This window comes from Aeromonas sp. ASNIH2, from assembly GCF_002934795.1.
In the GTDB taxonomy this organism is placed as follows: Bacteria; Pseudomonadota; Gammaproteobacteria; order Enterobacterales; family Aeromonadaceae; genus Aeromonas; species Aeromonas caviae.
Genome location: NZ_CP026406.1, coordinates 4318183 through 4375287 on the forward strand (window position 1 = coordinate 4318183; position 57105 = coordinate 4375287).

Sequence of the window (57105 nt, forward strand, 5' to 3'; positions counted from 1 at the left end):
TGTCTATGTGATGACTGGTTTCGTCGTGCTGTGGGGTGTGTAAGGTGACTATTCCAACTCGTGAATTTGATGCGGTCGTGATCGGTGCCGGTGGTGCCGGCATGCGCGCCGCGCTGCAGATTGCCCAGTCCGGCAAGAGCTGCGCCCTGTTATCCAAGGTTTTCCCGACCCGTTCCCACACGGTCTCCGCCCAGGGCGGGATCACGGTCGCCCTGGGCAATGCCCACGACGACAACTGGCAGTGGCACATGTATGACACCGTCAAGGGCTCCGATTATATCGGTGATCAGGAAGCCATCGAATACATGTGCAAGACCGGCCCCGAGGCCATCTATGAGCTGGAGAACATGGGCTTGCCTTTCTCCCGCTTTGACAACGGTACCGTCTACCAGCGTCCGTTCGGCGGTCAGTCCAAGAACTTCGGCGGCGAGCAGGCTGCCCGCACTGCGGCGGCAGCCGACCGTACCGGTCACGCCCTGCTGCACACCCTGTATCAACAAAACGTCAAGAACAAGACCACCGTCTTCTCCGAGTGGTATGCCCTGGATCTGGTGAAGAACCAGGATGGCCATATCGTCGGCTGTACCGCCATCGACATGGAGAGCGGCGAAGTCGTCTACTTCAAGGCCAAGGCCACCGTGCTCGCCACCGGCGGCGCTGGTCGCATCTATCAGTCCACCACCAACGCCCACATCAACACCGGTGACGGCGTCGGCATGGCGCTGCGCGCCGGGGTCGGCGTGCAGGACATGGAGTTCTGGCAGTTCCACCCCACCGGTATTGCCGGGGCAGGGGTACTGGTGACCGAGGGTTGCCGTGGTGAAGGCGGCTACCTGCTGAACAAGGACGGCGAGCGCTTCATGGAGCGTTATGCGCCAAACGCCAAGGATCTGGCCGGTCGCGACGTGGTGGCCCGTTCCATCATGATCGAGATCCGCGAAGGCCGTGGCTGTGACGGTCCCTGGGGCCCGCACATCAAGCTCAAGCTGGATCATCTGGGCAAAGAGGTGTTGGAATCCCGCCTGCCGGGCATCTGCGAGCTCTCTCGCACCTTCGCCCACGTGGATCCGGTCAAAGAGCCCATCCCCATCATCCCGACCTGCCACTACATGATGGGCGGCGTGCCGACCAGCGTGAACGGCCAGTGCCTGACCCAGGACAAGGATGGCAACGACGTGCCGGTTGTCGGTCTGTTCGCGGTGGGCGAGATCGCCTGCGTCTCCGTGCACGGTGCCAACCGTCTGGGCGGCAACTCGCTGCTGGATCTGGTTGTGTTCGGTCGTGCTGCCGGCATGCACCTGGTGGAGACCCTGGGCTCGATGGAGCACGGCGCGGAAGCCACCGACGCCGACATCGCCAAGGCGCTGGAGCGCTTCAACCGCTGGGAAAACAACCGTGACGGGGAAGACCCGGCCCAGATCCGCAAGGACCTGCAGCGCTGCATGCAGAACAACTTCTCCGTGTTCCGGGAAGGGGATGCCATGGCAGAAGGGCTGGCCGAGCTGAAACTCATCCGCGAGCGTCTCAAGAACGCCCGTCTGGACGACACCTCCAAGGAGTTCAATACCCAGCGCATCGAGTGCCTGGAGCTGGACAACCTGATGGAGACCGCCTATGCCACCGCGGTGGCGGCGAACTTCCGTACCGAGAGTCGTGGCGCCCACAGCCGCTTCGACTTCCCGGAGCGTGACGATGAGAGCTGGCTGTGCCACAGCCTCTATCATCCGGACACCGAGTCCATGACCCGTCGCGCTGTCAACATGTCACCCAAGACCCGTGAGGCGTTCCCGCCCAAGGTCCGGACTTACTGATTGCGGAGCCAAGCACAATGAACGTCACATTCTCTGTCTACAGATACAATCCGGACGTTGATAACGTCCCGTATATGAAGGATTATCGTCTTGATATTCCTGAAGGTTCCGACATGATGGTGCTCGACGCACTGATCCAGCTCAAGGAGCTGGATCCCACGCTCGCCTTCCGCCGCTCCTGCCGCGAAGGGGTCTGTGGATCTGACGGTCTCAACATGAATGGCAAGAACGGTCTGGCCTGCATCACGCCGCTCTCCGATCTCTTGAAGAAGGGCAGCAAGGTCGTCATTCGACCCTTGCCCGGTCTGCCGGTGATCCGGGATCTGGTGATCGACATGACCCAGTTCTACACCCAGTGGGAGAAGGTTAAACCCTTCCTCATCAACGACGAAAAACTGCCGCCCGTGCGTGAGCACCTGCAATCCCCCGAAGAGCGCGCCAAGCTGGATGGCCTGTACGAGTGCATACTCTGTGCCTGCTGCTCCACCTCTTGCCCCTCCTTCTGGTGGAACCCGGATAAGTTCATCGGTCCGGCCGGCCTGCTCGCCGCCTATCGCTGGCTGGCGGACAGCCGCGACACTGCGGCCAGTGAGCGACTGGGCAACCTGGATGACGCCTTCAGCGTGTTCCGCTGCCACGGCATCATGAACTGCGTGAACGTCTGTCCCAAGGGCTTGAACCCGACCAAGGCCATCGGTCAGATCAAGTCGATGTTGCTCAATCGGGCCGTGTAGTACCAGGGCCAGGGCGTCTTGCGCCGGGCCCGACCTCTGGATAGCCATCCCGCCCCGGGATGGCTATGACCCTACAAGCTGCAGTGCAGCGAACAAGATGTACAAGGGATAGAAATGCATAACGGCGTGATGAAGGCCTGGTTGGAGTCATCTCACCTGGCTGGTGCGAATGCAAGCTACATTGAGGATTTGTACGAATCCTTCCTGGAAAACCCCGACTCCGTTGCCGACGAATGGCGCAGCCTGTTCCAGTCGCTGCCCCAGGTCAACGGACATGCAGTAGAACAACCCCACTCCCAGGTTCGCGACTATTTCCGCCGCCTGGCCAAGGACTCCTCCCGTTACAGCGCTCCCGTCTCCGATCCCCAGGTGGATGCCAAACAGGTTCGCGTACTGCAACTGATCAACGCCTTCCGTTTCCGCGGTCACCAGAACGCCAACCTGGACCCCCTGGGTCTGTGGCAGCGCGAGCCGGTCGCCGAGCTGGACCCGGCCTTCCACAACCTGCAAGGTGCAGACATGGAGGCCACCTTCAATGTGGGCTCCTACGCCATCGGTCGCGAGACCATGGTGCTCTCCGATCTGTATGCCTCGCTGAAGAAAACCTATTGCGGCAGCATCGGCGCCGACTATATGCACCTTACTTCCACCGAGGAGAAGCGCTGGCTGCAAGACAGGCTGGAATCCATCGAAGGGAAGGGCAACTATACCCTCGAAGAGAAGACCCGCTTCCTCGAGAGCCTGACCGCCGCCGAAGGGCTGGAAAAATACCTGGGTGCCAAGTTCCCGGGGGCCAAGCGATTCTCCCTGGAAGGGGGCGATGCCATGGTGCCCATGCTCAAAGAGTTGATCCGTCGCGCCGGTGAGCAGGGTTGCAAGGAAGCCGTCATCGGCATGGCCCACCGCGGTCGCCTCAACGTGCTCATCAACGTGCTGGGCAAGCGCGCCCAGGACCTGTTCGACGAGTTTGCCGGCAAGCACGGCGAATCCTGGGGCACAGGGGACGTGAAGTACCACATGGGCTTCTCCTCCGACTTCGCCACCCCGGGCGGCAACGTCCACCTGGCGCTTGCCTTCAACCCGTCGCACCTCGAGATCGTCAACCCCGTGGTCATCGGCTCCGTGCGTGCCCGTATGGACCGTCGCGGTGACAAGGACGGCTCCAGCGTCCTGCCCATCACCATCCACGGTGACTCCGCCATCGCGGGGCAGGGGGTCGTTGCCGAGACCTTCAACATGTCTCAGACCCGTGCCTATGGCGTGGGCGGGACGGTGCGCATCGTCATCAACAACCAGGTGGGCTTCACCACCTCCTATATCCGTGACCTGCGCTCCACCGAATATTGCACCGACATCGCCAAGGCTGTGCAGGCACCTGTGCTGCACGTCAACGGGAATGACCCGGAAGCCGTGGTACTGGTGACCCAGATTGCCCTGGATTACCGCAACACCTTCAAGCGCGACGTGGTGATCGAGCTGGTCTGCTACCGTCGTCACGGCCACAACGAGGCTGACGAGCCGAGCGCGACCCAGCCCCTGATGTACCAGAAGATCAAGCAGCACCCGACCCCGCGCAAGATCTACGCCGATCAGCTGATCGCCGAAGGAGCCATCGCGCCGGAGCTGGCCACCACGCTAGTCAACGACTATCGCGATACCCTGGATCGGGGCGAGCGGGTGAGCAAGGAGTGGCGCCCCATGGAGCTGCACTCCGTGGACTGGACCCCGTATCTCGGTCACGACTGGGCCATGCCCTATGACAGCACTGTGCCCATGGATCACCTGAAGGCCCTGGGTGAGCGCATCAGCCAGTACCCGGCGACCCATGTGCTGCAACGTCAGGTCGAGAAGATCTACGAAGACCGTCGCCTGATGGCCGCCGGTGAGAAGCTGGTGGACTGGGGCTTTGCCGAGACTCTGGCCTACGCCACTCTGGTGGACAAGGGATCCCGCATCCGCTTCACCGGGGAAGACTCCGGCCGCGGTACCTTCTTCCATCGCCACGCCGTGCTGCACAGCCAGACCGATGCCAGCACCTACACCCCGCTGTGCAACCTGCACGACGAGCAGGGCCCGTTCGAGGTGTACGATTCCGTGCTGACCGAGAACGCGGTACTGGCGTTTGAATATGGCTACGCCAGCGCGGAGCCGGCCGGTCTCACCATTTGGGAAGCCCAGTTCGGTGACTTCGCCAACTGCGCCCAGGTGGTGGTGGACCAGTTCCTCTCCTCCGGCGAGCAGAAGTGGGGCCGGATGTGCGGCCTGACTATGCTGCTGCCCCACGGTTACGAGGGTCAGGGCCCGGAGCACTCCTCCGCCCGTCTGGAGCGTTACCTGCAGATGTGCGCTCAGCACAACATGCAGGTGTGCGTGCCCTCCACCCCGGCACAGGTGTTCCACATGCTGCGTCGCCAGGTGGTGCGCCCCATGCGCCGTCCGCTCATCGTGATGACGCCCAAATCCCTGCTGCGCCACCCGCTGGCGGTGAGCAAGCTCGAAGAGCTGGCAGAGGGCACCTTCCAGAACGCCATCGGCGAGATCGATGCGCTGGATCCCAAAGGCGTCAAGCGCGTGGTCTTCTGCTCCGGCAAGGTCTACTACGACCTGCTCGATGCCCGTCGCAAGGCCGAGCAGCAGGACGTGGCCCTGGTACGGATCGAGCAGCTCTACCCCTTCCCGGAAGAGGAAGTGCGCGCCATCCTGGCCGATTACAGCCATGTCACCGACTTCGTCTGGTGTCAGGAAGAGCCGCAGAACCAGGGCGCCTGGTACAGCACCCGTCATCACTACGACAGCGTGCTGCCAAGCCATGCCCGTCTGCGTTATGCCGGTCGTCCGGCGTCGGCCTCACCGGCCGTCGGTTACATGTCCGTCCACGCCAAGCAGCAAAAAGCCCTGGTGGAAGACGCCCTTACCCTGGAATAACGAGTTGTGGATGAGAGGGCCCGTGTCGGGACCCTCTCTGACCTGGAACAAGCCTGCTGGCCAAGAAGTAACAAGGAACTGATTACATGACTATCGAGATCAAGGTACCGGACCTGCCGGAATCAGTGGCGGATGCCACCATCGCGACCTGGCACAAGAAACCGGGTGATCTGGTTGCCCGTGACGAAGTGCTGGTTGACATCGAAACCGATAAAGTCGTGCTGGAAGTGCCCGCGCCGGAAGCCGGCGTACTGGGCGACATCCTGCAGAGCGAAGGGGCCACCGTGCTCTCCCGCCAGCTGATCGCCATGCTCAAGCCGGCGCCCGTTGCCGGTGAAGCGACCAGCGAAAAGCCGGTGGAAGCCGTGGCCGATGACGCTGCCGATGGCCTGAGCCCTTCCGTGCGCCGCATGGTGGCCGAGCACGACATCGACGTCGCCAAGTTGACCGGAACCGGCAAGGGTGGTCGTGTCACCAAGGAAGACGTGGAAGCCTTCATCAAGAATCTGGGCAAGGCTCCTGTGGCTGCGCCGACTGCTGCCGCTCCCGTGGCTGCCGCACCGGTCGCGCCGCTGGCCGGTCGCACCGAGAAGCGTGTGCCCATGACCCGTCTGCGCAAGCGCATCGCCGAGCGTCTGCTGGAGGCCAAGAACACCACCGCCATGCTGACCACCTTCAACGAGATCAACATGGCGCCCATCATGAAGCTGCGCAAGCAGTACGGCGAGATCTTCGAGAAGAAGCACGGCATCAAGCTCGGCTTCATGTCCTTCTATGTGAAGGCCGTGGTCGAATCCCTCAAGCGCTACCCGGAAGTGAACGCGGCGCTGGACGGTGACGACATCGTCTACCACAACTACTTCGACGTCAGCATCGCCGTCTCCACCCCCCGTGGTCTGGTGACCCCGGTGCTGCGTGACTGCGACAACATGAGCCTGGCCGATATCGAGAAGGCCATCAAAGACCTGGCCGGCAAGGGCCGTGACGGCAAGCTGACCGTGGATGAACTGACCGGCGGCAACTTCACCATCACCAACGGTGGCGTGTTCGGCTCCCTGATGTCCACCCCCATCATCAACCCGCCCCAGAGCGCCATTCTGGGCATGCACAAGATCCAGGACCGCCCCATGGCCGTCGACGGCAAGGTCGAGATCCTGCCGATGATGTACCTGGCGCTCTCCTACGATCACCGCATCATCGACGGCCGCGAGTCCGTGGGCTTCCTGGTCTCCATCAAGGAGCTGCTGGAAGACCCGACTCGTCTGCTGCTGGATGTCTGAGCAAGCGTGACTGAAAGATAACGAGGGGCCGCCCAGGCCCCCATTCACAGGGGATTGAGAAACACGAGCCCCGGACGGAAATACCTACAACACGGATAGAGCATCTATGAATCTGCATGAATATCAGGCAAAACAGCTGTTTGCCGAGTATGGCCTGCCGGTCTCCGAAGGTTATGCCTGTGCCACCCCACAGGAAGCGGCCGAAGCGGCCGACAAGATTGGCGGCAACACCTGGGTCGTCAAGTGCCAGGTCCACGCCGGTGGCCGCGGCAAGGCGGGCGGCGTCAAGCTGGCCAAGAGCAAGGACGAGATCCGCGCCTTCGCCCAGAACTGGCTCGGCAAGAATCTGGTGACCTATCAGACTGACGCCAACGGTCAGCCGGTTACCAAGATCCTGGTGGAGTCCTGCACCGACATCGCCAAGGAACTGTACCTGGGCGCCGTGGTCGACCGTGGCTCTCGCCGCGTGGTCTTCATGGCTTCCACCGAAGGTGGCGTGGAGATTGAGAAAGTCGCCCACGAAACCCCGGAACTCATTCACAAGGCTGCCATCGATCCCCTGGTAGGCCCGCAGCCTTATCAGGCCCGCGAGCTGGCCTTCAAGCTGGGTCTGGTCGGCGATCAGATCAAGCAGTTCACCAAGATCTTCATGGGCCTGGGCCAGATGTTCCTGGACTGCGACTTCGCCCTGCTGGAGATCAACCCCCTGGTCATCACCGACAAGGGCAACCTGCACTGCCTGGACGGCAAGATCAACATCGACGCCAACGCCCTGTACCGTCAGCCCAAGCTGCGCGAGATGCACGACCCGTCCCAGGATGACCCCCGCGAAGCGCACGCCGCCCAGTGGGAGCTGAACTATGTGGCGCTCGATGGCAACATCGGCTGCATGGTCAACGGCGCCGGTCTGGCCATGGGCACCATGGATATCGTCAACCTGCACGGCGGTTCACCTGCCAACTTCCTGGACGTCGGCGGCGGCGCCACCAAGGAGCGCGTGACCGAGGCCTTCAAGATCATCCTCTCCGACAGCAAGGTACAAGCCGTGCTGGTCAACATCTTTGGCGGCATCGTGCGCTGCGACATGATCGCGGAAGGCATCATCGGCGCCGTCAAAGAAGTGGGTGTGAAAGTGCCCGTGGTGGTGCGTCTGGAAGGCAACAATGCCGAACTGGGTGCCCGTAAACTGGCCGACAGCGGCCTCAATATCATCGCCGCAACGAGTCTGACTGACGCAGCTCAGCAAGTGGTAAAAGCAGCGGAGGCCAAATAATGAGCGTTCTGATCAACAAAGACACCAAGGTGATCTGCCAGGGCTTTACCGGCGGTCAGGGTACCTTCCACTCCGAACAGGCCATTGCCTACGGTACCCAGATGGTCGGCGGCGTCTCCCCGGGCAAGGGCGGCACCACTCACCTGGGTCTGCCGGTGTTCAACACCGTCCGTGATGCCGTGGAAGCCACCGGCGCCACCGCCTCCGTCATCTATGTACCGGCCCCGTTCTGCAAGGACGCCATCCTGGAAGCCATCGATGCCGGCATCAAGCTCATCGTCACCATCACCGAAGGCATCCCGACCCTGGACATGCTGGACGTCAAGGTGAAGCTGCAGGAAACCGGCGTGCGGATGATCGGCCCGAACTGCCCGGGTGTCATCACCCCGGGTGAGTGCAAGATTGGCATCATGCCCGGCCACATCCACAAGCCGGGCAAGGTGGGCATCGTCTCCCGCTCCGGCACCCTGACCTACGAAGCGGTCAAGCAGACCACGGACGAGGGCTTCGGCCAGTCTACCTGCGTCGGTATCGGTGGCGACCCCATCCCGGGCTCCAACTTCATCGACATTCTGGAGATGTTCCAGAATGACCCGCAGACCGAAGCCATCGTGATGATCGGCGAGATCGGCGGCAATGCCGAGGAAGACGCGGCTGCCTACATCAAGGCCCACGTCACCAAGCCGGTGGTCTCCTACATCGCGGGCGTCACCGCCCCGGCTGGCAAGCGCATGGGTCATGCGGGCGCCATCATCGCCGGTGGTAAAGGTACTGCCGCAGAGAAATTTGCCGCCCTGGAAGATGCTGGCGTGAAAACCGTGCGGTCGCTCGCCGATATCGGCAAGGCCCTGCGTGAAGTAACCGGCTGGTAAGTTAGCCTGTTATCTCAGATAGCAAAATGCCGCCCTTTGAGGCGGCATTTTTATTGCTAGTATTCTGAGATAAGAGTTTTCTCGATGACTGTTATATGCCAGCCTATTATTTCTGACCTGCAGTCAAGAATTGAATTCGCTCTTTGGTGAAGTCTGTTTGGCACTTGAAGATTTCAACCCTGTCTTTGACTGCTTCATCTGGGGAGTTGGCTCTACTTAGAGAACCGCAAGTATTGGCTTTGGCAATGACCCACTGCCTTTGTGAATCCATCATTGATGAACGGAATGACTTGGGAATTGCTCCCCAGATACGATTCAGCTCTTTATCCTCGGCCATATAGAGTTCCTTGGCTGCCGGTACCATTGAAGGATCGTTCTCCTTGAGGATCTCATCTTTTCTGGTTGCGATAGAGGCAGCGTTTACCAGAGTTAACATTGGAGAATAGAAGTTCGTCCCTCTGACGGAGATGTCTGTGCCATTATCTGCCAGACGTAGACTGTAAGTTCTGTCTTTCCATATTAAGTCGTTATTTCTGCTTGTCGCATCACTATGGTTCAGGAATTCGTTGTAAACCGCGGGAACCTTATCCGCAACGTCTTTGGATTTGACCCCATAGGTCCAGACACTTTTTCCCGCTTAGGGTTGTGATACCCGACTGCGCAGAAATTCCCGTGGTGAACGGTATCCCAAGGCGCTGTGCGGGTGGTGCTCGTTATAATGCTCAAACGCGATAGCCAAATTGCCTACCGCTGTTCGGCTATCCGGTTTTGGCATCATCTCGATATAGTCTCGCTTCATCGTCTTCACGAAGCTTTCCGCTATACCGTTACTCTGTGGGCTTCTCACTGCTGTCGTTCTGGGCTCCAACCCGATTTCTCGTGCAAACGCGCGGGTCTCATGGGCTCGATACGCCGAGCCATTATCAGTCAGCCACTCCACCGGTGATGCCGGCAACGAATCCCCAAAGCGACGTTCGACAGACCTCAGCATGACATCTTGCACAGTGTCACTATCGTAACCCCCAGTACTGGCCGCCCAGTCCAACGCTTCCCTATCGCAGCAATCCATGGCGAACGTGACACGTAGTTTTTCACCGTTATCGCAGCGAAACTCGAAGCCATCTGAGCACCACCGTCGATTGCTCTCCTTGACGGCAACACGCCCCTTATGTGCCTGCTGGGCCAATGGTGCAGCTGGTTTTCTTTCCAGCAGCAAGCCATGCTCGCGCATGACGCGATATACCCGCTTAGCGTTTACCACAGGTTGTTCTGTTGCCTCAGACTGACGCCGTAACAGCGCCCAGACCCGGCGATAGCCATAGGAGGGAAGCTCTGCCATCGCCTCCATGATACGGCCAAGTAAGGCTGCATCATCACGCTGGCGATGATGACGACCATCTTGCCAACCCGGTTTTCGATGAACACGAACGGATAGCTGCGCACGCGATACATTAAGAGCCTGGCTCACAGCACTTAATCGTCGTCCCCCGGCAACAAGGGCGCATGCGCAATCCATTTTTTTGCTCGACCAACCTCCACGGCTTCTTTGAGGATCTCGTTCTCCATGGTCTTCTTCCCGAGCAGACGCTGAAGCTCTCGGATCTGCTTGATGGCAGCAGCCAACTCGGAAGCAGGAACAACATCCTCACCGGCGGTGATCGCCGTGAGAGACCCTTCTTGGAATTGCTTACGCCATTTGAAAAGCTGGTTTGCGTTGACGTCGTGCAAGCGAGCAACATGAGAGACGGTCATCCCGGGCTCAAAGGTCTGCTGCACGATGGCGATCTTTTCTTGTGGAGTCCGGCGTCGACGGCGCTCGGCCCCTGGTAACACTTCGACCATCTTCTCGTTGTGACTAGTACTGAACATAGCTCCAAGACTACCTCTTAAGTTAAGAGGGGCGAAGTGTCTGGATCTTCAAGGGGCCAATCTAGTCTTTAAGCTCCATAGGTATTGTCATTGTGATAGTCGCGATACAGTTCAGTGAGGCATCTGTCTTGTCAACCGTTGTGACCTCTGATGCTTGAACATTAATAGCATCAAGGGTTGCCTGAAATTGGCTAAGTTGCTCGGTACTGGCGGTCTTTGCATACCTTGACTTCAGCATTGGAGATGCATCATCGCGAAGTGTCTGCACAAGAGCAGACACAGCATCCTCTCTTCCGCATTTAAATGGTGCTGACTCTTCTTTTACATCGAAAAACCCAGCAAAAGCGGGGCTTGATGCACTGACTCCGATTATTACTGCCATTACTTTAAAGTTCATATCTTTTACCAAGTCAATGATGCCATGCAACGGCCTCTCGGAGGCTAAATATCCATGACAGAGAGCAAAGCGCCTAGGATATCAACTCATTCGAGGCCCGTCACCTGTCAATATTACCGGGGGAAACTCGGGAGAGGATCACCTTGGAGGAGTGTGGGGCACGCAATCTGGAGCAGCTACCCTTTGACCTCGACCTATTTTTTTACCTGTTTTGATAAGCATCTCACGAGGCAAGTATTGACATACGATCTTGGTATAAATTGTGGAAGGTGACATTTTATAAAACACTCTAGGGAGAGGTGTTGGCCCAGAGGGAATTGTCATAGGATTGATTAGTGATATTTTCATTGCCTCTGCCAGACAATATGACTCCGAATAGATAGTGGATCTCCCTTATGGAAATTATGTACATGCTGAATCACTTGTTTGGAAGAAAAAAGGAAGCATCACCTCCTGACATGAAAGATATTTTCAGGGGAACTGGATGCCTCAAAGTGCCAGAAAGTGCGTACAGCGGGTACCCAATGCCACTACCACCAGAGCCTTCAATCGAGGCTTATCTTATTCGTTTCCTTGTTTCAGAGGATAGTCTGGCGATATTTTTCCAAGCTCTTGCCCAAACAGGCTATGTAGTGAGCCCTGATTTGAACACACAGGTATTAAGTCGTTCAGGGGATCCAGTTAGCAAGAAAGTCATGCTTTTCTTGCACCCTTCTTTTGCTGGAACGACAGTCTCGTTTGCCTGTAATGACCTTGATGTGCTTGAAACTCTCCAGCAGACGAGATTAGCGCCACCTCTTCCTGCAGACTCATTCCCATGGATTGACCCCGAAGGGTTGGGCTCACTACAGGGAGACATGGAATACTGGTGGACGTATTTGTGGTTACCATTTTGGTTGTCCTTAAGCCAAGAGAGGCAGTCTGCCTTGGAGCTTGAACCTGAATGGCGTGAATTTATCGCAATGCATCAGCCACACGACACTTCTGCATCTACCGGTTGAATCGCTACCGTGCCAGTGTTGGTATGGCCTGATATCTTCAGAGCTTCATCGTTTTTGGCCCTTCTAGTTTTTGGTCGCCTTGGCATCTTTTGTCGTTTCTGGAGGACGAATGCATGGGGAGGAAGGGGGCGCCCTCGCTACTGCAGAGGAAGCAAAGCCTGCAACCTCGGTTGTGGTGACCATGTTGATGTGAATAGCAGTTTTAATGGGCCGGTTAATTGGTTAGATATCATCAAGAACAGGATCATGTAGCGTCTCTTTGGCTCTGTCGCAAACCTTGAAAAATCGGGTCATAGGGCGTATAACCACGCGCTTGTCAGTGTATTGAGTGAGCCCATTTTTATGCAGCAGAGTGAACCCGTGCAGAACGCCCCCTTTTGGCAGGTGAAGAGTCTGCAACAGATGACCATGACGGAGTGGGAGTCCCTGTGCGACGGCTGCGGCAAGTGCTGCCTGAACAAGCTGATTGACGAGGATACCGAGGAGCTGGTGTTCACCAACGTGGCCTGCAACCTGCTCAATACCAAGACCTGCCAGTGCTCCGACTACGGCAACCGCTTTAAAAAAGAGCCGGACTGCCTGCAGATCACTCACGACAAGATTGCCGAGTTCAACTGGCTGCCCTCCACCTGTGCCTATCGCCTGCTGGCGGAGGGGCAGAGTCTGCCAGAGTGGCATCCCCTTATCACCGGCAGCCGCAGCGCCATGCACCAGGCCGGCCAGTCGGTGCGCGGCAAGGTGATCCATGAGGTACATGCCGGCGATTGGGCCGACCATATCATCACCTGGGCGAGCTAAGCCTTAATCCGCCGTTTATTGCTTACTACAGGGGCAGGGGAGTGATACTCCGCTGCCCTTGTTGCTTTCTGGCGTCTTCTGGCGATGTAGCGTTGTTTCCCTCAGCCTGGCCTCTCCCAAGGGGATAGGGAAGGGATCGGGGGATGTTTTACAGCGTCCGCGACGATAACGTTTCTCTGTTCTGAGTACCTGAGTACCTGAGTACCTGAGTACCTGAGTGCCGATGAGCGCATCTGTGCATCAAGTGCGGGAGGTGGCTAATAACATCATGTCGATCAGCCAATAACATCATGCCGATCACTTTTTTTCTGCCCGCGTTTATAGCGTCTTCCTTTTACTCCGCCTGATCGGCATCGGTCAAGTTGGCGCCCTGTTTTCTCATCGATTCTCCCGTTAAGGTCACGCGCACCGCTCTGTGGATCAGTCGGTCCAAGATCGCCTCGGCGAAGGTTGCCTCTCCGATCATCCCGTACCACTTCTCCACCGGCAATTGGCTCGCCACTATCGTTGAGACGTTGCCGTAGCGGGTATCGATGATCTCCAGCAGGTTGCTGCGTTCGCTCGCGTCCAGCATCTCCATGCCCCAGTCATCCAGGATCAGTACCCCTATGTTGCTTACCCGCTCCAGCAGTTTCGGATAGCTGCCATCCGCTTGGGCCAGTCGCATCTCTTCAAGTAGGGTTTTCAGCCGGTAATACCGCACGCCCACTCCTTGCCGGATAAAGTAACGGCCCAGGGCACACGCCAGGTAACTCTTGCCACAGCCTGCCGCGCCCGTTAGCAGCAGGTTTTGTTGATGACTCAGCCAGTGTCCTTCCAGCAGTTGGCGGATCTGCGCTTTGCTCACGCCTCGACCCGCCCGATAGTCGAGCTGCTCCACCTGTCCGGCTAGCCGGAACCGGGCTTGCTTCTCCAGGCGGTTGGTTTTCCTCTGCTCCCGCTGCACCAGCTCATGGCTCAGTAATAGTTGCAGCCGCTCTTCAAAACCCATATCCAGGTACAGCATGCTCTGGGCCTGCTGCTGGTTCAGAGCCTGTTTCATGCCGCTCAAGTGCAGGCGGCTTAGTTGTTCATCGAGGTGTAATTGCATCGGCTTCTCCTGATCCGTGGGGTTAGTGGAAGTAGTGCTCGCCATGGACATTGTCATGACGGATGTCTTGCAGCGGATCCTGTCGCTCGTTGGCAATGAGTTGTTGCTCCTCCAGGCCATGCTTGAGCATGCTGCGGATGTTGTGCAGCCGGTTGGCGCCGGTCAGGTGCCCCCGGAGGCAGGCCGCTTCCAGCCGCTCCTTGCCATAGGTTTTGCTCTGCCCCAGCAAGGCCAGGCAAGGGCGCACCGCTTGCGTCGAATGCTCTGCCTGCCGGATAAAGCCATCCACCCAATGCGTGGTGTAGGGGCCGATGGACGCCGCCCAGCCAAGCAGTCGCTCTGGCGACCACTCCAGCAGTGCCTGATGATGCGCGGGCATGTGTTCACGCAGGCTGCTGTGCTGGCCTTTGTGATGACTCCGCTGGTGTTCGGCCACGATCTTGCCCGCGTGGTACAGCGTGACGGTATGCTCGGCCAGATGCGCCTCCAGCCGCTTGCCCTGCAAGGCATAGGGCACTGAGTAATAGTGCTTTTCCAGATCGACGTGGTAGTCCTTACCAACCAGCACCGGCACTACTTTGGTGTAGTGATAGGGATAATCCGGCAACGGCTTGAGCGCCGGTGCATCGAGCTCGGCAAACAGTGAGGCACGGCAGCCAGGCAGCTTCTGGAAGGATTTCTGGTTGAGCCGGGTCAGCAGTTCACCCATTCGCTGATTGAGCTGGGCCAGGCTATGGAAGGTTTCATGACGCAGCACCGCCAGGATCCAGCGGGTGACGATCTGCACGCCCACCTCCGCCTTGGACTTATCCTTCGGCTTGCGGGGCCGCGCGGGCATGATCGCCGTACCGAAATGGGCCGCCAGCATCTGGTAGGTAGGGTTGAGATCCGGATCGGTATTGCGCGCCACGCTGACGGCACTCTTGAGGCAATCAGGTACCACCAATTGCGGCACACCGCCAAAGAACTCGAAAGCGCGCTTGTGGCTCATCACCCAGTCATCGAGCTGCTGGGAGCGGGTGGCCTCGGCAAAGGTGTAGTTGGAGGCCCCCAGCACGGCGACAAAGATCTGGGCCCGGTAAAGGATCTCGCCGGTATGCGGATCGACAATGGGCATGGTCTGGCCGCAGTAGTCGACAAAGAGTTTTTCGCCCGCAATATGGGTCTGCCGCATCGAGGGTTGCAGCAGCGCCGCCCACTCTTTATAGAGCCGACAGAAGTGGTTGTAGCTGTAGTGGGAGCCTGGATGGCGCTCGGCGTACTCCTGCCATAGCAGCTCGAGGGTCACGCCTTTTTGACCTGGTTTTTTGAGTTCCTGATGCAACAAGGCCCAGTTGGGAGTGGGTTTGTGCTGAGTTTTATGGACAGAGCAGGTCTTGAGAAATGCGCGCTCCAGGGAGACATCATCCCAGGACTCAGACAGGGGCCAGGTCATGATACCCAGTTGAGCCGCCCGGTTGAGGTAATAGGATACGGTGCTAGGAGAGATATGCAGGCTGAGGGCGATCTGCCGATGAGCCAGTTGAGCCTGATATTTAAGGCGAAGAATTTCTTTGAGTTTTCTCACAGTGATAGGCCTCGCAGACATGCACGTTCCTCTGTTGGAGCAGATGGGAAAGTGCGGGTTTAACGAAGCGGGGAGAAAAAGTCACCAATAACATGGATGCCGATCATGGTTTCCCATCGAGGGTAAAAAGTGATCGGCGTGGGATGTTATTGAGTGATCGGCATGGATGTTATTACGTGATCGGCATGAATGTTATTGAGCGATCGCCATGCGTGGGAATATGCAGGAGGGCAGTGGAGAGGCGTGATGGGGGCCAATGTCTGGCGGAGGGGGCGGCTCAGAGCCTGTGATTCAGGGGGCCTGTGAGGTAGGAAGCGGCTTGCACACCGGCTAACGGCCATAAAAAAACCGGCGCCTTGGCGCCGGTTTTTGTTCACCGAGACTCTATTACAGAGAAGCGGTGAAGGTACGGGTGATGACGTCTTGCTGTTGCTCCTTGGTCAAGGAGTTGAAGCGAACGGCATAACCGGATACGCGGATGGTCAACTGCGGATATTTCTCCGGGTTTTCCATGGCGTCCAGCAGCATTTCACGGTTCATCACGTTGACGTTCAGGTGCTGACCACCTTCCAGGTTGGCTTCGTGGTGGAAGTAACCATCCATCAGGCCGGCCAGGTTGGCTTTCTGGGCTTCCATGTCTTTACCCAGCGCGTTCGGCACGATGGAGAAGGTATAGGAGATACCATCTTTGGCGTAAGCGAACGGCAGCTTGGCAACGGAAGTCAGGGAAGCAACGGCACCCTTCTGGTCACGACCGTGCATCGGGTTGGCACCCGGGCCGAACGGCGCACCGGCACGACGGCCATCCGGGGTGTTACCGGTCTTCTTGCCGTACACCACGTTGGAGGTGATGGTCAGCACGGACTGGGTAGCCACGGCACCACGGTAGGTGTTCAGCTTCTGAATCTTCTTCATGAAGCGCTCGACCAGGTCGCAGGCGATGTCATCGACGCGAGCGTCGTTGTTGCCGAACTGCGGGTACTCGCCTTCGATTTCGAAGTCGATGGAGACGCCATCGGCATCACGTACCGGCTTGACCTTGGCGTACTTGATGGCAGACAGGGAGTCAGCGGCTACGGACAGACCGGCGATACCACAGGCCATGGTGCGATAGACGTCACGGTCGTGCAGCGCCATCAGGGAGGCTTCGTAGCTGTACTTGTCGTGCATGTAGTGGATGATGTTCAGGGCGGCGACATACTGCTTGGCCAGCCAGTCCATGAAGTGATCCAGTCTGTCCATCACGTCGTTGTAATCGAGGTACTCGGAGGTGACCATTTCGGTCTTCGGACCGACCTGGATCTTGAGCTTCTCGTCCATACCGCCGTTGATTGCATACAGCATGGTCTTGGCCAGGTTGGCACGGGCACCGAAGAACTGCATCTGTTTGCCGACGATCATCGGGGACACACAGCAAGCGATGGCGTAGTCATCGTTGTTGAAGTCCGGACGCATCAGGTCGTCGTTCTCGTACTGAACGGAAGAGGTCTCGATGGATACCTTGGCGCAGTACTTCTTGAAACCGACCGGCAGCTTCTCGGACCACAGGATGGTCAGGTTCGGCTCAGGGGACGGGCCCATGGTGTACAGGGTGTTCAGCATACGGAAGCTGTTCTTGGTGACCAGGGTACGGCCGTCAACGCCCATACCGGCCAGGGTCTCGGTAGCCCACATCGGGTCGCCGGAGAACAGTGAATCGTATTCCGGGGTACGCAGGAAGCGAACCATACGCAGCTTCATGACCATGTGGTCCATCAGCTCCTGGGCTTCTTGCTCGGTGATCAGGCCTTTTTGCAGGTCACGCTCGATGTAGATATCCAGGAAGCTGGAGGTACGACCGAAGGACATGGCGGCGCCGTTCTGGGACTTGACCGCCGCTAGGTAGGCGAAGTAGGTCCACTGTACGGCTTCTTTGGCGGTCTTGGCCGGTACGGAGATGTCGCAGCCATATTTGGCAGCCATCACTTTCATCTGGGCCAGGGCACGGTGCTGCTCGGAGATCTCTTCGCGCAGACGGATGGTGGCTTCCAGGTTGACACCGTTTTCCAGGTCAGCCTGCAGGGACTTGAACTGAGCCAGTTTGTCGGCCATCAGGAAGTCGATACCGTACAGGGCAACACGACGGTAGTCACCGATGATACGGCCACGGCCGTAGGCATCCGGCAGACCGGTGATGACGCCGGACTTGCGGCAGTTCAGGATGTCTTTGGTGTAGACGTCGAACACGCCCTGGTTGTGAGTCTTGCGGTACTCGGTGAAGATCTTCTCGACCATGGGGTCAAGCTGACGACCGTACACTTCGCAAGAGGTCTTGACCATCTTGATACCGCCGTTGGCGATGATGGCGCGCTTGAGCGGCTTGTCGGTCTGCAGACCAACGATTTGCTCCAGGCTCTGGTCGATATAGCCGGCATCGTGAGCGGTAATGGTGGAGGGCAGGTCGGTATCAAAATCGACCGGCGCGTGAGTGCGGTTCTCGATCTTGATGCCTTCCATGACCTTGTCCCACAGCTTGGTGGTGGCTTCGGTCGCGCCAGCCAGGAAGGACTCGTCACCTTCATACGGGGTGTAGTTCTTCTGGATGAAGTCACGGGTGTTGACAGAGGTCTGCCATTCACCGGCTGCGAAGCCTTCCCATGCTTTTTGGAACTGTTCGTTAAGTTCTGCCATTTTCATTACCTCTCAAGGTATTTATGTGTCTGCCGCCATCCTTAATGATGGCGACGGAAGATAAACCAGTAAGTCAGCCCAACCATGACGCCACCACCAATGATATTACCGATGGTGACAGGGATGAGGTTGTGCAGGACGAAGTTGGACACGGTCAGGTCGGCAAAGGTCGCCGGATCCTGGCCGATGGCCTGCCAGAATTCCGGGCTCGCGACGCTGTGGATGGCGATACCGACCGGGATCATAAACATGTTTGCAATACTGTGCTCAAAACCGGAGGCCACGAACATGGCGACGGGAAGCAGCATCACCATCACCTTGTCGGTGGCGCTGCGGGCGCCGAAGGCCATCCACACGGCGAGACACACCATGAGGTTGCAGAGGATGCCAAGGGCCACGGCCTCGAAGAAGGTGTGATGGATCTTGTGCTGGGCCACTTTCATGGCGTTCAGCCCCCACTGACCATCCGCTGCCGTGTATTCCGCCGACATGATGATGAGGCCGACGATGATGAGACCGCCGATGAGGTTGCCGAAGTAGACCAGTCCCCAGTTCTTGAGCAACTGGGCCCAGCTGATGCGATTCGCCGCCTTGGCTACCAGGGTGAGGGTAGTGGAGGTGAACAGTTCGGCGCCGAGCAGGACGCAGAGGATGAGACCGAGGGAGAAGCAGATGCCGCCCACCAGCTTGGACATGCCCCAGGCCATGCCGCTTGAGCCCGTGGTGACGGTGATATAGAAGACGAAGGCGATGGCGATGAAGGCGCCAGCGGTGATGGCCAGGGGAATGACCTTGTATGCGGGCTTGGTGGCCTTGGCATAGGTAATGTCTTCGGCCAGGGCGGCGATGGCTTCGGGCTTCAGACAATCAAAGGGAGATTCTGCTTTCAATTCTCAGTACCTGCATATTTTGCCTGTGGAAATCATAACAAAGGGGCTGATCCCCAAAATTGACTCCGATCAAGAATTACAGATTGTGAATGTAATTTTACTACAGGATTTTTCGCCATCCGGAAGCGTTTCTTTACACCAGGTTTCAGGTGAAACAGAAATGAGTCTGTTATTAATTTTATGATTTTTAAGAACTTATAAAGGACACCCTTAAAAAAGTACCGGCCAGGCACCTTTGCGGCCGCACTGCACCATGAGTGCCAAATTAACAACCCCCTAAGAGGTATTTTTTGTCTTTTATTTCATCTTTGTGGCACGGCCAGCCAAAGCGTAGACCATAAAACAGAAGGGGCCATAAGGCCCCTTCGTCACGCTAGCATATCAGTTCCAGGTATGGATTCGTTTGGCTTTTTGCAATTTCTCGTAAGCGGCCAGCAGTTTCTGGTGCAGCGGGAACTGGGAGAGGGAGAGATCGGCGGCTTCCAGACCGTGGAAGCGCGCCTCGCCGCGGGCGTTGGCCCACGCCTGTGCCAGGGTCTCTTCCCCGAACATGCGGGCGAACACCGGGCGGTACTGCTCGGGGTCGCGATCCTCGTCGAGGAAAAGCTCGACGCAGGCGCGCAGGGCGCGGTAGTAAGCGGCGCGATCCGCCGGGAACACCGACTGGTTGAACTCCATGGTCCAGTCGATGAGGTCGAGGGCGCTCTCCAGGTCGCCAGCGGCCAGCGCCAGCATGGCTTTGAGCTCACCGACGCGCAGGGTGTGCAGGGCAGTGCCCTTGGCGGCGGCGATGCCGAGCAGCTCGCGCACCCGGGTCCGCTCGTCGTGCCCCTCTTCATCCAGCTGGTCGAACAGGGCCATGTACTGCTCTGCGTCCCACTCGAGCGCCGGCAGCGCCAGGATGGTCTCCCGCAGGTGGGCCCCCATGGTGTTGTTGGCCAGCAGCAGATCTTCCACCGGATAGATGTCGGACATGCCGGGCACCAGGATACGGCAGGCGTAGACACCCAGGTGCTCGTAGTCGGCGATGTAGACCGGCTGCTCCAGCTCGTGGAAGATGCCGATCAGGTGGTCGAACTCCTCTTGCGAGGTGCCACGGAAGTCCCAGTCGGCAAACTCGAAGTCGGACTCTTCCTTGAACAGATCCCAGCTGATGAGGCCGGAGGAGTCGATGAAGTGGGTCTCCAGGTTGTGGTGATCCGCCACCTGCTCGTTGTCAAACGACGGCGGCACGAAGACGTCCAGATCCTTGAGACTGCGCCCTTGCAGCAGTTCGGTGACGGTGCGCTCGAAGGCGACCTCGAAGCGCGGGTGGGCGCCGAAGGAGGCAAAGCAGGTGCCGTTGCTCGGGTTGAGCAGCACCACGCAGATGACCGGATAACGGCCGCCGAGGGAGGCATCGAAGCTGTAGATGGGGAAGCCTTCGGCCTCCAGTGCATCGATGGACGCCTTGATGCCGGGGTAACGGGCGATGACCTCGCCCGGGATCTGGGGCAGGCTGATGGCCTCGGCGATGATCTTGTTCTTCACGTGGCGCTCGAACACCTCCGACAACCCCTGGGTGCGGGCCTCGGTGCGGGTGTTGCCGGCGCTCATGCCGTTGGAAACATACAGGTTGCCGACGATGTTCATCGGGATATAGACGGTCTGGTGGTCGGACTGGCGCTCGAAGGGCAGGGCGACGATGCCGCGCTCCTCGTTGCCGGATTGCAGGTCCACCAGCATGTCGGCGGTCACTTCACCGTCCGGGTTGTAGAACTTGCGGGTGAAGCTGTCGAGCAGACCGGCGGGCAGCTGATCCCCCTCGATGGGGAACCACTTCTCGTTCGGGTAGTGGACGAAGTCGCCATTGGCGACCTGCTCGCCCAGGTAGAAGTCGGCGAAGAAGTAGTTGGTGGAGAGACGCTCGAAATACTCGCCAAGGGCGGAGGCGAGGGCCGCCTTCTTGCTGGCACCCTTGCCGTTGGTGAAGCAGAGGGCGCACTCCTTGTCCCGGATGTGCACGGACCAGACGTTGGGCACGGGGTTGAGCCAGGAGGCCTCTTCGATATCAAACCCCAGGGCTTGCAGCTTGGTCTGGAAGCGTTCGATGGAGTCTTCCAGCGCTGCGTCCTTGCCGGGAATAAAAGTGTGGTCGGTCATCACAATGTCCTGATTTTATGGGCTCATGTTTGGACGCAGATAATAGCATGAGTGACGGGGAAAGCGGCCAGGGCAATGGTGTGGGCTTGCCCAGGCCTGCATTGGATGGGCGGGGTGTGGTAGTGGGACCGGGCGGTGCGCTGCGGGGCGGCGATTTTTCATGGGAAAGAGGGTTGGGTCATCAGTTTTACTTAACATAATTAAGATAAAGTAAATTTTATTATGACCCTGTGCCCTTCATCATGGCGCCAACCGTTGGCGGGGGAAGGAAAAGAGGGGAGCGCCCGTGCCCGTTCCCCCCCGTCTTGATGAACCTTGACCAGGAGTGCTGAATGTTCCCGATGATCCCCCGTATAGACCCCGAGATAGCCAGGTTGGCGCCGGGCTTTTGTGCCCTCAGCATCGTAGTGGAAGCCGCCCCCGTGATTGACACTCTGGTGGGGGAGCGGGCCCTGGCCCGGGCATGTGCGGCCCTTGGCACCGACGAGGCCCCCTGGGCCCTTGAACATCTGGCCGCCTGGGATCAGGTGTTCAAGGGGTTTGGCGCCAAGCCTGCCCGCACGCCCTGCTCGGCCCAGGCACTGCGCAAGCGGGTGCTGCGCGATGGCGTCTTGCCCGCCATCGATCCCGTGGTCGATCTCTACAACGCCATCAGCATCGAGTATGCCATTCCCGTGGGCGGGGAGGATCTGGCGGCCTATGTGGGAGCGCCGCGCCTGGTGATTGCCGATGGCAGCGAATGCTTTGACACCCTCAAAGAAGGGCTGCCAATCCAGGAGGCACCGGCTCCCGGAGAGGTGGTGTGGCGGGACGATCTCGGCGTCACCTGTCGCCGCTGGAACTGGCGCCAGGGGATCCGCACTCGCCTGAGCCTCTCTTCCCTCCGGATGTGGTTCATTCTGGAGTGTCTGCCGCCGATGCCGCGCACGGCCTTGTGGGAGGCCGGTGACAGGCTGATTGCCGGTCTCACGCAGATGATGCCTGGGGCCCGCATCGAGCAGACGCTGGTGGAGTGATTGAAGGCGCAAACGAACGGGATATAAAGGAGGCGCTCCATGCTCGACGGGCGGCCATGGGGCGGATCTTGCTCGCCATGCCACGTCTGTGCCGCCCGCCTTTCCCCACCGCCTGCGAACACATCAGCAAGCAGAGGAACACCGCAACACGCCGGGCTGACATCGCCCCCTGGAACTTGCCACGTCGGGGCCGGTGTACCCGGCCCTTTCAGCGCGCCTAACCGATGAACTTCAACCCCAGAATGCCGATGATGATGAGCAGCAGGCAGAGCACCCGGGCCAGGGTGGCCGGTTCGTTGAACAGCCAGATCCCCATCAGCACGGTGCCGACCGCGCCGATGCCGGTCCAGACCGCATAGGCGGTGCCAAGGGGCAGCTGTTTGACCGCGATGGCGAGCAGCAGCACGCTCACGGCCATGGCGATCAGGGTCAGCAGGGTGGGGAAGGGACGGCTGAAACCGTCGGTGTATTTGAGGCCGATGGCCCAGGCGACCTCGAACAGGCCGGCCAACAGCAATAGCAACCAGGACATGAGGCAGATTCCGCAGGAAGCAGGGTCGTCCCTGCGTATCAGGAGGCCTCGGGGCCGTCCCCGAGGGGCAGCGGGGCTGCCGGTCGGTCTCAATGATGCCCCAACTGGAGGCAGGATGCCAACCGGCTGCCCGCAGATCGGCCAGGCCGACGGATATTGCAGCGAATGGCACAGAATATTGCGCAATTCGACTTGCGCCCGCCGTCACAATCCGTAATGTGGACAGACGCATTTTTTGCAACTCATATATTGTGAATCCCTTGTAAACGGCTGGCGCCAAGGCAGGGGTCACGGGTACCACACACGATTTCTATAAGCAGCTATCCAGGGTAGGACATTATGAAAAAAGTAGGTTTGGTCGGTTGGCGTGGCATGGTGGGTTCGGTGTTGATGAGCCGGATGCAGGAAGAGAAGGATTTTGCCCGCATTCAACCCACCTTCTTCACCACCTCCCAGGCCGGTGAGGCCGCCCCCAATTTTGGCGTCGATGCCGGCACCCTGCAGGACGCCTTCGATCTCGAGGCGCTGGCCGCGCAGGACGTCATCATCACCGCCCAGGGCGGCGACTACACCAAGGATGTCTATCCGCGCCTGAAAGCCGCCGGCTGGCAGGGCTACTGGATTGATGCCGCCTCCTCCCTGCGCATGGAGAAGGACGCCGTTATCATCCTGGATCCGGTCAACGGCGACGTCATTGAAGATGCCCTGAACAACGGCATCAAGACTTTCGTTGGCGGCAACTGCACCGTCAGCCTGATGCTGCTGGCCCTGGGTGGCCTGTTCAAGGCCGATCTGGTGGAGTGGGTGAGCGTGGCCACCTATCAGGCGGCCTCCGGTGGTGGTGCCCGCCATATGCGCGAGCTGGTCACCCAGATGGGCATGCTGCGGGATGAAGTGGCGGTGGAGCTGGCGGATCCCGCCTCCGCCATCCTCGACATCGAGCGCAAGATCACCGAGAAGACCCGCTCCGGCACCCTGCCGGTGGACAATTTCGGTGTGCCGCTGGCCGGTGGCCTCATTCCCTGGATCGACACCAAGCTCGACAACGGCCAGAGCCGCGAAGAGTGGAAGGGTCAGGCTGAGACCAACAAGATCCTCGGCATCGACGGTGCAGCCATCCCGGTGGATGGTCTGTGCGTGAGGATCGGCGCCCTGCGCTGCCACAGCCAGGCCTTCACCATCAAGTTGAAAAAAGATGTGCCCCTCGCGGAGATCGAAGCTCTGCTGGCCGCCCACAACGACTGGGTTAAGGTGATCCCCAACGATCGCGACATCACCGCCCGCGAGCTGACCCCGGCTGCCGTCACCGGCACCCTCAGCATCCCGGTCGGTCGTCTGCGCAAGCTCAACATGGGCCCGGAATACCTGGCCGCCTTTACCGTGGGTGACCAGTTGCTGTGGGGCGCCGCCGAGCCGCTGCGTCGCATGCTCAACATCCTGCTGGCCCGCTGAGGTAGCTGCAGCAGGGAACAAGGAAGGCCTGGCCTTTCTTGTTCCCCTCTTCGTGCCTGTCCATAAAAAAGCGGCATCCCTTGGGATGCCGCTTTTTAATTTATCCAGTTTGACTCTTAGATGTTCTGTGCTTCGTTTGGCACGATGACAGAGGCATGATTTCCTTTCGGCCCCTGCTGCAGTTCAAAGTTGACTGCCTGACCTGCTTTCAAGGTCTTGTAACCTTCCATTTGAATCGTGGAGTAGTGAGCGAAGATGTCTTCACCACCGCCTTCCGGACAGATAAACCCAAATCCTTTTGCGTTGTTGAACCACTTGACTGTTCCGGTTGCCATACATCTACATCCTTTTATTGATTACCCTGAAGTCGTTGAGTAACCTGCGCCAGCCTTATATAACTAGGGCATGACCCCGTAGCAGACGGGCGCCGATTAGCAAGTAACCAATCTAGTCCAACTTTTAAGCGAGTCAAGAAGTTGTTAACAACCGATGTGATCTGGTTAACAAGTCTATTGACAATCTTGAGCGACACGGTAGTAATCTAGAGGTACCAAAGCGCAACTATGAGCAAGCAGAAAGAACTCTTTGCTAATGAAGAGATTGCAGAGGCAGAGAAAACGAAGCTGCAACCGCCACCCATGTACAAGGTCGTCCTGAACAACGACGACTACACACCGATGGAGTTCGTGGTGGAGGTGCTGCAAAGGTTCTTTGGTATGGATCTGGAGAAGGCCACTCAGGTGATGCTGAGCGTGCATTATAGTGGTAAGGGAGTCTGCGGCACATTTACCGCCGAGATTGCCGAGACCAAAGTGGTCCAGGTCAACACCTATTCACGTAACAACGAACATCCACTGCTATGTACCATGGAAAAGGCTTGAATCTGATGACTTGATGGCGATAACGACACCGCATTGTTGCTGTACTGAGGGGAGGTGCCTATGTTGAACAAAGATCTAGAAAAGACGCTGAACGAGGCTTTTAAACTGGCCCGTGACGAGCGCCACGAATTCATGACCGTCGAGCACCTGTTGTTGGCCCTGCTGGATAACAGCTCAGCCCATGAGGCGCTGAGTTCATGTGGTGCGGATGTGGAACAGATGCGCAAAGAGATCCGCGCCTTCATCAATCAAACGACCCCGCTCATCCCCCGTGACGACGAAGACAGGGAAACCCAGCCGACGCTGGGCTTCCAGCGCGTGCTGCAACGTGCCGTCTTCCATGTCCAGTCGTCCGGCAATACCGAGGTGAGCGGTGCCAATGTCCTGGTTGCCATCTTCAGCGAACAAGAGTCCCAGGCCGCCTACTTCCTGAAAAAAGCCGAAATAAGCCGCCTGGATGTGGTGAACTTCCTGTCCCACGGGGTGCGCAAGGACAACAAGCCCGAGAGTGGTGGCAACAATGCGGAATCTGATGACGAGGTATCCTCTGCCCAGATAGAAAGCTTTGCCACCAACCTCAACCAGCTGGTGCTGGAGGGGCGCATCGATCCGCTCATCGGCCGTGATCAGGAGCTCAATCGCACCATTCAGGTATTGTGCCGCCGCCGCAAGAACAACCCCTTGCTGGTCGGGGAAGCCGGCGTGGGCAAGACCGCCATCGCCGAAGGGCTTGCCTACCGTATCGTCAAGGGGGATGTGCCCGAGGTGATTGCGGGTAGCACCATCTACTCCCTGGACATGGGCTCCCTGCTGGCGGGCACCAAGTATCGTGGTGACTTCGAGAAGCGCCTCAAGGTGCTGCTCAAGCAGATCGAACGTCAGGAGGGGGCCATCCTCTTCATCGACGAGATCCACACCATCATTGGCGCTGGTGCGGCTTCCGGTGGGCAGCTGGATGCGGCCAACCTCATCAAGCCGCTGCTCTCCAATGGTTTGCTGCGCTGCGTGGGCTCCACCACCTACCAAGAATATGCCCAGATCTTCGAGAAGGACAGGGCCCTTGCTCGCCGCTTCCAGAAGATCGACATCGTCGAACCCACAGTAGACGACACCACTCGCATTCTGATGGGACTCAAGAGCCGTTATGAGTCTCACCATGGCGTGCGTTACACCGTCAAGGCGATCCGGGCGGCGGTGGAGCTTTCCGCCAAGTACATCAATGATCGCCATCTGCCTGACAAGGCCATCGACGTCATCGACGAAGCGGGGGCAGGGCAACGCCTCTTGCCCGTCAGCAAGCGCAAGAAGGTGATCAATGTGCCGGAAATCGAAGCCATTGTTGCCAAGATTGCCCGTATTCCCGAGAAATCTGTCTCCTCCTCCGACAAGGAAGTGCTGAAGAATCTGGAGCGTAATCTCAAGATGGTGGTGTTCGGGCAGGACAAGGCCATCGAGGTGCTGACCGATGCCATTCGGTTGTCACGTTCAGGGCTTGGCAACGAACGCCGACCTGTGGGCTGCTTCCTGTTTGCCGGCCCGACCGGGGTGGGCAAGACCGAAGTGACCCAGCAACTTGGCAAGGCGCTCGGGGTCGAGGTATTGCGATTTGACATGTCGGAATACATGGAACGCCATACTGTGTCCCGGTTGATAGGGGCTCCTCCCGGTTACGTGGGATTCGAGCAGGGAGGGCTGTTGACCGACTCCGTCCTCAAGCATCCGCACTCCGTCGTGCTGCTTGACGAGATCGAGAAGGCGCACCCGGATGTCTTCAACTTGCTGCTGCAGGTGATGGACAACGGTACCCTGACGGACAACAACGGGCGCAAGGCAGATTTTCGCAATGTGATCCTGGTGATGACCACCAACGCAGGGGTTCAGGAAACCCAGCGCAAGTCCATCGGCTTCCAGCAGCAGGACATGAGCCACGATGCCATGGCGGTGATCAACAAGACGTTCAGTCCGGAGTTCCGCAATCGGCTCGATCACACCATCTGGTTCAACCATCTCGACATGGGAGTGATCCATCAGGTGGTCGACAAGTTCATCGTCGAGCTGCAGGTTCAGCTGGATGCCAAGGGCGTTTCACTGGAGGTGTCTGAAGAAGCGCGCCACTGGTTGGCAGAGAAAGGGTATGACAGGGCAATGGGAGCAAGACCCATGGGCCGGGTCATTCAGGAGCACCTCAAGAAGCCCCTGGCCAACGAGATCCTGTTCGGTTCCCTGGTCGATGGCGGCATTGTGAAGGTCGAGCTGGTGAACAACAGCCTCAGCTTTGATTTTCAGGTCAACGTTGAAGCTGTCTCTCACTGACTGTGAGCAAGGCCGGAAATGACAAAAAACCCCAACCGAGAGGCTGGGGTTTTTTGCTGAATTCCTGGCTTAGCGAGAGCGGAAAACAATACGTCCCTTGGAGAGATCGTACGGAGTCAGAGCCACCGTTACTTTGTCCCCAGTCAGGATACGGATGTAGTTTTTGCGCATCTTGCCGGAAATATGAGCGATAACCACGTGACCATTTTCCAGTTCCACACGGAACATGGTATTGGGCAAGGTTTCGAGAATGGTACCCTGCATCTCAATACTGTCTTCTTTAGCCATTGAATCCTCTTGATAAGCCACAACAAAAAACCGCTGGATCATGCCGGATTTAAGGCTATGTGTAAAGTTTACTCGGGCTTGGTGTCGATTTTTTTCCATTCGCCCTGTACCAGCAGCTCATGGGGCAGGTATTGGCGCTTGTAATTCATCTTGCGGCACTCCTCCACCAGATACCCCAGATAGAGCCACTGACGACCGGTACGTCTGGCCAGTTCCAACTGGCTCAGGATGGCGAAGGTGCCGAGCGACCGGTCGGCATAGTCGGGGTCGAAGAAGGTGTACATGGCGCTCAGAGAGTGGGGAAGCAGGTCCGTGGTGGCCACGCCGATGAGGCGTCCCTCCTTGCGTATCTCCAGATAAAGGGGGGGCATCCAGTCGCAGTGCAGGAACCCCTTGTATTGGGTCCGGCTCGGAGGATACATGCTGCCATCCCGATGACGCTCACGGATATAGCGTTCATAGAGCTGGTAATACTCGGGCTTGTCGTCATAGCTCAGCACGAGTTCGAGATCCCGGTTCAACTGGCGGATGCGTTTCTGCCCACGGCTCGGGATGAAGCGTTCACTGTGTATGCGCAAGGATTGGCAGGCGCTGCAGGCGGGGCAGTGAGGACGATAGATGTCGTTGCCACTGCGCCGGAATCCTGCCGTCAGCAGCCGTTCGTACCCGGTGGCGTTGAGCAATTCATGGTCCATCAAGACCAGCAACTGCTCCTGCTCGTGACCGAGGTAGCTGCACGGGTGCCTGGGGGTCAGCCCGACCTTGAGGATCACTTCTTCACTCATAGGCTGATTCTCCTCGGTTGCCAGCATCCCTCTTGCAACGGTTGCCGGGTGAGGGTGGCCAGGGTGGTCAGAAAGCGCTGCCTTGGCCACTCCTGGACGCCCAGCGTGGCCAGAAAGTCGTTTTGCATCTGGCAGTCGATGAGGGCACCGCCATGCCCTGCAAAGTGGCGACAGAGGGCCACCATGGCCAGTTTGGCGCCATTGTCGATGCGGCTGAACATGGATTCACCACAAAAGAGTCGGCCCAGGGAGAGGCCATAGAGGCCTGCCTGCAACTGATCATCCTGCCAGATCTCGATGGAGTGGGCATGACCGAGGCGATGAAGGCGCCGATAGGCGTCGATCATGGGGGCACTTATCCAGGTGCCGCTGGCGGTGCGACGGGGGGCGGCGCAGGCTGCAATGACGTCATCAAAGGCGCGATTGATGTAAATCTCGAAGGGGGTGCGGCGCAAACACTTCTGCAGGCTGCGGCCGATGTGGAGTTCCTCGGGCACGATGACTCCCCTGGGGTCCGGTGACCACCACAGCAGTGGCTGATGGGGTTCATTCCACGGAAAGATCCCGCTGTGGTAAGCTGCCAGCAATCGAGCGGGAGAGAGATCTCCCCCAATCGCGAGCAGCCCGTTGGGCTCTTCCAGCGCATGGCTGGGGGAGGGAAACCAGCACAGCTCATCATCCAGTTCGGTAAGATAGCGAGACATAAGGCAGAGGTTCATAGATGAAGGCCATTATCCTGATAGTATCCAGCTTGCTTGGCTTTGTCACGGCGCCGGCCTGGAGTGCGGTGTATGAACGCAACACGGCGCGTCCGGTGGAGCAGGTGGTCTTCGGCCAGGTGGATGCGGTGCGCAACATCACCCAGCGCCAGATGGTGGAATCGGAGCATTCCGGCTGGAAAACTCTGGGAGGGGCCGTGCTTGGCGGGCTGCTCGGCAACCAGTTTGGCGGTGGGCACGGGCGGGAAATTGCCACTGCGGTCGGAGCGCTGGCGGGAGCGGCGGCGGTGCAGCAGTTTCAGTCAGGGGGCAGCGTGGTGGAGAACAAGTTGGTGGAGCTGCTGATCCGCAACGAGCAGAACGGGCTCATCAACGTGATCCAGGATTACGATCCGGCCATGGTCTTTGCGCAGGGCGACAAGGTGCGCATCCTCTATTTCAGCGATGGGGTGCGGGTCGACAAGACCTATTGAACGGTGAAGAAGGGATTGACCCGGCGGCCGCCACACAAGGGGCGCCGGGCGGTACTACACGGAGTGCCTCTGCTGATGCTTGCTCAGACGTCCTGACAGACTATCTTGTCTCGCCCGGTATTCTTTGCCTGATACAACTGGCGATCTGCCTCGCTCAGCGCCTCGTCCATGGAGAGCCGCCCGACATTGATGACGCCGAAACTGGCGCGTACAAAGAGCGATATCTCCCGGGACAGCGGTTGCTGGCGCATTTGCAGACGAAGCCCTTCCAGCCGCTTGAGCAGCACGGGAACGGGGCAGTGGGGCACCATCAGGGCAAATTCTTCACCACCGAATCGGGCTATCATGGCATCCGGGAAGAACTGGGTGAGCAGCCTGGCCAGGTGACAGAGCAGCTGATCGCCGATGGCGTGCCCCCAGTGATCATTGACCTGCTTGAAGTGATCCACATCGAGCACGCACAGGGAGAGCTGCGCCTGATGGCGCTGATGCTCCTCGAACCACTTTTGACCCTCGTTGAACCAGTAGCGTCTGTTGTAAAGCCCGGTCAGGTAGTCTCGGTTGGCCGATTCCTGGATGTTGTTGAACTGCTCAAGGGCCTCCAGGTTGTGGCTGACCCGGCACTGCAGCTCCTCGGGTTCAAAGGGCTGATTGAGAAAATCATTCGCCCCTTGCTTGAGGTAGCGTGCCGAGAGGCCGTGCTTGTCCGATACCGAGATGCCGATGATGGCGAGCTGCTGCTTGCTGTAGCGCTCGCGCAGCATTCGCACCAGGCTGATGCCATCGATCTCCGGCATGTAGTAGTCCACCAGCATCAGGCGAATGGCGGGGTGCTGCTCGAGCTGCGCCAGCGCATCGCGGGCAGAATTGGCCTCGTGCACCTGCAACAACTGCTTGCGCAACTGGGCCGCGGTACGGTGACGGGAGGTGCGTGAATCGTCGACCACCAAGACTTCGATGGCTTGGTTGAGGTAGAGGCGGTGCACCATACCGACGGCATATTGCAGGGAGTGACGTGAATCCTTCATCACGTAGTCCAGCACCCCGGCCTCCAGCCAGGCTTCCCGCTTCTCTTCGCTGATGTCGGCCGTCAGGATCACCACCGGCAGCCCACGCTCCCTCAGTACGTTGACAGCCTCTCCGCCGGGGGCGTCCGGCAGGGTGAGATCCACCAGGGCGACCACATAATCTTCCCCATGGCAATCGCGAGCCCCTTCAAGGGTATCGAACGCGTCGATTTCCAGCCCGGTCTGCTGCGCAATGGCCTGGGTCAGCATGCGGCGTACCGTCAGGCTGTCTTCCACTATCATTATTTTTCGTTTCATCCTGCTCCTTGCAATAAAAAAGGGCATGCCAACTGGCATGCCCTTTATATCCTTCCGATTATTGTGCGTCCAGATATCGCTCAGCATCGAGGGCGGCCATGCAGCCGGTCCCTGCGGAGGTGATCGCCTGGCGGTAGACGTGGTCGGCCACGTCGCCGGCGGCGAACACGCCCGGGATGCTGGTCTGGGTTGCGAACCCTTCCAGTCCGCCACGCACTTTCAGATAGCCGTTTTCCATCGCCAGCTGCCCTTCGAAGATCTGGGTGTTGGGCTGGTGACCGATGGCGATGAAGACCCCCATCAGCGGCAGCTCGGAGGTGGTGTCATCCCGGGTGCTGCGCAGGCGCACGCCGGTGACGCCCATGTCGTCACCCAGTACTTCGTCCAGGGTCTGATGGGTGTGCAGGACGATATTGCCGCTCTCGACCTTGTCGTTGAGGCGCTTGATCAGGATCTTCTCGGCTCGGAACTCGTCGCGGCGATGGATGAGGTGCACCTTTTTGGCGATGTTGGCCAGATAGAGTGCCTCTTCCACGGCGGTGTTGCCGCCGCCGACCACTGCAACTTCCTGATTGCGGTAGAAGAAGCCGTCACAGGTGGCGCAGGCGGAGACGCCGCGGCCCTTGAAAGCCTCTTCGGAGGGCAGACCCAGATATTTGGCGGAGGCACCGGTGGCGAGGATCAGCGCATCGCAGGTGTATTCACCGTTGTCCCCCTTGAGGCGGAAGGGACGCTCGGTCAGCGTCACTTCATTGATGTGATCAAAGAGGATGCGGGTATCGAACTTCTCTGCATGCTCTTTCATGCGCTCCATCAGGGCCGGGCCGGTCAGCCCTTCCGCGTCCCCTGGCCAGTTTTCCACTTCGGTGGTGGTGGTCAGCTGACCACCTTGCTGCATGCCGGTGATGAGCAGGGGATTGAGGTTGGCGCGAGCGGCATAGACGGCCGCAGTGTAACCTGCCGGGCCGGATCCCAGGATCAGCAGTTTGCTGTGAGTGACTTGGCTCATGATGTGATTTCCGAGACGTGATGAGTTTGCGCGATTGTAGGTAATTCGTGATCCGTGGTCAAAGGCCAGCGCATCGATTGGGGCAATCGCCAACAAGAGGGGTGAGCCGGGGATGGCAGGCATAAAAAAACCGCCCATCGCGGGCGGATTTTCACTCATCTACCTCCCTTTGCAGGGACGCGATCAGTTCAGCAGGGTCAGGGGATCCGTGTAAGCCAGGTTGTGGGCCACGGCAACCTCCTTGCAGGTGATTTTGCCCGCCATCACGTTCAGGCCGCGCAATAGGTGGGGATCGGCGAGCAGTGCGTTGCGATAGCCCTGTTCGGCCAGCTTGATGATGAAGGGGAGGGTGGCGTTGTTCAGGGCCACGGTAGAGGTCCGCGCCACGGCACCCGGCATGTTGGCCACGCAGTAGTGCACCACCTCGTCGACGATGAAGGTGGGATCTTCATGGGTGGTGGCATGGGAGGTCTCGACACAGCCGCCCTGGTCGATGGCCACGTCCACGATGGCTGCACCGGGTTTCATGCGAGCAATGTGGTCACGGCTGACAAGTTTTGGCGCAGTGGCGCCAGGCACCAGCACGCCGCCGATGACCAGGTCCGCCGCCAGCAGATGGCGCTCCAGGGTCTCGCGGTTGGAGTAGACCACCTTGGCAGCCCCTTGGAACTCGCTGTCGAGACGGCGCAGGGTATCGACGTTGTTGTCGAGGATGGTGACGTCGGCACGCAGGCCGACGGCCATGCGGGCTGCGTTGGAGCCCACCACACCACCACCGATGATCACCACCTTGGCCGGTTCCACACCGGGCACACCGCCGAGCAGCACGCCGCTGCCGCCACGGGATTTCTCCAGTGCCTGGGCACCGGCCTGAATAGACATGCGTCCGGCCACTTCCGACATGGGGGCCAGCAGGGGCAGACCGCCACGACCGTCCGTGACGGTTTCATAGGCGATGCAGACGGCACCACTGTCGATGAGATCCTGGGTCTGGGCCAGGTCCGGCGCCAGATGCAGATAGGTAAAGAGGGTCTGGCCGGGACGCAGCATGGCCCGTTCCACTGCCTGGGGTTCCTTGACCTTGACGATCATCTCCGCCTTGGCGAAAACTTCGGCAGCGGAGGCCAGGATCTCGGCTCCGGCAGCCAGATAATCTGCGTCACTGAACCCAATGCCATTTCCTGCGCCGCTTTGGACGAAAACAGTATGGTTTCGTGCTGTCAGTTCACGTACACTGGCCGGAACCATGCCTACGCGATATTCATGGTTTTTTATTTCCTTAGGTACACCGATAATCATGCTATCCCTCGTCTATCGATTGGTGGTTTATGTTGCCTAGATGTTAAGCGACATTTGCGCCTAGTATATTCAGGTATTGACAGGATTTGTGGCCATTATTATAAAATGACTGGTGATTCTTACCAAAAAATAGCCAAAGGATGGAATTAAATGATGGAAGCTAAGAGTCGGCTAAAGGATTTGGACAGGATTGACCGCAACATTCTGAATGAACTGCAAAAGGATGGCAGGATTTCGAACGTTGAGTTGTCCAAACGAGTTGGCCTGAGTCCCACACCGTGTCTGGAACGGGTTCGTCGCCTGGAGCGACAAGGGTATATCGAAGGATATGCCGCCATTCTGAACCCTCATTATCTGGACGCGTCTCTGCTGGTGTTCGTGGAAATTACCCTCAATCGTGGCGCCCCCGATGTGTTCGAGCAGTTCAACAAGGCTGTTCAGGTGCTCGAAGAGATCCAGGAGTGCCATCTGGTGTCCGGTGATTTCGACTATCTGCTCAAGACCCGCGTCAGCGACATGTCCGCTTACCGCCGCCTGCTGGGTGAAACCCTGCTGCGTCTGCCGGGCGTCAACGACACCCGCACCTACGTGGTGATGGAAGAGGTCAAACAGAGCAGTCGTCTGGTGATCAGCACCCGATAAGCGGGGTTGTGCTGTGACTTGCAAGTTCCATGACGAGTCACGATAGTCAGAAACGAGCGGCCGGTCCGCTCGTTTCTTCTTATAGAGAGTTTCAGGCCCGCCCTCAGGCACTGGCTGACAATCGGTGGGCTTTTCAGGGATACTAGGCCCCCTATCCCCGCATTCATGTTTTCACAAAGGAGCCGGAGTTTGGCCGATAAAAAGCTGTTTACTCCTTTATCAGGTACACAACGGATCTTCGAGGCCGTCTTGATCGCCATCACCCTGATGGCTGCCTATCTTTTGCTTGCCCTGCTGACCTACCATCCCGCCGATCCCGGCTGGTCGCAAACCTCCTGGCAAGGGGAGGTGAAAAACCTCGCGGGCAGCGCCGGTGCCTGGCTCGCCGACATCACCATGTTTACCTTCGGGGCCTTCTCCTATCTGGTGCCCCCCCTGGTGGTGCTGCTTGGCTGGAGCCTGTTCTGGCGCCCGAGCAAGCTGCTGGAAGTGGATTACCTCACCCTGTCGGTACGGATCATCGGCTTCGTGCTGACGGTGCTTGGCATGTCCGCCATCGCCAGCATGAACTTCAACGACTTGCAGAACTTTTCCGCTGGCGGCCTGGTGGGGGATGTGATCGCCTCCGCCGTGGTGCCGCTGTTTGGCGGCGTGGGGGCCAACCTGATGCTGCTCTGCTTCGTGGCGACCGGCATCACCCTCTTTACCGGCTGGTCCTGGCTCACCATTGTCGAGCGCATCGGTGCCGCCTGCACCGGCTCAGTCAGCGCCATCTACCATTTCCCCACCACCCTGGGCCGCTGGCTCACCGGTGGCTGGCGCCAGCCCCGCTATGAGGGGCCGGATCCCCTGCTGGAAGGGGGCGTGGGCAGCTTCGATCAGGAAGAGGATGACGAAGACCCCCACAGCAGCTGGACACGCAACCCCAAGGCGAAGAATCGCGCTCAAAAGACAAAAGCTGACGAATGGCTGCCGGAGCTTGACGAAGACACCTTCCAGTTTGATCCGCAGTTTGACGACGAAGAGGACGAGGCTCCGGCACCTGCCGCCAAGGGCAAGCGTGTGGCCAATGGCCGTCCGCGTCCCGCCGTGCGCCAGGAAGAAGATGACCTCGACTTGCCCTGGGCGGAGGGGGATGACGAACCCGATGCTCCCGTTGCCGCTGCGCCGGTAAAAGCCAAGCGCCGTCCCCAGCCCGGTCTGGCCCCTTTGCCGAGTATCGATCTGCTGGACAGACCGCCCGCCAAGACCCAGATGATGAGCAAGGACGAGCTGGAGCGCATGGGCCGGCTGGTGGAGGCGAAGCTCGCCGATTACAACGTGCAGGCCAAGGTGGTGGGCGTCTATCCCGGTCCCGTCATTACCCGCTTCGAGCTGGACCTGGCGCCGGGCATGAAGGCGAGCAAGATCACCAATCTTTCCCGGGATCTCGCCCGTTCTCTGTCGGCCAGCAGCGTGCGGGTGGTGGAAGTGATCCCGGGCAAGACGTTCGTCGGGATCGAGCTGCCCAACCGGGTACGCCAGACCGTCTACCTGCGGGAAACCCTCGACTGCGAGGCGTTCGCGGCCAGCCGCAATCCGCTCACCATGGGGCTGGGTCAGGATATCGCGGGGGAACCCGTGGTGGTGAACCTCGCCAAGATGCCCCACCTGCTGGTGGCCGGTACCACGGGCTCGGGCAAGTCGGTGGGGGTGAACACCATGATCATCTCCATGCTCTACAAATCCTCCCCCGAGGATCTGCGCTTCATCATGATCGACCCCAAGATGCTGGAGCTCTCGGTCTATGAAGGCATTCCGCATCTGCTGACCGAGGTGGTCACCGACATGAAGGATGCCGCCAACGCCCTGCGCTGGTGCGTAGGCGAGATGGAGCGTCGTTACAAGCTGATGTCCGCGGTCGGGGTGCGCAACCTCAAGGGGTACAACGACAAGGTGCTGGCCGCCATCGAGGCGGGGGATCCCCTGGTCGACCCCCTGTGGCGTCCGGGTGACTCCATGGATCAGATGCCGCCGGAGCTGGAAAAACTGCCCCACATCGTGGTGGTGGTAGACGAGTTCGCCGACATGATGATGATCGTCGGCAAGAAGGTGGAGGAGCTTATCGCCCGTATCGCCCAGAAGGCACGGGCGGCCGGTATTCACCTTATCCTCGCGACCCAGCGTCCGTCAGTGGATGTCATTACCGGCCTCATCAAGGCCAACATCCCGACCCGTATCTCCTTCCAGGTGTCGAGCAAGATCGATTCGCGCACCATCCTGGACCAGGGGGGCGCCGAATCCCTGCTCGGCATGGGTGACATGCTCTACATGCCTGCCGGCACCTCCAACCCCACCCGTGTCCACGGTGCCTTCGTCGATGACCACGAGGTACACAAGGTGGTGGCGGACTGGAAACTGCGTGGCGAGCCGGATTACATCGACGAGATCCTCTCCGGCGAGTCGGACGGCGAGGGCGGCGGTGGCGACTTCGGCGGGGGCGGCGATGAAGAGCTCGATCCCCTGTTCGACGAGGCGGTGGCCTTCGTGGTGGAATCCCGCCGTGGCTCCACCTCCAGCGTCCAGCGCAAGTTCAAGATCGGTTACAACCGGGCGGCCCGTCTCATCGAGCAGATGGAAAACCAGGGCATCGTCAGCGCCCCGGGCGGCAACGGCCAGCGCGACGTGCTGGCACCGCCGCCGGTTCGTGACTAAGCCTAACTCCTGTATCATTCTGGCCATGCCCTCTGCGGGCGTGGCCTTTTATCGAGAACCTCCCTATGAAGAGCCTGATGAAAAAACAACTGTTGATGGGTTCCATTCTGCTGGTCGCCAGCAGCCAGGTATGGGCCGATGCGGCCAGTGATCTCAAGGAGAAGCTCTCCTCCGTCAATCTCTTCTCCGCGACATTTGCCCAGACCGTTTATGACAGCAAGGGCAAGGAGCTGCAAAAGGCGAGCGGCTCCCTGCTGGTGCAGCGACCCAACCGCTTCAACTGGCACACTACCTCCCCGGACGAGAGCCTGATCGTGGCCGATGGCAAGGATGTGTGGGTGTACGACCCCTTCGTCGAGCAGGTCACCGCCCTCAAGATGAAGGATGCGGTGCTCAACACCCCCTTCGTGCTCATCGCGGGCAACGACAACAGCCTCTGGAAGAACTATGACGTGACCCAGGAAGGGGATGTCTATACCGTCACCAGCCGCAACAAGGACGAGCTGATCGCCTCCTTTCGCATCACCTTCGACCGTCAGAACAACATCAGTCGCTTCGACGTGAAAGAGGCCCAGGGCCAGTGGAGCGAGTTCACCCTGAGCAGCTTCAACCGCAAACCGGTGCTCAAGGGCAACGAGTTCGTGTTCAAGATCCCGAAGGGGGTCGAGCTGGACGACCAGCGCTGATGAGCCAGCCGTTACCGGCGTTATCGTCTGACCGGGCGTCATGGACGACCGGTCAGCTGCAAGGTCAATGCAGATGAGCAATTTATCCCTGGATTTCTCCTCGGACTTTCGTCCGCTGGCGGCCCGGATGAGGCCGCAAACCCTCGAGCAGTACATCGGCCAGCAGCATATCCTGGGGCCGGACAAGCCCCTGCGAAAAGCGATCCTGGCGGGGCACTGCCACTCCATGATCCTCTGGGGCCCCCCCGGCACCGGCAAGACCACGCTGGCAGAACTGGTTGCCCACTACTGCCAGGCGGAGGTGGAGCGGCTCTCGGCGGTCACCTCCGGCATCAAGGAGATCCGCGCCGCCCTCGACAAGGCGAAGGAGAACGGCTGGCGCGGGGTGCGCACCATCCTGTTCGTGGATGAAGTCCACCGCTTCAACAAGAGCCAGCAGGATGTCTTCCTGCCCCACATCGAAGACGGCACCATCACCTTCATCGGCGCCACCACCGAGAACCCCTCGTTTGAGCTCAACAATGCGCTGCTCTCCCGGGCCCGGGTCTATCTGCTCAAACGGCTGGAGGAGCAGGACATCCTCGCCATGATCGATCAGGCGATGCAGGACCCGCGCGGCCTCAATGACCCTAGCCTGCGCTTTGCCCCCAGGGCGGGATCGCACTTTGTTAATGAAATTTGAACAGGCAGATCGTCTGTGATCTAATCGCGTCTCCATGCAGGAGGCACGCGCTATGACGTTGATTGAACACCTTACCCTTGTCGAAGAAACTCGCTCTGAGATCAATCGTAAACATAACCTGGTTGATGTCATGTTCCTTGTCATCAGTGCCATCATGAGTGGTGCCGAGGGCTGGAATGACATCGAAACCTATGGCGATTCAAAGATCGATTGGCTCCGTCAGCATCGCCCCTTTGCCAACGGCATCCCGCGGCGTCACACGGTTGCCCGCATTCTGCGCTGCATTGTCATCGATACCTTGCTTGAAGCGTTGCTGTGCTGGGTCAATGAACAGCGCACTCATCAGGGCAAACCCATCATTGCCTTTGATGGCAAGGTGTTACGCGGCTCCTTTCGGGGAAATGCCAAGGATGCGCTTCAGTTGGTCACGGCTTACGATACCGAAAATGGGCTGGTGTTAAGCCAGAAAGCAACCCCTAACAAGAAGGGGGAAATCGAAACCGTCAAAGATATGCTGGACATTCTTGAGCTAAAAGGAGCCGTTGTCACACTCGATGCGTTGCATTGTCAGCGTGAGACACTGGAGAAAATCAGCGAGAAGAAGGCTCATGTAGTGGTACAGGTCAAGAATAATCAACCGAAGCTGTATCAAGCGGTTCAATCGCAATTCCAGTCACTGTTTGACGCCCAGAAAGAGAAGATTGTCGTCGAGCACAAAGAGAGTGGACATGGCCGCCAGGAAGAGCGTTATGTATTTCAATTAAAAGCCAAATTACCGCCAGAGTTGACGGAGAAATGGCCGACAATCCGCAGCATCATTGCCGTTGAGCGTCACCGCAGCGCCAACGGAAAAGGAACGGTAGATACCTCTTACTATGTCAGCTCGTTATCCCCCAAGCACAAGCTGCTAGGGCACTATATACGGCAGCACTGGCGGATAGAGAACAGCCAGCATTACATTCTTGATGTGGTGTTCAACGAGGATGCTTCCAGGATAGCGATGGAGGATGCGGTCGAGAATATGGCGCTATTCCGGCGGTTCGTATTGAATATCGTAAAACAGAGCAATTGTGGTGCTCGAAGTCAGAGAAACAAGCTAAAAAGAGCCGGCTGGAATGACGACTATCGGGCTCAGTTATTCTTTGGTTAAAATATCAACAAAGTGTGCTCCCGCCCTGGCTTTGCCCCCGGGGCCAAGGAGGCGCTGGCGAAAGCCGTGGACGGGGACGGGCGCAAGTCTCTGAACTATCTGGAGCTCCTTGCCGACATGGCCGAGGCCGACAGCTCAGGGGCGCGGGTGATCGACAGTACCCTGCTCGCCGCCGTGGTGGGGGAGCACGTGGCCCGTTTCGACAAGGGCGGCGATCACTTCTACGACCTCATCTCGGCGGTGCACAAGTCCATTCGCGGCTCGGCGCCGGATGCGGCCCTCTACTGGTATGCCCGCATGGTGAGCGCCGGCTGCGATCCCCTCTACATCGCCCGCCGCTTGCTGGCCATTGCCTCGGAAGATGTGGGCAACGCCGATCCCCGTGCCATGCAGGTGGCGCTCTCGGCCTGGGACTGCTTCCATCGCATCGGTCCGGCGGAAGGGGAGCGGGCCATCGCCCAGGCCATCGTCTACCTCGCCTGCGCTCCCAAGAGCAATGCGGTCTACACCGCCTGGAAGGCGGCGCTTCACGACGCCAAGAACCTGCCGGACTTCGAGGTGCCGCCGCACCTTCGCAATGCCCCTACCAAGCTCATGAGCGAGCTGGGCTACGGCGCCGAGTATCGCTACGCCCACGACGAGCCGGGGGCCTATGCCGCCGGCGAGCAGTATTTCCCCCCGGAGCTTGCCGGCAAGCAGTACTATCAGCCCACCGAGCGGGGGCTTGAGAAGCAGATAGCCCAGAAGCTCGACTATCTGCATGAGCTGGACAAGCAGAGCCCGCGCAAGCGATAGGAAAGACCTTCAGGTTCCTTGCCCGGAAAAGGGCACGGCCAGGGCATCAGGGGAGGGGGTTCCCGGCAAAAACGGGCGCAATAGTCCCTGTTCGGGCGGGGGGGCGGTCTGCTACACTGCCCGTCTGACCCCGGTTGTCTTGGCCTTGCACCATCTTCTTGATTTCGAAGGCCCGATTCCGAAGGCAAAGGGGTGCGCCAACCGATGTTAACTTCCGGATCTGTTTCCCAACCCGGTCACGATGACCCGGGCCCAGATCCCATTAAAAAAAGTAGGTAAACCATGCTGGATCCCAAATATCTGCGCAGCGACATCACCGAAGCTGCCGCTCGTCTGGCGACACGTGGCTACGTTCTGGACGTAGCGGCGGTCAATGTTCTGGAAGAGAAACGCAAGGATCTGCAGTCCCGCACCCAGGAGCTGCAGGCCGAGCGCAACGCCCGCTCCAAGTCCATCGGTGAGGCTGCCCGTCGTGGTGAAGATGTTGCCCCCCTCAAGGCCGAGGTGACCAAGATCAACGACGAGCTCGAGACCAGCAAGGTCGAGCTGGAGGCCCTGCTGGCCCAGCTCAAGGGGATCGCCGACGCCATCCCCAACCTGCCGAGCGAGACCACCCCGGTGGGCCGTGACGAGAACGACAACGTGGAGGTCCGCCGCTGGGGTACCCCGCGTGAGTTCGATTTCCCGGTGCGCGATCACATCGATCTGGGTGAGGCGGCCAAGGGGGTCGACTTCAAGAACGGCGTCAAGCTCTCCGGCGCCCGTTTCGTGGTGATGAAGGGCCAGATTGCCCGTCTGCACCGCGCCCTGGCCCAGTTCATGCTGGACCTGCACACCCTGCAGCACGGCTACACCGAGTGCTACGTGCCCTATCTGGTCAACCCGGACAGCCTGTACGGCACCGGCCAACTGCCCAAGTTCTCCCAGGACCTCTTCAATACCGGCATCGAAGGGGAAGGGGAAGACGAAGGCAAGGTGCGCAAGTTCTCCCTCATCCCGACCTCCGAAGTGCCGCTCACCAACATGGCCCGTGACGAGATCTTCGACGAGCAGGAGCTGCCCATCAAGATGACCGCCCACAGCCCCTGCTTCCGCTCCGAAGCGGGCTCCTACGGTCGTGATACCCGTGGCCTCATCCGTATGCACCAGTTCGACAAGGTCGAGATGGTGCAACTGGTGCACCCGGAAAAATCCTGGGATGCCCTGGAAGAGATGGTGGGTCACGCCGAGAAGGTGCTGCAACTGCTGGAGCTGCCGTATCGCGTGATGGCGCTTTCCACCGGTGACATGGGCTTCTGCGCCGCCAAGACCTACGATCTGGAAGTGTGGCTGCCGGCCCAGAACACCTATCGCGAGATCTCCTCCGTTTCCAACTGCACCGACTTCCAGGCGCGCCGCATGCAGGCTCGCGTGCGCATCGACGGCAAGCCGCAGCTCATTCACACCCTGAATGGTTCCGGTCTGGCGGTGGGTCGTACCCTGGTGGCCGTGCTCGAGAACTACCAGCAGGCAGATGGCCGCATCGCCATCCCGGCTGCGCTGCAATCCTACATGGGCGGCCTGACCCACATCGGGTAAGCGCTCGTTGCAGACGACAACGCCATGGCATGCCATGGCGTTGTGCATTCTGGGCCCGGGAAACCCGCCGCAAGGGGAAGGGATAGCTCCCTTCGGGCCTGTAACACAATTTTATCAAGCATTGCGCAATCGTTTTTGTTAGACTGCGCCGCAATTTCGCAGGACATCTTTTTCTATGGTCTGGATTGATTACGCCATCATCGGCATCGTCGGTTTCTCCGCCCTCATCAGCCTGGTGCGCGGCTTTCTCAAGGAGGCCATGTCTCTGGTCACCTGGTTCGTCGCCTTTTTCATTGCCAGCCATTTCTATCCCGATCTCGCCGTCTATTTCACCTCTTTTTCCGATGCCATGGTTCGCAACGGTCTGGCCATCGCCGCCCTGTTCGTGGCGACCCTGATCCTGGGGAGCGTGGTGAACTACGTGGTGGGCCTGCTGGTGGAAAAGACCGGGCTTTCCGGCACCGACAGGGTGCTCGGGGTCTGTTTTGGCGCCATTCGCGGGGTGCTGATCGTCAGCGCCCTGTTGTTTTTCATGGATACCTTCACCAGCCTCTCCCAGAGCGACTGGTGGGTGGCGTCCAGGCTGGTGCCGGAGTTCAAGCCGGTGATCCAGTGGTTTTTCGGGTTCATGATGAACTCGTCCAGTTTTCTTCAACAGGTACAGTGACTTCGAGGTAGCAAAGACATGTGCGGTATTGTCGGTATAGTTGGCACCACCCCCGTCAATCAGGCCCTCTACGACGCCTTGACGGTGTTGCAGCACAGGGGACAGGATGCCGCCGGGATCGTGACCATTGACAGTGGAAACTTCCGGCAACGCAAGGCCAACGGTCTGGTGAAGGATGTGTTTGAAGTGCGCCACATGCAGCGCCTGAAAGGGAATATCGGCATCGGACACGTCCGTTATCCCACCGCAGGCAGCTCCAGTGCGGCAGAGGCGCAGCCGTTTTACGTGAACTCCCCCTACGGCATGGTGCTGGCCCACAACGGCAACCTCACCAACGCCAAGGAGCTCAAGGAGCAGCAGTTCAAGGTGGCCCGCCGCCACATCAACACCACCTCGGACTCCGAAGTGCTGTTGAACGTGCTGGCCCACGAGCTGGACTTGTGCGACAAGATGGCGCTGCGCCCGGAAGATATCTTCTCGGCGGTGCGCAAGGTGCACCAGCAGATCCGCGGCGCCTATGCCGTGGTCTCTCTGGTGATCGGCCACGGCCTCATCGGCTTTCGCGACCCCAACGGCATTCGCCCGCTGATCCTGGGTCGCCGGGTCGACGAGCAGGGGCAGGTGGAGTACATGCTCGCCTCCGAGAGCGTGGCCCTCGACGCCATCGGCTTCGAGACGGTGCGTGACGTCGCCCCGGGCGAGGCCATCTACATCACCGAGCAGGGCCAGCTCTTCTCCGAGCAGTGTGCGGAGAACCCGCAGATGAACCCCTGCATCTTCGAATACGTCTACTTCGCCCGCCCCGACTCCTTCATCGACAAGGTCTCCGTCTATGCCGCCCGCCTCAACATGGGTCGCAAGCTGGGCCAGAAGATCGCACGGGAGTGGGATGATCTCGACGTGGACGTGGTCATCCCCATCCCCGAGACCTCCTGCGACGTGGCGCTGGAAATCGCCCACACCCTGGGCCTGCCGTACCGTCAGGGCTTCGTGAAGAACCGCTACATCGGCCGTACCTTCATCATGCCGGGCCAGACCCAGCGCAAGAAGTCGGTGCGCCGCAAGCTCAACGCCATCAGCTCCGAATTCAAGGGCAAGAAGGTGTTGCTGGTGGACGACTCCATCGTGCGGGGCACCACCTCCGAGCAGATCATCCAGATGGCCCGTGAAGCGGGGGCCGACAAGGTCTACTTCGCCTCGGCCGCGCCGGAAATTCGCTTCCCCAACGTCTACGGCATCGACATGCCCACCGCCAACGAGCTCATTGCCCATGGCCGTGAAGTGGAAGAGGTGTGCAAGCTTATCGGTGCTGACGGCCTCATCTTCCAGGATCTGGAAGATCTGGAAGAGGCGGTGCGGGAGATCAACCCCGAGCTGCGCCACTTCGAGACCTCGGTCTTCAACGGCCACTACGTCACCTCCGACGTGGATCAGGGTTATCTGGACCACCTCAATGCCCTGCGCAGCGACGACAACAAGGCGGTGCGCGAGTGGCAGGAAGGGACCAGCAACCTCGAGATCTTCAACGAAGGCAGTTAAACGTTTTCAGATTGCCAGCGCGATGAAAAAAGATGGGGGCCTAGGCCCCCATCTTTTATTCGTACACTCGGCGCAGCGCCTGGACAACCCACACAAGGGTCCTCAGGCCAGATCCTCCCCGTTGCTCGCGATCACCTTCTTGTACCACCAGAACGACTTCTTGCGCCGGCGGGCCAGGGTGCCATGGCCGGCGTCGTCCCTGTCCACGTGGACGAAGCCGTAGCGCTTGCTCATCTCGCCGGTGGAGGCGGAGACGAGATCGATGCAGCCCCAGCTGGTGTACCCCATCAGGGGCACGCCGTCCTCGATGGCGTCCCCCATGGCCTCGATGTGGGCGCGCAGGTAGTCGATGCGGTAGTCGTCCTCTATCTCCCCTTGCTCGTTCACTTCGTCCACTGCCCCCAGGCCGTTTTCCACCAGGAAGAGGGGCTTCTGGTAGCGATCGTGCAAGGTGTTGAGGGTGATGCGAAGGCCCAGGGGGTCGATGCCCCAGCCCCACTCGCTCACCTCGATGTGGGGATTGCGCAGGGACTTGACCACGTTGGCCTCGCTGGTGTTGCCCGCATTCATGTCGGCGGCGGCGCAGCGGGAGGCGTAGTAGCTGAAGGAGACGAAATCTACTGTGTGCCTGAGGATCTCGTCATCTTCCGGCCCCTTCACCAGGGTGACCCCCTTGTCACGAAACACCCTCTGCGCATAGGCCGGATAGGCGCCCCTGGCTTGCACGTCGATGAAGAGGAGGTTCTCCCGATCTTTCTGGAGGGCGGTCCAGACGTCGGCGGGCTTGCAGGAGTAGGGGTAGAAGTTGCCCCCCGCCAGCATGCAGCCCACCTGGTTGGCCGGGTTCACCTCGTGGGCGATCCGGGTCGCCAGGGCGCTGGCCACCAGCTCGTGGTGGGCGGCCTGATACTTCACCTGATCCTGGTGCTCCCCTTGCTCGAACACCAGCCCCGCCCCGGAGAAGGGGCTGTGCAGCAGGATGTTGATCTCGTTGAAGGTGAGCCAGTGCTTCACCAGGCCGTCGAACTGCTCGAAGCAGGTGCGGGCGTAGCGGGTGAAAAACTCCACCATCTGGCGGTTGCGCCAGGAGCCGTACTCGGTCACCAGGTGCATGGGCACATCGAAGTGGCACAGGGTCACCAGGGGCTCGATGTTGTACTTTCTGCACTCCTCGAACACCGCGCGGTAGAAGGCGATGCCCTCGGCATTGGGCTCGCGCTCGTCCCCCCTGGGGTAGAGACGGGCCCAGGCGATGGAGGTGCGAAACACGGTGAAGCCCATCTCGGCCATCAGGGCGATGTCCTCCCGATAGCGGTGATAGAAATCGATGGCCCCGTGGCTTGGGTAGAACTCGTCATCTTGCAGGGTGATGCGCTTCTCCTGGCCGAGTTTGACCGCCATGCGGCGCGGGCCATGGGGGATCATGTCCACCGTGGTCAGCCCCTTGCCCCCCTCGAGATAGCCGCCCTCCGCCTGATTGGCGGCCAGGGCACCGCCCCAGAGAAAGCCCTCGGGAAATCTTGTTAACGACATCTGTTACCTCTTGTCATGTCTGAATGGGGTGTCACAGCCCGGCCTGCGCCTGGCTGGTGGCGACGGGTTGCACGGGCTCGGCGCGGGAGGCCGGGCTCTCGACCGGGATGTCCTCGAACCCCATCACCAGGGTCAGCACGAAGGAGAGCACCACCGAGAGGGCCATCACGCCGAACACCCAGGCGATGGTCATGGGGTTGGCCGGATCGAAGAACTGCACGCTGGTAAAGAGCCCGGGGGCGGCCATGGAGTGGCTGGCGAGCCCCGCCATGCCGGCGACGGCACCGCAGACAAAGCCGCTGATGAGGCTCGCGATGAGCGGACGCTTGAGGCGCAGGGCCACACCGTAGAGCGCGGGTTCGGAGATCCCCGCCATGATGGCGGAGGCAGCCGCCGCGAGCGCCGTCTGGCGCAGTTCCGGGTTACGGGTGCGCCAGGCCACCGCCAGGGACGAGCCGCCAAGAGAGAGATTGGCGCCGATTTCGGAGGGCATGACCATGCCTTCCTTGCCGGTCTCGGCGATGGTCTGGATGATGGTCGGGGTGAAGACGCGGTGCATGCCGGTCATCACCAGCAGGGGCCAGAGCGCCCCCATGATGGCCACCGACAGCCAGCCCAGGTAGTCGTGGACCGTGTAGACCAGGCCGGAGATGGCGGTGCCAATCCAGATGCCGACGGGGCCGATGAAGAGGATGGCGAGGGGGGCCGCGATCAGCACGATCAGCATGGGTTTGAGGAAGTTCTTGGTGACCGCCGGGGTGATGCGGTCGACCCAGCCCTCGATGTAGGAGAGGCACCAGGTCATCACCAGCGCCGGAATGACGGTGTAGGTGTATTTGACCGCGGTCACCGGGACCAGGGCGAAAGTCACCTGCTCCCCTTCGGCGGCTCTGGCCATCAGCTCGATGAAGCTGGGGTGCACCAGCACGCCTGCGATGGCGATGGCCAGGGACATGTTGGTCTTGAACTTGACGGCGGCGGAGGCGGCCACCATCAGGGGCAGGAAGAAGAAGGCCCCATCCCCGGCCACCGTGAGGATGGTGAGGGTCGAGGAGCCTTTCTCCAGCACGCCGGTCATCTCCAGCACCATGGCCAGCAGCTTGAGCATGGAGCCGCCGATGATGGCCGGGATGAGGGGGGACATGGTGCCGATCAGGGCGTCGAGGATGGCAGCGCCCATGCGGCGCAGGCTCCAGCCAGCGGAAGCCTCCGGAAGCGGAGTCTGCCCGCCGCCCTGGGGCAGCAGGGCCAGCACCTCGCGATAGGCGTGGGAGACGGTGTTGCCGATGATCACCTGACACTGGTTGTCCGCCTGCACCACCCCGAGCACGCCCGTGATGGCCTTGAGGGCAGGGCCATTGACCCGGGCGGGATCGCCGAGCACAAAGCGCAGCCGCGTCATGCAGTGGGTCACGGCGACGACGTTGTCGGCGCCGCCGAGTGCGGTGATGACGGTACCGGCCAGAGCCGCATAGTTTTTTGACATCGAGGTAGATCCTTTTCACCAAGTGGGCCTGCTCGCCCCCGCCGCCGCGAAGGGCGGGAACGCGCATGAAACTGAATGTGGAACCGGTTCCACATAGAGTGCGCGGCCTGAGCGCGGGAGACAAGCACCTTGTGCAGCGAGCGTCCGGATCCGTGAATGGGATCACTGAACCCGGGCCAGCACGCCATTCGTGCGACGACAAGCCGGGGGCGGTGCAGTACACTGCGCCCCGTGACGAGCAAGGGAGAACACAATGACGACGATGCTGGAGGTGGCAAGGCGGGCAGGGGTGTCGAAGGCGACGGTCTCCCGGGTGTTGTCGGGCAATGGTTACACCAGCCAGGAGACCCGGGACCGGGTGCAGCAGGCCATCGAGGAGTGCGGCTATCGCCCCAACCTGGTGGCGAGGCAGCTGGCGACCAGGCACACCCGGACCCTGGGACTGGTGGTCACCAACACCCTCTACCACGGCGTCTACTTCGGCGAGCTGCTCTCCCAGGTGGCGCGGATGACCGAGGATCGCGGGCGCCAGCTCATACTAGCGGACGGCAAGCACAGCGCCGACGAGGAGCGCCAGGCCATCCAGTATCTGCTCGATTCCCGTTGCGATGGCGTCATCATCTATCCGCGCTTTCTTGGGGTGGAGGAGATGGACGAGATCATCGAGCAGCATGAGCAGCCCATCATGGTGCTCAACCGGCGTCTGAGCCGCCATCCGGCCCACTGCGTCTATGCGGATCAGCAGGCGGCGGCGGAGGCGGTGATGGACAAGCTGGTGGCCATGGGGCACAGGGAGATCGCCTTCATTGCAGGCTCTGCGGATTCCCCCACCGGCGCCGAGCGCCTGGCCGGCTACCGGCAGGCGCTGATCCGGCACGGCATCCCCGTGCAGGAGACCTTGATCGCCCCCGGCAAATGGACCCCCGCCTGTGGCGCGGCCGCCGTCTCGACCTTGCTGGCGCGAGGCGCTCGCTTCAGCGCCCTGGTGGCCAGCAACGATGACATGGCGATCGGGGCCATCAAACGGCTGCACGAAGCCGGTGTGATGGTGCCTGACGAGGTTTCGGTGGTGGGGTTTGACGACATCCCCCTGGCCCCTTACGTCATTCCCGCGCTGTCGAGCGTCAAGATGCCGGTGAACGGGATGATCCAGGAGACCATCAACCGCCTGATCACCATGGTGGAGGAGGGGAGCCGGGACGCACTGCCCGCCTTCAGCGGCACCCTGATCCGCCGCGACTCCCTCAGGCGTCTGACGGGCTGAGCCATGATGGCGGTGGGCAGGCCGGGCGGGATCCGTTAGCATAGGCCCCCCGGCGCCAGGCGCCGCGTGTCGTATCAACAGATGAGAGTTCAGATGGATGACCTGTTAGCCCCCGTTCGCCAGTTCCTGCATTGCGAGACCCCGGATGAGTGGGTGGAAATGGCGCGGGATCCCGCCCAGTTGCAGACCCTGCTTATCGATCACGCCAACTGCGAGAACAAGGCGGCACTCACCGCCCACAGCCTGGTGCGCCGCTACTGCCTGCCCAAGGAGAAGCGTCACCTGTTGCCCAAGCTGACCTTCTACCGGGAGCTCGATGCCTTGCCGGAGAAGGCGGAGATCCTCGGCAAGCGCACCATGGGCGAATCAGACAGGAGCGTGTTTGCCGAGCTGGAGCGCAATCCCCTGCTGTTCCCCATGGTGCGCCTCATCCAGGAGGAGCTGCACCACTTCGAGCAGGTGCTGGAGATCATGGCCGCACGGGGCATCCCCTATGGTCCCGTCACCGCCTCCCGCTATGCCCGCAGCCTGCTGACCCATGTGCGCACCTACGAGCCGGCGGCCGTGGTGGACAAGATGATCATCGGTGCCTATATCGAAGCGCGATCCTGCGAGCGTTTTGCCAGGCTGGCCCCTCATCTGGACGAGGAGCTTGGCCGCTTCTATGTCTCCCTGCTGCGCTCGGAGGCGCGTCACTATCAGGTCTACCTGGCCCTGGCACAGACGTTCGCAGACGAAGACATCAGCGAGCGGGTGGCCTTCTTCGGTCGCCTGGAGGCCGAGCTCATCTGTTCGCCGGATCCGCAATTCCGGTTCCATAGCGGACTGCCTGTCAGATCTGACAGTTGTTGAGGTGACGGGGGCTGCCTACCATTCCCCTGTTCCTACTACGAGCGACGCAATCACTTTTTGAGCGCAATCCCCCGGCGACTGATGAGACATCAGGCCGGGTTTTTTTATGTCTGGCGCAAGGGGAAACGCGCCGCGGGATCAGCGGCGGTATTCGTTGTTGTAGTTCTGAATGAGGCGGCGGGTGACGTCGTGCTGGGGATCGGCGAAGACCCGCAAGGTCTTGCCGCGCTCCACCACACGGCCTTCGTGCATCACCAGCACCTCGTCGCTGATGTGGCTGACGATCCCCAGATCGTTGGCCACCAGCACATAGCTCAGCCCCATGGTCTCCTGCATCTCCAGCAGCAGGTTGATGATCTGGGAGCGTACCGAAATATCCAGGGTCGAGAGTGCCTCGTCAGCCACCACTATCTTGGGATTGAGGATGAGCGCCCGTGCCAGCCCCACTCGCTGCTGCTGGCCGGCGGAGAGCATCTGCGGATAGAAGAGGGCGTGGTCGGGCAGCATGCCCACCATGCGCAGGGTCTGGATCACCTTCTCCCGGCGCTCCTCCTCGCTCAGGGCCGTGTTGAGGCGAAGGGGGGTCTCCAGGATCTGGCCGACCCGGATTTTCCGGTTAAGGGAGGTGTTGGGGTCCTGGAAGATCATCCGCAGCAGCTTGCAGCGTGTCTGGTAATCGCCGTGGACCATGGGTTGCCCCTCGATGGTGATCTCCCCGCCGCTTGGTTCAATCATGCCGGCCAGAATGCGGGCAAGGGTGCTCTTGCCCGAGCCCGCCTCCCCGACGATGGCCAGGGTCTGGCCCACCTCGAGATCGAACGAGAGGGGCTTTATCGCCTCCACCGCGCGGCGCCTGAACAGGCCGGTGCGGTTCTGGTAGGTCTTGCACAGGCCCCTGACCTGCAACAGGGAAGGTTCGGTCACGACGTGGTCTCCTTGGGTGTGCTCGCCGGATAGAGGGGCTGACGGGGCGGGCAGGTGCCCCGGATCAGGGTCTGGTGCCGGTTCATTTCTTCGGTTCTTCCATGTTGAGCGGGAAGTGGCAACTGAACTGATGCCCCTTGACCTTGCTCATCAGCGGCGTCTGCACGCACTGCTTCTGGGCGTAGGGGCAGCGTGGGCCGAGGCGGCAGCCGATGGGCAGATGTTGCAGCGGCGGTATCACCCCGGGCAGGGTCTCGAGCCGGGACTTGTGGCGCACCAGCTTGTCAAAGTCGGGGATGGACTTGAGCAGGGCATCCGTATAGGGGTGGTGAGGGGATTCCAGGATCTGGTCCCGGGTCCCCACTTCCACCATCTGGCCGCAATACATGATGTTGAGGGTGTCGGTCAGGTTCGCGATGGCGGCGATGTCGTTGCTGATGATGAGGATGGTGGTATTGCCCAGCTTGTTCATCTTGTCCAGCAACCGCAGGATCTGGGAGTGGGTGGTGGACTCCATGGCGCTGGTGGGCTCGTCCGCCACCAGCAGGCGCGGCTGGTTGGCGATGGCCATTGCGATCATCACCTTCTGGCACATGCCGTCCGACAGTTCGTGGGGATAGGCCCGCATTACCTTGCGGTGATCCTTGACCCCAACCCGGTGCAGCAGGGCGATGGCCCGCTTCTTGCGCCACTGGAAACGCTGCCAGAACTTGCCGGTGAAGGCGCTGGTGGGGATGGCCTCTTCGAGCTGGGTGCCTATCTCCTCGGAGGGGTCGAGGCAGCTGATAGGGTCCTGGAAGATCATCGCTATCTCCCGCCCCATGATGCGGCGCCGCTCCTTGGGCGCCATGGTCAGCAGGTCCATGTCGTTGAAGCGCATCCGGTCGGCGCGCACCGTCCAGTTGTCCTTCTGGATGCCGACGATCACCTTGGCCACCAGGCTCTTGCCCGAGCCGGATTCCCCCACCAGCCCGCGGATCTCCCCCTCGTTCAGGGTTAGGCTGACTCTGTCCACCGCCTTGACCTTGCCCTGGGGGGTGTCGATTTCGATGGTGAGGTTGCGTATGTCGAGCAGGGGCATCAGCAACGTCCCCCGTTCAGGGCGCAGCCGGGTCGCTCAGGGCGTCCGGGGGCGGGGATAGATAACAAGGCTGGCAACATCAGTCGTTCCCCTCTTTGAGTGCTTCGCGAATGCCTTCGCCCACCAGGTTGGTCACCAGCACGCTGAACAGGATGGCCATCCCGGGCAGGGTCACCGTCCAGGGGGCCAGATAGATAAGATCGCTCGAGTCGGCCAGCATGGCACCCCACTCCGGCTGGGGAGACTGGGCCCCGAGACCGAGGAAGCCCACCGCCGAGATGTCCAGGATGGCGGCGGAGAGGGTGCGGGTGGTCTGGGTCACCAGGGTCTCGACGATGTTCGGCAAGATGGCCAGACGCATGATCCGCTGGGGCGGAGAGCCGTCGAGGCGGCTGGCGATGATGTACTCCTTCTGCATCTCGGCGTGGACCGCGTTGTAGGTGGCCCGGATGAAGGGCGGTATCAACGCGAGCGTGATGGCGATCAGGGTGTTGAACAGACCCGGCCCCAGGATGGCCACGACGATGATGGCCAGCAGCAGGGACGGGATGGAGAGCAGGGTATCGAGCAGGTGATGGAGCACGCTCGACTTCACCCCCTTGCTCATGCCACCGAGGATGCCGATGGCCGAGCCGATGACCAGCGCGATGAGCACCACCAGCAGGGCGTTGCCGAAGGTGAGTCTGGCCCCGGCCACCAGACGGGAGAGGATGTCGCGCCCCAGATCGTCGGTCCCCAGGAAGTAATCGATGTTGCCGCTGTTGGCCCAGGAGGGGGCGAGCAGCAGGTGGTTGCTGTGCTGATCGTCGATGCCGTAGGGGATTACCAGGGGACCGATGAGGGTCACCAGCAGCAGCAGACCGAAGCACCAGAGCCCCGCCATGGCCAGCGGGTTGCGCCGGTAGGAAGCCCAGGTCTGCTCCAGGGGGGAGAGGATCTTGAGCTCCGGATAGATGTTCGATTTATCGTGCATGATGCAGGCTCCCGTGCTGGTCGCAAGGGGATGGGCACGCCTGTGCGCCGGTGGCCCATGGGCCGCCGTGGCTCATCCACAGACCGCAATCAATCTTGTCTTGCATAGAGTTCTTTACGCCGTGCCGGATACATGATGGTGGTCAGCAGATCGGTGCTGACGCTGATGAAGATGACGAAGCTCGCCACCACCAGGAAGGCGCCGCGGATGGCGGCATAGTCCTGCAGCGCGATACTGCTCACCAGCCAGCGGCCGATGCCGGGCCAGTCGAACACCACCTCGGTGATCATGGCGGAGGTGAGCACACTGCCAAGTTGCAGCCCCAGCAGCGGCAACACCGGGGGCAGGGCGTTCTTGAGCCCGTGACGCCAGACGATCTGGCGGCGGGAAAGTCCGCGGCTGGCGGCAGCCTTGATGTAGTTCTGTTTCATCACGTCGATGAGGGAGCTGCGCACGTGGCGGATCACCTCGGTGGTGGGCACCACGGCCAGCACCAGGGAAGGCAGTACCAGATGGCGCAGGGCGTCGTGCAGGGCCGCCTCCCGCCAGGGCTCCTGGCTCATCAGCACATCGACGATGGCGATCCCGGTGATGGAGGGCACGTCGTAGAGCAGGCTGATCTGGCCAGAGGAGGGGAGCCAGCCAAGATCCAGGGAGAAGAACATCACCATCAGCAGCCCCAGCCAGAAGACCGGGATGGCATAGCCGACGAGGCCGGCGGCCATGATGGAGAGGTCCGGGCTGCGCCCCTGATAGAGTGCCGCGAGGGTGCCCAGGGGGATGCCCACCAGCAGCGAGATGGCGAAGGCGGCGAGGCAGAGGGTCAGGGTCGCCGGGAAGTAGTGACGGATCTCGTCGAGGACCGGCTGGCCGGAGACGCTGGAGAGCCCGAAATCCCCGGCGGCGATGCGCTGGAGGAAGTCAGGATAGCCGTGCCAGAAATCCAGCACCTGGTTGATGAGGCGAAACTCCAGGAGGTAGGCCCCCAGAGTCAGCACCAGGAGGGTGATCACCAGCAGGGTGATGCGGCGCAGGATATAGAAAAACATGCTTATGCCTCCTGGGGACGGTGCGCCGATGGCCCGACGATGGAGTGGTTATCTGTCATGGTCACTCCCGATGGGCCTGGTTGAAGGTGGTGCCGCCAAAGGGCATCAGGGTCAGCCCCTGAATGTCGCTGCGACTCACCTGGGTTCTCAGGGCATGGGCCAGGGGAATGAGCGGCAACTGCTCGTTGAGCAGGGACTGGGCATAGTAATAGTTGCGCAGGCGGAAGGCGAGCTGCGGGGTGGTCACCGCATCGTCCAGCAGCTGATCAAACGCCGGGCTGCACCAGCGGCTGTAGTTGTTGCCCCGCTCGACGGCGGCGCAGCTCAGCAACTGGCGGAAGAAGTTGTCCGGATCCGCGTTGTCGGCGATCCAGCCCGAAAGCAGGCTGTCATATTGTCCATGGGCGAGCCGGGTCTCGATGACCGGCCAGGCCTGCTGCACTATCTTGAGGCTCACCCCAATCTTGGCGAAATCGCTGCGCATCAGTTGCGCCGTCTTGAGGCCGTCCGGGTTGTAGGGACGGGCGCCGGGTTGCACCAGCACCTGCATCTCGAAGCCGTTGGGGTAGCCCGCGTCCTTGAGCAACTGGCGAGCGAGCTTGAGATCCGGCTTGCGCTGGGGCAGGGAGGGGTTGTAACCCCAGGAGAGGGGCGGCAGCAGGCTGGCGGCGCTCTGGCCGGTCTCGAAATAGACCGCCTGCAGCAGATTCTGCACATTGATGGCGCTGGCGAGGGCCTGGCGCACCTGCACCTTGTTGAAAGGGGCCTTGCGGGTATTGAGGGCGAGGAAGGCGACGTTCATCCCCGACTGCACCGACAGATCCAGGTGGGAGTCTTTGTCTATCACCGACAGCTGGCTGGCAGAGGGGGTGCTCATCACGTCGCACTCGCCGGTCAGCAGCTTGGCCAGGCGCTTGGAGGACTTGGGCGTGATGTCGTAGATGAGCTGCTCCATTCTGGCCTCGCCGCCCCAGTAGCCGGGGTGACGCAGGTAGCGCACGAACTCGTTGTGGCGATACTCCTTGAAGCTGAAGGGGCCGGTGCCGATGGGGCGGCTGTCCAGCAGCGCCGGGGTGCCGGCCTTTAGCATCTGCTCCCCGTACTCGGCGGAGAGCACGATGGCGTAGTCGCTGGCCAGGGTGGCGAGGAAGGAGGCATCGGGGCGGTTCAGCTCGAACACCACCTCATAGGGCCCCTTCTTGTAGACCCGCTTGATGAGGTTGCCGAGCCCCAGGCTGTAAAAATAGGGGTACTCGCCGCCGGAGACGGCGTGGAAGGGGTGGTGTTCGTCCAGCAGACGCTGCCAGGTGAACAGGACGTCGTCGGCATTGAAGTGACGGGTCGGGCTGAACCAGGGGGTTCGGTGGAAGGTCACTCCCTTGCGCAGGGTCAGGGTATAGGAGAGGCCGTCCTCGCTGCTTTGCCAGCGGGTGGCGAGCCCCCCTTCGATGCCGAGGGTGTTGGCATTGACCTCGAGCAGGCGATCGTAGATGGGACGTGCACTGGCATCCAGGGTCGCATCCGAATTGGCAAGCTGCGGGTTGAAGGTTCGGGGTGCCCCTTCGGCACAATAGATGAGCCCGGTTTTGGAGGCTTCATCGCGTTTCTGACAGCCGCTGACCAGGACCAGGAGACCAAGCAGCAGGGGGGTGAGCATTCTCATGTTGGAACCATGTTTTCAGACAAAGTTGCCCGCCAGGGGGCGGGCGCGTTGCGGGGGGCGGCCGGGCAGGCGCTCCCGTCAGGGGTGACGTGCGCCGCGTTATCCGCGCGCACAGACCCGGTGCCAGGCATCAGCCCGCCTCCTGGTTGCCACTGTTGTCATCCCCGTCCAGCAATTGATATTTGCGCAGCATCCCCCGGAACTGGTGATAGCTCAGGGCCAGCAACTGGGCTGCTTTGCGCTGATTATACTGGGATTGCTGCATCGCTTGCTTGAGTAAATTAATCTCGTACTCCGCCACCGCCCCTTTGAGATCCAGCGGCAGGGTCGGGGTCGGGGCCGTCTCTGCCGAGGTCGGCGCGTCGGAGGAAGGGGCGGCGTCACCTCGGGCACGGGGGCGCCAGGGGGAGTCAAAGGGATTGAGCACCAGATCCGCCAGCGGCAACTGGGGGTTGCCCTGGCGATAGAGACTGCGCTCCACCACGTTCTTGAGCTCCCGCACGTTGCCCGGCCAGGGGTAATCTTGCAGCAGCTGGGTCGCCTTGCGCGAGAAGCCGGCAAAGAGCGGATACCCCAGCTCCCGGGTCATGCCGTGGGCGAAGTGCTCCGCCAGCATTAGGATGTCCTCGCGCCGCTCCCGCAGGGGGGGCAGGGTGATGACGTCGAAGGCGAGCCGGTCCAGCAGGTCGTGACGAAACCGTCCTTTCTCTGCCAGTGCAGGCAGATCCTCGTTGGTGGCGCACACCAGCCGTACATCCACCTTGAGGGGCTTGGCACCGCCCACCCGCTCGAACTCCCCGTACTCGATGACCCGCAGCAGTTTTTCCTGCACCCGGGCGCTGGTGGTGGCTAGCTCGTCGAGGAACAGGGTGCCGCCGTCGGCCCGCTCGAAGCGCCCCTGATGACGCTTGGCGGCGCCAGTGAAAGAGCCCGCCTCGTGGCCGAACAGTTCGGTTTCCAGCAGGCTCTCGCTCAAGGTGGCGCAGTTGATGGTGACAAAGCTTTGATCCCAGCGATCCGAGAGATAATGTAGGCGGTGGGCGATGAGCTCCTTGCCGGTCCCCCGCTCGCCGATGATCAGCACGGGCTTGCGCAGCGGCGCGAGGCGCGATGCCTGCTCGATGATTTCTAGAAATGCGTTGGATTCACCCAACAGACTTTCCGTGGCCGTGGTCATCCCTGCCCCTGTGAGTTGAAAAATCTGGTTAATCTTACCAAAAGTTGGTTATTTTAATCATCACTTGTTTCCCCGGGACTTGAACTGCATTCTGAGTGCCCATATAAATCAACAAGTTAAATGTTGTTCCAGATTGGCACACAAGTTGCCATTGTCAATGGAGACACAACCCGATGCCTATCACAGGAGTACAATCATGAGCATTTTTTCTCGCCTGGCCGACATCATCAATTCCAATCTGACGGCCCTGCTCGACAAGGCGGAAGATCCCCAGAAGATGGTGCGTCTGATCATCCAGGAAATGGAAGATGAACTGGTGAAGGAGCGCTCCAATCTGGCCCGCTTCCTCGCGAATCAAAAAGAGATCGGCCGTCAGGTGAGCCGCCATCAGGAGCGGGTCGCCGAGTGGCAGGGCAAGGCCGAGCTGGCCCTGACCAAGGGGCGCGAAGATCTGGCTCGTGCCGCCCTCATCGAGAAGAGCAAGCAGGCGGAGCTTGCCGACGCCCTATCTCGTGAACAGCAGGCGGTGGACAGCGGCATCGAGAAGCTGGGGGAGGAGATCCGCCAGCTGGAAGCCAAGCTGGAAGACGCCCGTGCCCGCCAGAAGGCGATGGCCATTCGCAGCGAAGCCGCCAGCAGCCGCCTCAACGTGCAAAGCCAGGTGGCTCGTGGCGACAGTCAGGCCGTGGTGAGCAAGTTCGAGCGCATGGAGCGCCGCATCGACGAGATGGAAGCCCGCGCCGATCTGGGGCAGTCCGACAAGGCGCTCGCCCAGCAGTTTGCCGAGCTGGAAGCGGACGACCAGATCAGCCGCGAGCTGGAAGCCATGCGCCAGAAGCTGGGCCAGCACAATCCGGCACCGAAACAGGGAGAGTAACAGATGGAAGATCTGCTGGGTGTATTGATGGTTCCCATGGTGGTCTTCATGGTGGTGGTGGCCCCCATCTGGCTGGTGCTGCACTACCGTGCCAAGGGACGCATTGGCGCCGGTCTTGCCGATGGTGAGCGTGAACAGCTGCAGGGCTTGCTGGTGCGTGCCGAGAAGATGCAGGAACGGGTCGGCGCCCTGGAGTCGATTCTGGATGCCGAGGTTCCTGGTTGGAGAAACAAGGTATGACGGTTTTCAATGAGAGGTGTCATGACCGTGGCAAAAAGCCGGAGCGGACCGGAACCGTATTGGCGTCGATTCTGGATGCGGAAGTCCCCGGTTGGAGGAACAAGGTATGAACAGTGTCAGTCGTGAAGGGCGCAACCTGTAC

Annotated in this window: 50 protein-coding genes and 2 pseudogenes (2 of these 52 cut by a window edge); 28 read left to right on the plus strand and 24 right to left on the minus strand. The window is 60.2% G+C overall.

Annotated elements, in window-relative coordinates; genetic code table 11:
• The 7 genes from sdhD to sucD form a co-directional block, all read left to right on the plus strand.
• Positions 1-43 carry the 3' end of a succinate dehydrogenase, hydrophobic membrane anchor protein gene (gene sdhD, locus C3F36_RS20610; RefSeq protein ID WP_104455827.1) on the plus strand. Its footprint begins 302 nt before the window's first position, so the window shows 43 of its 345 coding nt (coding positions 303-345); its start codon lies off the left edge, out of view; its stop codon occupies positions 41-43.
• A 1-nt stretch (position 44) separates the two neighbouring features.
• Positions 45-1811, plus strand: a complete 1767-nt coding sequence (gene sdhA / locus C3F36_RS20615; protein WP_042015499.1) for a succinate dehydrogenase flavoprotein subunit — start codon at positions 45-47, stop codon at positions 1809-1811.
• 17 nt (positions 1812-1828) lie between these two features.
• Positions 1829-2545, plus strand: coding sequence for a succinate dehydrogenase iron-sulfur subunit (locus C3F36_RS20620; protein ID WP_010674497.1), 717 nt, complete (start codon positions 1829-1831; stop codon positions 2543-2545).
• 114 nt (positions 2546-2659) lie between these two features.
• On the plus strand, positions 2660-5470 hold the full coding sequence (gene sucA, locus C3F36_RS20625) for a 2-oxoglutarate dehydrogenase E1 component (protein ID WP_104455828.1): 2811 nt from the start codon (positions 2660-2662) through the stop codon (positions 5468-5470).
• An 86-nt stretch (positions 5471-5556) separates the two neighbouring features.
• Positions 5557-6750, plus strand: coding sequence for a 2-oxoglutarate dehydrogenase complex dihydrolipoyllysine-residue succinyltransferase (gene odhB, locus C3F36_RS20630; RefSeq protein WP_042863770.1), 1194 nt, complete (start codon positions 5557-5559; stop codon positions 6748-6750).
• A 106-nt stretch (positions 6751-6856) separates the two neighbouring features.
• On the plus strand, positions 6857-8023 hold the full coding sequence (gene sucC, locus C3F36_RS20635) for an ADP-forming succinate--CoA ligase subunit beta (protein ID WP_005300220.1): 1167 nt from the start codon (positions 6857-6859) through the stop codon (positions 8021-8023).
• Positions 8023-8895 (plus strand): succinate--CoA ligase subunit alpha, encoded by an 873-nt coding sequence (sucD, locus tag C3F36_RS20640; protein WP_005300222.1) that lies wholly within the window; start codon positions 8023-8025, stop codon positions 8893-8895. The genes sucC and sucD overlap by 1 nt, the downstream gene beginning before the upstream one ends.
• Positions 8896-9001: 106 nt before the next feature.
• On the opposite strand, the gene C3F36_RS20645 is transcribed toward sucD, so the two are convergent.
• The 3 genes from C3F36_RS20645 to C3F36_RS23445 all read right to left on the minus strand — a co-directional run bounded on the left by C3F36_RS20645 (position 9002) and on the right by C3F36_RS23445 (position 11161).
• Entirely contained in the window at positions 9002-9331 is a 330-nt protein-coding gene (locus tag C3F36_RS20645; RefSeq protein WP_158656175.1) for a lysozyme inhibitor LprI family protein, read from the minus strand.
• A 201-nt stretch (positions 9332-9532) separates the two neighbouring features.
• Positions 9533-10737, minus strand: a protein-coding gene (locus tag C3F36_RS20650) for an IS3 family transposase (RefSeq protein ID WP_104456103.1) whose coding sequence is annotated in 2 segments (ribosomal slippage) — positions 9533-10419 and positions 10419-10737 — 1206 coding nt in all. Because the reading frame shifts where the segments join, the coding sequence is not laid out codon by codon here.
• 88 nt (positions 10738-10825) lie between these two features.
• Positions 10826-11161 (minus strand): hypothetical protein, encoded by a 336-nt coding sequence (locus C3F36_RS23445; protein WP_158656176.1) that lies wholly within the window; start codon positions 11159-11161, stop codon positions 10826-10828.
• Positions 11162-11556: 395 nt separating this feature from the next.
• Here C3F36_RS23445 and C3F36_RS20655 point away from each other — a divergent pair, with 395 nt between their 5' ends.
• On the plus strand, positions 11557-12162 hold the full coding sequence (locus tag C3F36_RS20655) for a hypothetical protein (RefSeq protein WP_104455830.1): 606 nt from the start codon (positions 11557-11559) through the stop codon (positions 12160-12162).
• Positions 12163-12504: 342 nt separating this feature from the next.
• Positions 12505-12960, plus strand: a complete 456-nt coding sequence (locus C3F36_RS20660) for a YcgN family cysteine cluster protein (protein ID WP_104455831.1) — start codon at positions 12505-12507, stop codon at positions 12958-12960.
• A gap of 334 nt (positions 12961-13294) precedes the next feature.
• On the opposite strand, the gene istB is transcribed toward C3F36_RS20660, so the two are convergent.
• From istB to ycaO, 5 genes are all read right to left on the minus strand, one after another.
• A complete protein-coding gene (gene istB, locus C3F36_RS20665; protein ID WP_043851824.1) occupies positions 13295-14050 on the minus strand; it encodes an IS21-like element ISAs27 family helper ATPase IstB in 756 nt (251 codons plus the stop codon).
• Positions 14051-14072: 22 nt separating this feature from the next.
• Positions 14073-15638 carry an IS21-like element ISAs27 family transposase gene (gene istA / locus C3F36_RS20670; RefSeq protein WP_043851823.1) on the minus strand — a complete coding sequence of 522 codons (1566 nt, stop codon included), beginning with the start codon at positions 15636-15638 and terminating at the stop codon, positions 14073-14075.
• Positions 15639-16004: 366 nt separating this feature from the next.
• Positions 16005-18287, minus strand: coding sequence for a formate C-acetyltransferase (gene pflB / locus C3F36_RS20675; RefSeq protein WP_010674504.1), 2283 nt, complete (start codon positions 18285-18287; stop codon positions 16005-16007).
• A 41-nt stretch (positions 18288-18328) separates the two neighbouring features.
• The gene (gene focA / locus C3F36_RS20680) at positions 18329-19177 is read right to left on the minus strand and encodes a formate transporter FocA (protein WP_010674505.1); all 849 of its coding nucleotides are present in this window, start codon (positions 19175-19177) and stop codon (positions 18329-18331) included.
• Positions 19178-19558: 381 nt separating this feature from the next.
• Entirely contained in the window at positions 19559-21319 is a 1761-nt protein-coding gene (ycaO, locus tag C3F36_RS20685) for a 30S ribosomal protein S12 methylthiotransferase accessory factor YcaO (RefSeq protein WP_104455832.1), read from the minus strand.
• Between the two features lie 332 nt (positions 21320-21651).
• Here ycaO and C3F36_RS20690 point away from each other — a divergent pair, with 332 nt between their 5' ends.
• Entirely contained in the window at positions 21652-22335 is a 684-nt protein-coding gene (locus tag C3F36_RS20690) for a B3/B4 domain-containing protein (protein ID WP_104455833.1), read from the plus strand.
• Between the two features lie 217 nt (positions 22336-22552).
• Here the strand turns inward: C3F36_RS20690 and sugE are convergent, their stop codons facing one another.
• Positions 22553-22867 (minus strand): quaternary ammonium compound efflux SMR transporter SugE, encoded by a 315-nt coding sequence (gene sugE, locus C3F36_RS20695; protein WP_049637155.1) that lies wholly within the window; start codon positions 22865-22867, stop codon positions 22553-22555.
• A 339-nt stretch (positions 22868-23206) separates the two neighbouring features.
• Between sugE and asd the strand changes: the two genes are divergently transcribed.
• Positions 23207-24319, plus strand: a complete 1113-nt coding sequence (asd, locus tag C3F36_RS20700) for an aspartate-semialdehyde dehydrogenase (RefSeq protein WP_104455834.1) — start codon at positions 23207-23209, stop codon at positions 24317-24319.
• A gap of 116 nt (positions 24320-24435) precedes the next feature.
• Here asd and cspD read toward each other — a convergent pair whose 3' ends face one another.
• Entirely contained in the window at positions 24436-24654 is a 219-nt protein-coding gene (gene cspD / locus C3F36_RS20705; protein WP_010674510.1) for a cold shock-like protein CspD, read from the minus strand.
• Between the two features lie 228 nt (positions 24655-24882).
• Here cspD and clpS point away from each other — a divergent pair, with 228 nt between their 5' ends.
• Both clpS and clpA read left to right on the plus strand, forming a co-directional pair.
• On the plus strand, positions 24883-25200 hold the full coding sequence (gene clpS / locus C3F36_RS20710) for an ATP-dependent Clp protease adapter ClpS (protein ID WP_005325410.1): 318 nt from the start codon (positions 24883-24885) through the stop codon (positions 25198-25200).
• A 60-nt stretch (positions 25201-25260) separates the two neighbouring features.
• The gene (clpA, locus tag C3F36_RS20715; protein ID WP_010674511.1) at positions 25261-27513 is read left to right on the plus strand and encodes an ATP-dependent Clp protease ATP-binding subunit ClpA; all 2253 of its coding nucleotides are present in this window, start codon (positions 25261-25263) and stop codon (positions 27511-27513) included.
• A gap of 69 nt (positions 27514-27582) precedes the next feature.
• On the opposite strand, the gene infA is transcribed toward clpA, so the two are convergent.
• The 3 genes from infA to aat form a co-directional block, all read right to left on the minus strand.
• Entirely contained in the window at positions 27583-27801 is a 219-nt protein-coding gene (gene infA, locus C3F36_RS20720) for a translation initiation factor IF-1 (RefSeq protein WP_005300033.1), read from the minus strand.
• Between the two features lie 68 nt (positions 27802-27869).
• Positions 27870-28586, minus strand: a complete 717-nt coding sequence (locus C3F36_RS20725) for an arginyltransferase (protein ID WP_041215290.1) — start codon at positions 28584-28586, stop codon at positions 27870-27872.
• Positions 28583-29290 (minus strand): leucyl/phenylalanyl-tRNA--protein transferase, encoded by a 708-nt coding sequence (aat, locus tag C3F36_RS20730; RefSeq protein ID WP_039039162.1) that lies wholly within the window; start codon positions 29288-29290, stop codon positions 28583-28585. The genes C3F36_RS20725 and aat overlap by 4 nt, the downstream gene beginning before the upstream one ends.
• A 17-nt stretch (positions 29291-29307) precedes the next feature.
• Between aat and C3F36_RS20735 the strand changes: the two genes are divergently transcribed.
• Positions 29308-29778 (plus strand): glycine zipper 2TM domain-containing protein, encoded by a 471-nt coding sequence (locus C3F36_RS20735; RefSeq protein WP_041211363.1) that lies wholly within the window; start codon positions 29308-29310, stop codon positions 29776-29778.
• Positions 29779-29861: 83 nt separating this feature from the next.
• Here the strand turns inward: C3F36_RS20735 and C3F36_RS20740 are convergent, their stop codons facing one another.
• The 3 genes from C3F36_RS20740 to ald all read right to left on the minus strand — a co-directional run bounded on the left by C3F36_RS20740 (position 29862) and on the right by ald (position 33411).
• A complete protein-coding gene (locus C3F36_RS20740) occupies positions 29862-31103 on the minus strand; it encodes a diguanylate cyclase (RefSeq protein WP_104455835.1) in 1242 nt (413 codons plus the stop codon).
• Positions 31104-31161: 58 nt separating this feature from the next.
• Complete coding sequence (trxB, locus tag C3F36_RS20745; RefSeq protein WP_010674516.1) at positions 31162-32112, minus strand: thioredoxin-disulfide reductase; 951 nt, start codon at positions 32110-32112, stop codon at positions 31162-31164.
• A gap of 183 nt (positions 32113-32295) precedes the next feature.
• Complete coding sequence (gene ald / locus C3F36_RS20750) at positions 32296-33411, minus strand: alanine dehydrogenase (RefSeq protein ID WP_104455836.1); 1116 nt, start codon at positions 33409-33411, stop codon at positions 32296-32298.
• A 150-nt stretch (positions 33412-33561) separates the two neighbouring features.
• On the opposite strand from ald, the gene lrp reads away from it, so the two are divergent.
• The 9 genes and pseudogenes from lrp to purF all read left to right on the plus strand — a co-directional run bounded on the left by lrp (position 33562) and on the right by purF (position 43844).
• Complete coding sequence (gene lrp, locus C3F36_RS20755; RefSeq protein ID WP_005300047.1) at positions 33562-34053, plus strand: leucine-responsive transcriptional regulator Lrp; 492 nt, start codon at positions 33562-33564, stop codon at positions 34051-34053.
• A gap of 189 nt (positions 34054-34242) precedes the next feature.
• On the plus strand, positions 34243-36747 hold the full coding sequence (locus tag C3F36_RS20760) for a DNA translocase FtsK (RefSeq protein ID WP_029314440.1): 2505 nt from the start codon (positions 34243-34245) through the stop codon (positions 36745-36747).
• Between the two features lie 77 nt (positions 36748-36824).
• Positions 36825-37433, plus strand: a complete 609-nt coding sequence (gene lolA / locus C3F36_RS20765) for an outer membrane lipoprotein chaperone LolA (protein ID WP_041211573.1) — start codon at positions 36825-36827, stop codon at positions 37431-37433.
• Between the two features lie 67 nt (positions 37434-37500).
• Positions 37501-38082: pseudogene (locus C3F36_RS20770) on the plus strand (AAA family ATPase); the annotation flags it as partial.
• A gap of 85 nt (positions 38083-38167) precedes the next feature.
• Positions 38168-39265: an ISAs1-like element ISAs1 family transposase gene (locus C3F36_RS20775; protein ID WP_010676219.1), complete on the plus strand. Its 1098-nt coding sequence runs from the start codon at positions 38168-38170 to the stop codon at positions 39263-39265.
• A gap of 30 nt (positions 39266-39295) precedes the next feature.
• Positions 39296-40060 (plus strand): annotated as a pseudogene (locus C3F36_RS20780) (recombination factor protein RarA); the annotation flags it as partial.
• 282 nt (positions 40061-40342) lie between these two features.
• Positions 40343-41638 (plus strand): serine--tRNA ligase, encoded by a 1296-nt coding sequence (serS, locus tag C3F36_RS20790; RefSeq protein WP_039039009.1) that lies wholly within the window; start codon positions 40343-40345, stop codon positions 41636-41638.
• 175 nt (positions 41639-41813) lie between these two features.
• Positions 41814-42305 (plus strand): CvpA family protein, encoded by a 492-nt coding sequence (locus C3F36_RS20795; protein ID WP_010674522.1) that lies wholly within the window; start codon positions 41814-41816, stop codon positions 42303-42305.
• A gap of 18 nt (positions 42306-42323) precedes the next feature.
• A complete protein-coding gene (gene purF, locus C3F36_RS20800; RefSeq protein ID WP_069785463.1) occupies positions 42324-43844 on the plus strand; it encodes an amidophosphoribosyltransferase in 1521 nt (506 codons plus the stop codon).
• 102 nt (positions 43845-43946) lie between these two features.
• Here the strand turns inward: purF and C3F36_RS20805 are convergent, their stop codons facing one another.
• The gene (locus tag C3F36_RS20805) at positions 43947-45377 is read right to left on the minus strand and encodes a 6-phospho-beta-glucosidase (RefSeq protein WP_069785464.1); all 1431 of its coding nucleotides are present in this window, start codon (positions 45375-45377) and stop codon (positions 43947-43949) included.
• 31 nt (positions 45378-45408) lie between these two features.
• Entirely contained in the window at positions 45409-46863 is a 1455-nt protein-coding gene (gene ascF, locus C3F36_RS20810) for a PTS cellobiose/arbutin/salicin transporter subunit IIBC (RefSeq protein WP_104455837.1), read from the minus strand.
• Between the two features lie 253 nt (positions 46864-47116).
• On the opposite strand from ascF, the gene C3F36_RS20815 reads away from it, so the two are divergent.
• Positions 47117-48127: a LacI family DNA-binding transcriptional regulator gene (locus C3F36_RS20815; protein WP_029314441.1), complete on the plus strand. Its 1011-nt coding sequence runs from the start codon at positions 47117-47119 to the stop codon at positions 48125-48127.
• 93 nt (positions 48128-48220) lie between these two features.
• Positions 48221-48979 (plus strand): tRNA isopentenyl-2-thiomethyl-A-37 hydroxylase MiaE, encoded by a 759-nt coding sequence (gene miaE / locus C3F36_RS20820; RefSeq protein ID WP_104455838.1) that lies wholly within the window; start codon positions 48221-48223, stop codon positions 48977-48979.
• A gap of 138 nt (positions 48980-49117) precedes the next feature.
• Here miaE and C3F36_RS20825 read toward each other — a convergent pair whose 3' ends face one another.
• From C3F36_RS20825 to pspF, 6 genes are all read right to left on the minus strand, one after another.
• The gene (locus tag C3F36_RS20825) at positions 49118-49903 is read right to left on the minus strand and encodes a peptide ABC transporter ATP-binding protein (RefSeq protein ID WP_010674528.1); all 786 of its coding nucleotides are present in this window, start codon (positions 49901-49903) and stop codon (positions 49118-49120) included.
• A gap of 82 nt (positions 49904-49985) precedes the next feature.
• Complete coding sequence (locus tag C3F36_RS20830) at positions 49986-50984, minus strand: peptide ABC transporter ATP-binding protein (RefSeq protein WP_010674529.1); 999 nt, start codon at positions 50982-50984, stop codon at positions 49986-49988.
• 79 nt (positions 50985-51063) lie between these two features.
• On the minus strand, positions 51064-51957 hold the full coding sequence (locus tag C3F36_RS20835) for an ABC transporter permease subunit (protein WP_010674530.1): 894 nt from the start codon (positions 51955-51957) through the stop codon (positions 51064-51066).
• An 89-nt stretch (positions 51958-52046) separates the two neighbouring features.
• Positions 52047-53006 (minus strand): ABC transporter permease, encoded by a 960-nt coding sequence (locus C3F36_RS20840; protein WP_104455839.1) that lies wholly within the window; start codon positions 53004-53006, stop codon positions 52047-52049.
• A 61-nt stretch (positions 53007-53067) separates the two neighbouring features.
• Positions 53068-54663, minus strand: coding sequence for an ABC transporter substrate-binding protein SapA (sapA, locus tag C3F36_RS20845; RefSeq protein WP_010674532.1), 1596 nt, complete (start codon positions 54661-54663; stop codon positions 53068-53070).
• A gap of 136 nt (positions 54664-54799) precedes the next feature.
• Complete coding sequence (gene pspF, locus C3F36_RS20850) at positions 54800-55846, minus strand: phage shock protein operon transcriptional activator (protein WP_052815253.1); 1047 nt, start codon at positions 55844-55846, stop codon at positions 54800-54802.
• A 196-nt stretch (positions 55847-56042) separates the two neighbouring features.
• Here pspF and pspA point away from each other — a divergent pair, with 196 nt between their 5' ends.
• From pspA to pspC, 3 genes are all read left to right on the plus strand, one after another.
• Positions 56043-56723, plus strand: coding sequence for a phage shock protein PspA (gene pspA / locus C3F36_RS20855; RefSeq protein ID WP_010674534.1), 681 nt, complete (start codon positions 56043-56045; stop codon positions 56721-56723).
• Between the two features lie 3 nt (positions 56724-56726).
• Complete coding sequence (gene pspB / locus C3F36_RS20860; RefSeq protein ID WP_005300084.1) at positions 56727-56963, plus strand: envelope stress response membrane protein PspB; 237 nt, start codon at positions 56727-56729, stop codon at positions 56961-56963.
• A gap of 106 nt (positions 56964-57069) precedes the next feature.
• A protein-coding gene (pspC, locus tag C3F36_RS20865) for an envelope stress response membrane protein PspC (RefSeq protein ID WP_010674535.1) crosses the window boundary here: on the plus strand, positions 57070-57105 show its 5' portion. Its footprint extends 369 nt past the window's final position; only the first 36 of its 405 coding nucleotides appear in the window; its start codon is at positions 57070-57072; its stop codon lies beyond the right edge, outside the window.

What these genes read in the sequence shown, in the direction of transcription:
- infA (WP_005300033.1), bottom strand. Translation starts at nt 27,801, where the DNA reads ATGGCTAAAGAAGACAGTATTGAGATGCAGGGTACCATTCTCGAAACC.
- C3F36_RS20805 (WP_069785464.1), bottom strand. Translation starts at nt 45,377, where the DNA reads ATGTCGTTAACAAGATTTCCCGAGGGCTTTCTCTGGGGCGGTGCCCTG.
- odhB (WP_042863770.1), top strand. Translation starts at nt 5,557, where the DNA reads ATGACTATCGAGATCAAGGTACCGGACCTGCCGGAATCAGTGGCGGAT.
- sapA (WP_010674532.1), bottom strand. Translation starts at nt 54,663, where the DNA reads ATGCTCACCCCCCTGCTGCTTGGTCTCCTGGTCCTGGTCAGCGGCTGT.
- sucA (WP_104455828.1), top strand. Translation starts at nt 2,660, where the DNA reads ATGCATAACGGCGTGATGAAGGCCTGGTTGGAGTCATCTCACCTGGCT.
- aat (WP_039039162.1), bottom strand. Translation starts at nt 29,290, where the DNA reads ATGTCTCGCTATCTTACCGAACTGGATGATGAGCTGTGCTGGTTTCCC.
- C3F36_RS20725 (WP_041215290.1), bottom strand. Translation starts at nt 28,586, where the DNA reads ATGAGTGAAGAAGTGATCCTCAAGGTCGGGCTGACCCCCAGGCACCCG.
- istA (WP_043851823.1), bottom strand. Translation starts at nt 15,638, where the DNA reads ATGTCTGCGAGGCCTATCACTGTGAGAAAACTCAAAGAAATTCTTCGC.
- C3F36_RS20620 (WP_010674497.1), top strand. Translation starts at nt 1,829, where the DNA reads ATGAACGTCACATTCTCTGTCTACAGATACAATCCGGACGTTGATAAC.
- miaE (WP_104455838.1), top strand. Translation starts at nt 48,221, where the DNA reads ATGGATGACCTGTTAGCCCCCGTTCGCCAGTTCCTGCATTGCGAGACC.
- sucC (WP_005300220.1), top strand. Translation starts at nt 6,857, where the DNA reads ATGAATCTGCATGAATATCAGGCAAAACAGCTGTTTGCCGAGTATGGC.
- C3F36_RS20840 (WP_104455839.1), bottom strand. Translation starts at nt 53,006, where the DNA reads ATGTTTTTCTATATCCTGCGCCGCATCACCCTGCTGGTGATCACCCTC.
- C3F36_RS20735 (WP_041211363.1), top strand. Translation starts at nt 29,308, where the DNA reads ATGAAGGCCATTATCCTGATAGTATCCAGCTTGCTTGGCTTTGTCACG.
- trxB (WP_010674516.1), bottom strand. Translation starts at nt 32,112, where the DNA reads ATGAGCCAAGTCACTCACAGCAAACTGCTGATCCTGGGATCCGGCCCG.
- pspB (WP_005300084.1), top strand. Translation starts at nt 56,727, where the DNA reads ATGGAAGATCTGCTGGGTGTATTGATGGTTCCCATGGTGGTCTTCATG.
- C3F36_RS20690 (WP_104455833.1), top strand. Translation starts at nt 21,652, where the DNA reads ATGTTCCCGATGATCCCCCGTATAGACCCCGAGATAGCCAGGTTGGCG.
- purF (WP_069785463.1), top strand. Translation starts at nt 42,324, where the DNA reads ATGTGCGGTATTGTCGGTATAGTTGGCACCACCCCCGTCAATCAGGCC.
- sucD (WP_005300222.1), top strand. Translation starts at nt 8,023, where the DNA reads ATGAGCGTTCTGATCAACAAAGACACCAAGGTGATCTGCCAGGGCTTT.
- C3F36_RS20815 (WP_029314441.1), top strand. Translation starts at nt 47,117, where the DNA reads ATGACGACGATGCTGGAGGTGGCAAGGCGGGCAGGGGTGTCGAAGGCG.
- ald (WP_104455836.1), bottom strand. Translation starts at nt 33,411, where the DNA reads ATGATTATCGGTGTACCTAAGGAAATAAAAAACCATGAATATCGCGTA.
- ycaO (WP_104455832.1), bottom strand. Translation starts at nt 21,319, where the DNA reads ATGACCGACCACACTTTTATTCCCGGCAAGGACGCAGCGCTGGAAGAC.
- serS (WP_039039009.1), top strand. Translation starts at nt 40,343, where the DNA reads ATGCTGGATCCCAAATATCTGCGCAGCGACATCACCGAAGCTGCCGCT.
- cspD (WP_010674510.1), bottom strand. Translation starts at nt 24,654, where the DNA reads ATGGCAACCGGAACAGTCAAGTGGTTCAACAACGCAAAAGGATTTGGG.
- C3F36_RS20795 (WP_010674522.1), top strand. Translation starts at nt 41,814, where the DNA reads ATGGTCTGGATTGATTACGCCATCATCGGCATCGTCGGTTTCTCCGCC.
- clpA (WP_010674511.1), top strand. Translation starts at nt 25,261, where the DNA reads ATGTTGAACAAAGATCTAGAAAAGACGCTGAACGAGGCTTTTAAACTG.
- asd (WP_104455834.1), top strand. Translation starts at nt 23,207, where the DNA reads ATGAAAAAAGTAGGTTTGGTCGGTTGGCGTGGCATGGTGGGTTCGGTG.
- C3F36_RS20740 (WP_104455835.1), bottom strand. Translation starts at nt 31,103, where the DNA reads ATGAAACGAAAAATAATGATAGTGGAAGACAGCCTGACGGTACGCCGC.
- C3F36_RS20835 (WP_010674530.1), bottom strand. Translation starts at nt 51,957, where the DNA reads ATGCACGATAAATCGAACATCTATCCGGAGCTCAAGATCCTCTCCCCC.
- C3F36_RS23445 (WP_158656176.1), bottom strand. Translation starts at nt 11,161, where the DNA reads ATGAACTTTAAAGTAATGGCAGTAATAATCGGAGTCAGTGCATCAAGC.
- clpS (WP_005325410.1), top strand. Translation starts at nt 24,883, where the DNA reads ATGAGCAAGCAGAAAGAACTCTTTGCTAATGAAGAGATTGCAGAGGCA.
- C3F36_RS20655 (WP_104455830.1), top strand. Translation starts at nt 11,557, where the DNA reads ATGGAAATTATGTACATGCTGAATCACTTGTTTGGAAGAAAAAAGGAA.
- istB (WP_043851824.1), bottom strand. Translation starts at nt 14,050, where the DNA reads ATGCAATTACACCTCGATGAACAACTAAGCCGCCTGCACTTGAGCGGC.
- lrp (WP_005300047.1), top strand. Translation starts at nt 33,562, where the DNA reads ATGATGGAAGCTAAGAGTCGGCTAAAGGATTTGGACAGGATTGACCGC.
- pspA (WP_010674534.1), top strand. Translation starts at nt 56,043, where the DNA reads ATGAGCATTTTTTCTCGCCTGGCCGACATCATCAATTCCAATCTGACG.
- C3F36_RS20645 (WP_158656175.1), bottom strand. Translation starts at nt 9,331, where the DNA reads ATGTTAACTCTGGTAAACGCTGCCTCTATCGCAACCAGAAAAGATGAG.
- pspF (WP_052815253.1), bottom strand. Translation starts at nt 55,846, where the DNA reads ATGACCACGGCCACGGAAAGTCTGTTGGGTGAATCCAACGCATTTCTA.
- sugE (WP_049637155.1), bottom strand. Translation starts at nt 22,867, where the DNA reads ATGTCCTGGTTGCTATTGCTGTTGGCCGGCCTGTTCGAGGTCGCCTGG.
- pflB (WP_010674504.1), bottom strand. Translation starts at nt 18,287, where the DNA reads ATGGCAGAACTTAACGAACAGTTCCAAAAAGCATGGGAAGGCTTCGCA.
- ascF (WP_104455837.1), bottom strand. Translation starts at nt 46,863, where the DNA reads ATGTCAAAAAACTATGCGGCTCTGGCCGGTACCGTCATCACCGCACTC.
- lolA (WP_041211573.1), top strand. Translation starts at nt 36,825, where the DNA reads ATGAAAAAACAACTGTTGATGGGTTCCATTCTGCTGGTCGCCAGCAGC.
- C3F36_RS20775 (WP_010676219.1), top strand. Translation starts at nt 38,168, where the DNA reads ATGACGTTGATTGAACACCTTACCCTTGTCGAAGAAACTCGCTCTGAG.
- C3F36_RS20830 (WP_010674529.1), bottom strand. Translation starts at nt 50,984, where the DNA reads ATGCCCCTGCTCGACATACGCAACCTCACCATCGAAATCGACACCCCC.
- C3F36_RS20660 (WP_104455831.1), top strand. Translation starts at nt 12,505, where the DNA reads ATGCAGCAGAGTGAACCCGTGCAGAACGCCCCCTTTTGGCAGGTGAAG.